The 53342-nt window shown below is 63.2% G+C and carries 35 protein-coding genes; 21 read left to right on the top strand and 14 right to left on the bottom strand.

All coding sequences use genetic code 11. The features are described from left to right. Positions 1-110: 110 nt before the first annotated feature. Positions 111-905, bottom strand: coding sequence for a hypothetical protein (locus QZ409_RS14365; RefSeq protein WP_296712629.1), 795 nt, complete (start codon positions 903-905; stop codon positions 111-113). Continuing rightward, on the bottom strand, positions 902-3664 hold the full coding sequence (locus tag QZ409_RS14360) for a glycoside hydrolase family 99-like domain-containing protein (protein WP_296712626.1): 2763 nt from the start codon (positions 3662-3664) through the stop codon (positions 902-904). Before QZ409_RS14360 ends, QZ409_RS14365 begins: the two co-directional genes overlap by 4 nt. On the opposite strand from QZ409_RS14360, the gene QZ409_RS14355 reads away from it, so the two are divergent. Beyond that, the gene (locus QZ409_RS14355; RefSeq protein WP_296712623.1) at positions 3663-4139 is read left to right on the top strand and encodes a hypothetical protein; all 477 of its coding nucleotides are present in this window, start codon (positions 3663-3665) and stop codon (positions 4137-4139) included. The genes QZ409_RS14360 and QZ409_RS14355 overlap by 2 nt on opposite strands. Positions 4140-4169: 30 nt before the next feature. On the opposite strand, the gene QZ409_RS14350 is transcribed toward QZ409_RS14355, so the two are convergent. The 4 genes from QZ409_RS14350 to QZ409_RS14335 form a co-directional block, all read right to left on the bottom strand. After that, positions 4170-5771 (bottom strand): tetratricopeptide repeat protein, encoded by a 1602-nt coding sequence (locus QZ409_RS14350; protein ID WP_296712621.1) that lies wholly within the window; start codon positions 5769-5771, stop codon positions 4170-4172. Between the two features lie 55 nt (positions 5772-5826). After that, positions 5827-9255 carry a tetratricopeptide repeat protein gene (locus QZ409_RS14345; protein ID WP_296712618.1) on the bottom strand — a complete coding sequence of 1143 codons (3429 nt, stop codon included), beginning with the start codon at positions 9253-9255 and terminating at the stop codon, positions 5827-5829. A 178-nt stretch (positions 9256-9433) separates the two neighbouring features. Next, complete coding sequence (locus QZ409_RS14340) at positions 9434-9898, bottom strand: hypothetical protein (protein WP_296712615.1); 465 nt, start codon at positions 9896-9898, stop codon at positions 9434-9436. A gap of 346 nt (positions 9899-10244) precedes the next feature. Next, positions 10245-10940 (bottom strand): pirin family protein, encoded by a 696-nt coding sequence (locus QZ409_RS14335; protein ID WP_296712613.1) that lies wholly within the window; start codon positions 10938-10940, stop codon positions 10245-10247. A 123-nt stretch (positions 10941-11063) separates the two neighbouring features. Between QZ409_RS14335 and QZ409_RS14330 the strand changes: the two genes are divergently transcribed. Together QZ409_RS14330 and QZ409_RS14325 are read left to right on the top strand one after the other, a co-directional pair. Then, the gene (locus QZ409_RS14330; RefSeq protein WP_296712610.1) at positions 11064-11993 is read left to right on the top strand and encodes a LysR family transcriptional regulator; all 930 of its coding nucleotides are present in this window, start codon (positions 11064-11066) and stop codon (positions 11991-11993) included. A 172-nt stretch (positions 11994-12165) separates the two neighbouring features. Continuing rightward, positions 12166-12789, top strand: a complete 624-nt coding sequence (locus QZ409_RS14325) for an FMN-dependent NADH-azoreductase (protein ID WP_296712607.1) — start codon at positions 12166-12168, stop codon at positions 12787-12789. 37 nt (positions 12790-12826) lie between these two features. Here the strand turns inward: QZ409_RS14325 and QZ409_RS14320 are convergent, their stop codons facing one another. Then, entirely contained in the window at positions 12827-13597 is a 771-nt protein-coding gene (locus QZ409_RS14320) for an FCD domain-containing protein (protein ID WP_296712605.1), read from the bottom strand. A gap of 188 nt (positions 13598-13785) precedes the next feature. On the opposite strand from QZ409_RS14320, the gene QZ409_RS14315 reads away from it, so the two are divergent. After that, a complete protein-coding gene (locus QZ409_RS14315) occupies positions 13786-15402 on the top strand; it encodes an L-lactate permease (protein ID WP_296712603.1) in 1617 nt (538 codons plus the stop codon). Between the two features lie 78 nt (positions 15403-15480). Continuing rightward, entirely contained in the window at positions 15481-18294 is a 2814-nt protein-coding gene (locus tag QZ409_RS14310) for an FAD-binding and (Fe-S)-binding domain-containing protein (protein WP_296712601.1), read from the top strand. 19 nt (positions 18295-18313) lie between these two features. Here the strand turns inward: QZ409_RS14310 and QZ409_RS14305 are convergent, their stop codons facing one another. The 4 genes from QZ409_RS14305 to QZ409_RS14290 all read right to left on the bottom strand — a co-directional run bounded on the left by QZ409_RS14305 (position 18314) and on the right by QZ409_RS14290 (position 25218). Further along, entirely contained in the window at positions 18314-19147 is an 834-nt protein-coding gene (locus QZ409_RS14305; RefSeq protein ID WP_296712598.1) for an NAD-dependent protein deacetylase, read from the bottom strand. Positions 19148-19243: 96 nt separating this feature from the next. Continuing rightward, entirely contained in the window at positions 19244-20689 is a 1446-nt protein-coding gene (locus QZ409_RS14300; protein ID WP_296712596.1) for an HlyD family type I secretion periplasmic adaptor subunit, read from the bottom strand. Further along, positions 20689-23355: a type I secretion system permease/ATPase gene (locus QZ409_RS14295; protein ID WP_296712593.1), complete on the bottom strand. Its 2667-nt coding sequence runs from the start codon at positions 23353-23355 to the stop codon at positions 20689-20691. The genes QZ409_RS14300 and QZ409_RS14295 overlap by 1 nt, the downstream gene beginning before the upstream one ends. Before the next feature lie 180 nt (positions 23356-23535). Continuing rightward, positions 23536-25218 carry a hypothetical protein gene (locus QZ409_RS14290; RefSeq protein WP_296712590.1) on the bottom strand — a complete coding sequence of 561 codons (1683 nt, stop codon included), beginning with the start codon at positions 25216-25218 and terminating at the stop codon, positions 23536-23538. 1491 nt (positions 25219-26709) lie between these two features. Between QZ409_RS14290 and QZ409_RS14285 the strand changes: the two genes are divergently transcribed. Continuing rightward, positions 26710-27525, top strand: coding sequence for a response regulator transcription factor (locus tag QZ409_RS14285; RefSeq protein ID WP_296712588.1), 816 nt, complete (start codon positions 26710-26712; stop codon positions 27523-27525). Positions 27526-27580: 55 nt separating this feature from the next. Here the strand turns inward: QZ409_RS14285 and QZ409_RS14280 are convergent, their stop codons facing one another. Together QZ409_RS14280 and QZ409_RS14275 are read right to left on the bottom strand one after the other, a co-directional pair. After that, entirely contained in the window at positions 27581-28888 is a 1308-nt protein-coding gene (locus QZ409_RS14280) for a polysaccharide biosynthesis/export family protein (protein ID WP_296712586.1), read from the bottom strand. Positions 28889-28899: 11 nt separating this feature from the next. After that, on the bottom strand, positions 28900-30201 hold the full coding sequence (locus tag QZ409_RS14275; protein ID WP_296712584.1) for a polysaccharide biosynthesis protein: 1302 nt from the start codon (positions 30199-30201) through the stop codon (positions 28900-28902). 334 nt (positions 30202-30535) lie between these two features. Here QZ409_RS14275 and QZ409_RS14270 point away from each other — a divergent pair, with 334 nt between their 5' ends. The 14 genes from QZ409_RS14270 (at position 30536) to QZ409_RS14205 (ending at position 51968) form a co-directional block, all read left to right on the top strand. Then, positions 30536-31678 carry a DegT/DnrJ/EryC1/StrS family aminotransferase gene (locus QZ409_RS14270; RefSeq protein ID WP_296712583.1) on the top strand — a complete coding sequence of 381 codons (1143 nt, stop codon included), beginning with the start codon at positions 30536-30538 and terminating at the stop codon, positions 31676-31678. A 6-nt stretch (positions 31679-31684) separates the two neighbouring features. After that, the gene (locus QZ409_RS14265) at positions 31685-32425 is read left to right on the top strand and encodes a sugar transferase (protein WP_296712582.1); all 741 of its coding nucleotides are present in this window, start codon (positions 31685-31687) and stop codon (positions 32423-32425) included. Further along, on the top strand, positions 32422-33777 hold the full coding sequence (locus tag QZ409_RS14260) for an oligosaccharide flippase family protein (protein ID WP_296712580.1): 1356 nt from the start codon (positions 32422-32424) through the stop codon (positions 33775-33777). Before QZ409_RS14265 ends, QZ409_RS14260 begins: the two co-directional genes overlap by 4 nt. Before the next feature lie 158 nt (positions 33778-33935). After that, positions 33936-35144, top strand: coding sequence for a glycosyltransferase family 4 protein (locus QZ409_RS14255; protein ID WP_296712576.1), 1209 nt, complete (start codon positions 33936-33938; stop codon positions 35142-35144). A 44-nt stretch (positions 35145-35188) separates the two neighbouring features. Then, positions 35189-36544, top strand: coding sequence for an O-antigen ligase family protein (locus tag QZ409_RS14250; protein WP_296712575.1), 1356 nt, complete (start codon positions 35189-35191; stop codon positions 36542-36544). Further along, entirely contained in the window at positions 36541-38382 is a 1842-nt protein-coding gene (locus QZ409_RS14245; protein WP_296712572.1) for a Wzz/FepE/Etk N-terminal domain-containing protein, read from the top strand. Before QZ409_RS14250 ends, QZ409_RS14245 begins: the two co-directional genes overlap by 4 nt. An 8-nt stretch (positions 38383-38390) precedes the next feature. Continuing rightward, positions 38391-39899 carry a hypothetical protein gene (locus QZ409_RS14240; RefSeq protein ID WP_296712570.1) on the top strand — a complete coding sequence of 503 codons (1509 nt, stop codon included), beginning with the start codon at positions 38391-38393 and terminating at the stop codon, positions 39897-39899. Positions 39900-39911: 12 nt separating this feature from the next. Then, the gene (locus QZ409_RS14235; RefSeq protein ID WP_296712567.1) at positions 39912-40667 is read left to right on the top strand and encodes a hypothetical protein; all 756 of its coding nucleotides are present in this window, start codon (positions 39912-39914) and stop codon (positions 40665-40667) included. 81 nt (positions 40668-40748) lie between these two features. Beyond that, a complete protein-coding gene (locus QZ409_RS14230) occupies positions 40749-41600 on the top strand; it encodes a hypothetical protein (RefSeq protein WP_296712565.1) in 852 nt (283 codons plus the stop codon). A 210-nt stretch (positions 41601-41810) separates the two neighbouring features. After that, positions 41811-47213: an Ig-like domain-containing protein gene (locus QZ409_RS14225; RefSeq protein ID WP_296712563.1), complete on the top strand. Its 5403-nt coding sequence runs from the start codon at positions 41811-41813 to the stop codon at positions 47211-47213. 368 nt (positions 47214-47581) lie between these two features. Beyond that, on the top strand, positions 47582-48493 hold the full coding sequence (locus QZ409_RS14220; RefSeq protein WP_296712560.1) for a transglutaminase family protein: 912 nt from the start codon (positions 47582-47584) through the stop codon (positions 48491-48493). Between the two features lie 443 nt (positions 48494-48936). Then, positions 48937-49230, top strand: a complete 294-nt coding sequence (locus QZ409_RS14215) for a hypothetical protein (RefSeq protein WP_296712558.1) — start codon at positions 48937-48939, stop codon at positions 49228-49230. Positions 49231-50007: 777 nt separating this feature from the next. Then, positions 50008-51450 (top strand): APC family permease, encoded by a 1443-nt coding sequence (locus QZ409_RS14210; protein ID WP_296712555.1) that lies wholly within the window; start codon positions 50008-50010, stop codon positions 51448-51450. Between the two features lie 83 nt (positions 51451-51533). Next, on the top strand, positions 51534-51968 hold the full coding sequence (locus tag QZ409_RS14205) for a hypothetical protein (RefSeq protein ID WP_296712551.1): 435 nt from the start codon (positions 51534-51536) through the stop codon (positions 51966-51968). Between the two features lie 63 nt (positions 51969-52031). On the opposite strand, the gene QZ409_RS14200 is transcribed toward QZ409_RS14205, so the two are convergent. Further along, a complete protein-coding gene (locus QZ409_RS14200; protein WP_296712548.1) occupies positions 52032-52328 on the bottom strand; it encodes a hypothetical protein in 297 nt (98 codons plus the stop codon). Here QZ409_RS14200 and QZ409_RS14195 point away from each other — a divergent pair. Continuing rightward, positions 52327-53217 carry a hypothetical protein gene (locus QZ409_RS14195; RefSeq protein ID WP_296712545.1) on the top strand — a complete coding sequence of 297 codons (891 nt, stop codon included), beginning with the start codon at positions 52327-52329 and terminating at the stop codon, positions 53215-53217. The genes QZ409_RS14200 and QZ409_RS14195 overlap by 2 nt on opposite strands. Positions 53218-53342: the final 125 nt, after the last annotated feature.

The raw sequence follows: 53342 nt of genomic DNA, 5'->3' as shown, positions 1-53342 counted from the left end.
GTTGATGTTCGCAACCCAACTCTGACCACAGAAATCGTCGATGACCACCGCAAGCCGCTCGCTCGCTACGGCGCTATGATGAGCGCGCTTCGCAAGCGGCTTGCTCCCGCTCAGCTACACCACTCGGCGGGACGCGACCCAAGGCAATCGCAAGCGGCGATCAGGCTATGTTGTTCATAAGCGCTCAATAGCTGATTGACGACGACGAAGGAATCCTGCGGGAGGTCGATCCGTGCGGCGAGGTCGTCAGACGCCTGCTTGTCGCCCTTCATTTTGAGGACCAGCTGGATATTTTCGAAAGGCCGTTCCACGATCAACCGCCGAAACATGTCGATCGCCGCGAAAGGGTTTTTCCGCGACGCATAGGACGAAAAATCCAGGAAGACGAGAAAGACGAAAGCAGATTCCCGCAAGCCGAAATGGCGCCTGGACAAGAAGGGTTGAATGGCCAGATCGACCGACTGGCCGATGAAATGCGATTCGACTCCGCTCGCCGCCAGCGCGTTTTTGACGAAATGCGAGATCGCCCAGACCTCGTCGAAACGCTTGAGCTGCTCGACCCAGACCTGCGGGAATTGTGGCAGCTCCCAGGCCGGGACGACGATATTGCGTCCCCCCGCGAAGGGTTCTCTCATCGCCTCCAGCGTCCGCAGGACCGGGTCGATTTCATCGCCATTGATATGGAAAATGCGATGGCCGCCGCCGAGCCGCTGCGTCTCGACCGGCGCGATCAGCTTGACGTGATCGGGGTCGGTCCTTGGCTCGCAGCGATAAATGTCGAGCGTCGCGACAGGCTCGTCGAGACTGGCGAGCGCGCGCAAATTGGCGCGCAATTCCTCGCCCTTGCCGATGGCCGCATAGGGATGGCCGACGAAAACATTTGGCGATGCGTCATCGGCGCTCACGCGATCATCCCTTTCGAGAGCAGCGCAAATCTGAGCGCGGCGAGCCAGCGATGGCCGAAGCCGCGATCGGGTTCAAGATGCGCGCCTTCCGCCCATTCGTTCCAGGCGTTGACGAAAAGCAGGCGCCTGTCGCCGACCTGAAAATCCAGCATTTCTTCCAGCTTGTGCTCGACATAGGCCTGAAACAGTTCGGGCTCGGCGCCGACCAGCGTCGTGCCGTTCAGCGGTTGGCGCGCCGTGTTGTCCCAGGTCGGCGCCACGGCCGGATAGCGCGGATAGTCTGTCGTCTTGCGCAGGACCGCATTGCGGGCCGTCCCCGCGTAATCATAGAGATGTCCATCCCAGCCTGCCTTCAGGGGTTTGACAGGGCTATTATATGGCTCGGCAATGCCCTGCGGCGGAAACTCGATACAGGCGTCGAAGCCGATCTCGGCGGGGCGGACACGGCGCTCGATCGCCTCCATGCTCTCGACATAAACGAGGTGAATTTCCGCATGGCCGGCTGCCGCGAAACGCGCGCGAAAATTCTGCGCCGCCCTCAACACGTCGGGAATCTGGAACGGACGATAGATCATCACCAGCGGCTTGCCGTCGACGCGGATCGCGCGCGGGTCGGACGCGAAGCGCGCCATATCCGTCGCGACCGAATCCAGCGTGGCGTCATCGTACAGCTGCTCCAGCAGCATGGAGCGCTCGCCGCCATCCCAGTGGCGCGTCCAGTTCTCATTCGCCCAGCACAAAGCGAAGCGGAAATCGATCTCGGGATGTTTGAGCAGCGCTTCCATCGGCTGTTCCAGCACGCGGTTCGCGCCGAAATTATAGTAATAGACCGCGAAGCCCTCGATCCCATATTGGCGCGCCAGGGCTTGCTGTTCGCCCATCGTTTCGACGCGACGCAGATCATAGAAGCCCAGATCCGTCGGCAGATGCGGCTGATAATGGCCCGCAAAGGACGGCGTCGCGCGGGTGACATTGGTCCATTCGGTGAAGCCGCGACCCCACCAGACATTGTTGCGGTCGATCGGATGGAACTGCGGCAGATAGAAGGCCAGCACGCGGGCGCGGTTCTGCTCGCGCAATTGCGGTCCCCATTTCTCCATCAGCTTCTGCTGGTTTGTCCGAGCGAGTTGCACGCGGCGACGGCGCGACTCGCGCGAGGTGGAGACGCTGAGATGATGGATGACCCGGGCGGCGGGCTCATAGACGATGCGCCAGCCCCGCTCGCGAAGGCGCAGGCAGAGATCAGCATCCTCGCAATAGGCGGGCGCGAATCGCTCGTCGAACAATGCGCCTTCGAGCGCGTCGCGCCGCAGCATCAGTCCGGCGCCCGAGCCATAGTCGATCTCGCGGGCGTAGCCGTAACTGGGGCGCTGGGGATCGTCGCCGACGCCGGTCATTACGCTCTCGCCGTCGAAACGCAGGGCGCAGCCCGCTTCCTGAAGCCTCCCATTGGGATAGAGAAACATGGGCGCCGCCGCGCCGATCCTCTCGTCCGCCTCGAGCGCGTCCGCGAGCAGGTCGATCGCGTCGTCGCAAACCTGGGTGTCATTGTTGAGAAGAAGCAGCAAGGGCGCGCTGGTCGCCGCGAAGGCGCGATTGCAGCTGCGCAGAAAATTCAGATTTTCGGGATGGCGAATGAAGGTCAGGCCGGGGACCTGTTCAAGCAGCCGCACCCTGTCGTCAGGCGAAGCATCGTCCGCGACAATGATCCGCAGCTTGCGGCGCAGCCGCGCGCGGCTCAGGGCGACAAGGCACTCCACCGTGATTTCAAATTCATCATAGCAGGGAATGAGGATATCGACGTCCGGCGAGTCCTCCTGCGCGAAGGCCAGTTCCTTGAGCGCGGCGAGATGGTCCTCGATGACCACCGGACAGATATTCCGCTCCCGAAAGGTTTCGAGCCGGGCGCGACGGGCTTTGGCGATCCCGTCGTTGAAACCGTTCCAACGATCGAGAATGGCCGCGGGCGCCTCGACGATGGCGACGTCATTGGTCGCGGCGGACAGCTCGACCTGTTCGTTGGACGCCTTGACTGTTTCACAGGGGCTGAGGCCAAGACGCCAGCCGACGGAAAGGAAATGCTGGAGCGGCCCGCCGGACGCCATGCTTTCGGGATGCTGGCGGACATAGAAGGCGGGATCGAACTGGTCGCCCACGGCCGCCGAGGCGGTGTCGCCATGCGTCATGAAATGGCGCACCAGTTCGACTCCTTTGCGCGGCGCTTTCGGCGCGCCGGCGGCATAGGCCTCGGGCTGGAAATAGGGATTGGGCGGCAGGTTCAGGTCTGCGCCGCGCGTGAGATAATGCAGCACGGCGCCTTCCCTCGGCGGGAGCCCGGCCTGGCCGCGATACCAGGCGAGCCACAGGAATGGACCGGGATCGCACCAGTCGAAGATCAAGGCGCTGGCGAAATCGTCGAGCTGCATCCGGGCGCCGAAAAGATCGGGACGCGCGCGCGCCATATAAGCAGGCTTGATCAGGGGATGCGGCGCGATGCTGCTGGCGAAGCCGAATTTGAAGAAATGCGAAAGAGGATTGAAGTCGGTTTCCACATTCGAACTGAACTGGGAAAGGTAATATTCGGCGTCGAAAAAGGGGAAGGCTTCCCTCCGCTCCTCGTCCGTCAGGATCATGAACGAATCGAATATTTCTTCGTAATAGAGCTTGTCCGCTGGCAGGTAAGGGCAGGCGATGGATGGGTCGATCAGACCACCCTTGATAAGCTTCCCGACAATATTTGGCAGCAAGGACTGCGTCATGCGCTCCACCGGACCCATTCTAAAACTTACGCAGCAAGATGTTCATGAAAAGGCTTTGAATGGATCAGCCTTGGAGTTGGACGCAAAAATCATCCAGGATCAACCCGAGGATTCGCAAATCGGGCGGCGGCGGCGAACGGAAGCGCGTGGTATGCAACAGGATATTCAGGCGCGATGGCGCCGCGAGTTCCGGCAGATCGAGCGCGAAGGCGCTCCATTGCGGCGGATCATGAGGCCGAATTTCGCCTATCGCCTTTTTGTCGATCGCTACGATAAGGATGCTGCCCTCCAGATCCTCGCCAGGCGGATTATAAGTCTTGCCGACCAGACGATGCGACCCGGCCGGCAGGTCGACGCAAAAACGACAGTAGCGACTGATCCAGCCGCCCGGAACATAGTCGCCGAAAACGAGGGTTGGAACAATTTTGTTCATGCTGCCCCAGCAATGTTGTTGAGCCTTGCCGCCTGCGTATGATGAATGCCTTTCAGGCTTTTTGCTGTGCAGCTAGGTCCCGTTGGTGATTTTGGCAGGCAAAATCCACTCTTTTTCCGGCTCAAATTCGCCAGGACGTGTTTTGAACCCCATCCATGCATCGACGCATGCGCCCACATCCAATGCGATTCCGCCAAGTTGTTTGATGCGGTGACAATAGATTTTCCCGAGCAGGCCAGCAGCGACAAGGAAGACGGCGCCACGTTTCGGAACCTGCAGAGTCGACATCAGCTCGTTGAACCTGTCAGGAAAATGGGCGGATCCCGAGCGCCCGCGAACGGCTTCGGGCAGGCGCGATTCTCCGGGCACTAACCACTCTCGAAACAGGTCAATTCCGTGGAATCGAGCGAGCCGCTCGGCCAACCCGGGGTGCGGACTGACAACGCCGAGAAAGTCGGCTCCAGCAAGCAAGCCTTGATAGAATGGCGAGACGCGATGGAGCTCGGCGTGAACAAATGCGGATGCAAATTTTGGCGCATGCGGCCGCTCCATGCGCTCTGCTAAAATGCGCTCCTGGACGCCAAGATATCCCCTATGAATGTTGTCCCGAACATATCTCCCGCTGGGGGTCACGCCAAGAATATCGGCGTCATTAATGGCCTCCCGGAAGAGACTGTAAAGATCGCGAACGCCTCCTTCGGAGGCGGCGGGCAAAGGCCGTCCGAACCAATTATCCCAGTGAAGTTCCAAAATCCCGTGAGCTTCGATTGGCAGGATCAAGTCACGCGCCTGGGGATCGAAATATGTCAAGAACCGAGCTTCTCCGTCGCCAAGCCTGATCAGCGAAAACGGGCGATTTTCATCAATCGCAGCGCGCAATTGCTGGAAAGCGGCAGCCCCCGTAAGCCAGGACTCCGTATGTTCTCGCTGGACGGCGGCGGCGACCAGCTCGTCAGTGTGAGACGCCAACGCAAGTTGGGCATGGCCCGAAAATGCCGCGACAAGAATTTCGAATCGTGAGCCCGCCTCTGGCGTCAAACTCTGCGCATGGGACACGACCGCATGATATTGTCCCGTTTCCGTGAGCGCCTGCAAGTAACTGAAATGCACGTCCTGGTCGTCGCAGTTCGAGGCAATCATTTCGGAAAGAACTGCGATTTGCTGGTCGCCCTTGTCTAAGAAATTTAGAAAGTTTGCGCGCATCAAATTACACTGAACATCGGATGGGGCCTGCCGGTGCAGTTCCTCCAGCAAGTCAAGACCCCGCTCGGCGTGGCCAAGCTCATATTCAATCTTGGCGGCTCTGATATATGATACGCGGTAGCTTGGAGCTGACTCTTTCGCCTTGAGATACCAGCCTAAAGCCTCCTTTTTGTCTCCGCGCTCAGCGTAAATGTCGCCAATTTCAATCTCGGAAAAATGGAAGCCTGGATTAAGCGTGAGCACTTTGTGGAAATATTTAAGCGCGGCTTCGTCATCTTCGCAGAGGCGCATCAGTACGCCCGCTTTGTGAAGGACTTCGATGTCCTGATCGAAGGCGTCAATCTCCGCCTGCACCTTCTGCCGGGCGTGCAGGGCGTCTCCTTGCTTCGCCATCGAAATCGCCGCTTCAAGATGCGACCGGGCCGCCTGAAGTGAATCCGCTTCGGCGTCGCCGATTTTGCTGATTTCCATAAATCCACTCCAGCAATTCAAAATGAGCTTGGACGCACTTCCGCCCGGTCCGGTTCTATAGCGGGGTCTCCCCTTCCGTCCCGACTTGCGGGACAGACGCCAACAAGTCGTCGATCAATGCGAGCGAAGAAGCGCCCTTTTTCTTGAACGCCGTGCGGCTCCAATGTTTCGGCGTATGCTTGTAGGCGGCCGCGCAATGGATGGCGACGGCCTTGAACAGATCATGGCGCTCCAGAACATAGATGTTTTTCAGGCGATCTTGGCGATGCCCGGCCAGATGGGCGGCGAGGCATCGCGTCAGCAGGCCGGGGCCGGTGGCGAGCCACAGCATGTCAGTGTCGCCGCGCTCAATGGCTTCGCGCGCGGCGGAGAGGGCGTGCGCGATGACCGGATGATGTGGGACGACGCCGATGAAATTATTGGCGACCGTGCCCAGATCTTCCTGATAGACGATCAGACTGCGATCGCCCGGGTCAATGGTCGGGATCGGCGCGAGGCAGCGATCGTCGGCGTCAATGTAATAGCCGCCTTCGTGATACAGGACCGCGAGGCGAAAAAGATCGGCCTTCATCGCCGCCTCATTAGCGCGGTCAAAAGCCGCAAGCGCGCCGGGCGGTCCCATGTCCTTCAGATAGCGGCGCGCGTCGGCCTTGCAAAAGCGGACATAGCTATAGCCGGCGTGCGCGTTGCGCCAGCCGTCGCAAAGGGCCTCGATGTCAGGCGGAATATTGTCGTCCCAATATTGCGTGATGCGCGGCGGGATGAGCCTCGCGCCCGGAGAGGCGTCGCCGGGCCGGTCGAGCAGGCCTTTTCGCCGCAGGGCGATCAGGTAGTTGGTGGCCGCCGGCGTATAATCAGGAAATTCGACGACCAGAGCCTCCAGGGCTTCGACTGGATCGTCCTTTGTCAGGCAGTCGCGCAGCAGAGAGAGCGCGGTTTCGTCGATCCGATACTCGTCCAGCAATTGCCCGATATGGGTTTGTGACGGCTTCCAGTTTCCCGCGTGCAGGAAGCGATGGGTCGGGTCATTGCGAACCGAGGAGTCCAGATGGGCTTGCGTCGCGTCGAGGTCGAGCCGAAGCAGGGCCGTCAGGGACGCGGTATGATGGATGCCCGAGTCTGTCGCGTAAAATTCGGCGGCATGGTTGAAGCAGGAATAGGCTTCGTCGAGGTCCCAGCGCGCGGCGGCGATCTGGCCCCGCAACATCGAAATCCTGACCTGCTCGCGCCGGCTGCAATGCGGCGGCGCATCGACCGCGCGCCGCGCCTCGTCGAAGGCGCCGAAGTGAATCAGAAGCGAAACATGATGGAACCAGAGATCGAAATGGGTCGGAAATTTTGCGGCCGCCTGTTTCAGCAAGGCGTGCGCCGCAGGATAATCGCCACGGCTTTGGAGAATTTCGGCTCTGAGAACTTGCGTTTCGGGCAAAGGCCCGAAGCGGCGATCGCAAGTCTCGAGCACGGCTTCCGCCTCGCTGGGCTGGCCAAGACGTTCAAGGCCGAGAGCGAGTTGCAGGTGCGATCCAAGATTTGACGGATCCAGCGCCACAGCTTTCCGCCGGCAGGCGACCGCGCCCCGCTCATCGTCAATCTGTCGAAGGACGGTGGCGAGCGCCTCCCACGCCTGGCCGCTCCTGGGATCGCGGCTGACCAATTTCGTCAGGCGGGTGACGGCTGGACCCGCCTGCCCCTGGCGAATATCCTCGGCCGCCAGCTCGATTTCGGCTTGCGGCTGGTGGGGATTCAGCGCCGCCGCGCTCGCGAAGGCCGCGCTTGCGGCGGCATATTCGCCTGTGGCGCGTTCCAAATATCCCAGTTGAAGCAGCAGGGCCGGTTCCGCCGGATGGCGTGAAGTCACGGCGCGCAGCACATTGCGCGCTTCGTCGAAGCGCCCGGCTTCGACCAATTCATTGCAAAAAGCGATGGCCCCCCAGATCGGCGCGCCAGGAAGCGCCATGGCGTCCTCGAACGCCTTTCGGGCGACGTCGCCGTCTCCCCGCCGTCGTGCGATCTGTCCCTTGCCCATCACGGCCCAGAAATTGTTTCCGTCCTCGGCAAGGATTGCGTCATAAAGCGCTTCCGCCTCGCCCAATCGCCAGGCGCCTAAATATTCATTCGCGAGGGCCAGTTGCGCCTGAAGATGGCGCGGATCAAGTTCAACGGCTTTCTCCAGCATTTGGATATGGTCGCTGGCGGAGGTCCTGTGCCGGATTCCGAGCGCATAGGCGAGCAGGGCGTCAGCGGAATTCGGATGGCTCTCGACCAGCGATTTGAGCAAAGGCTCGGCTTCGTCCGGGCGCCCGAGCTTCTGGAGTTCGGTCGCCACATCCTGGATTGCCCAGATCTGGGAGGGCTCGAGCGCCGCCGCCTTGCGGAAATGCGCCAGCGCCTCGGCGTGATCGCCGCGCTCGCGGGCCACCAGGCCGAGGCCGCGCCAGCCGTGAACATGGCCAGGGTCTTTGGTCACGACGGCGCGAAAGGACTCGGCGGCCTCGTCGAGCCGGCCAAGTTCGCGCAATTCCGCCGCGAGGTCATGCAGCATCAGCGTGTTCTCGGGGGCCAGCGCCGCCGCCTTGCGGAAATGCTCGATCGCCTCGGCGTGGTCGCCACGTTCGCGGGCCGCCATGCCGAGACCGCGCCATCCATAAATGTGGCCGGGGTCTTTTGTCACAACGGCGCGATAGGCCGCCGCCGCCTCGTCGAGCCGGCCGAGTTCGAGCAAGCCCATCGCAAGGTCGTGCAGCATCAACGTGTTTTGGGGGTCGAGCGCCGCCGCCTTGCGGAAATGCTCGAGCGCTTGGGCGTGATCGCCGCGTTGGCGGGCCGCCAGGCCGAGGCCGCGCCAGCCGTGAATATGGCCGGGATCCCCCTTCACGACGGCGCGAAAGGCCGTCCCCGCCTCGTCGAAGCGGCCAAGTTCGAGCAGGCCCATCGCGAGGTCGTGCAGCATCAGCGTGTTTTCGGGAGCGAGCGCCGCCGCCTTGCGGAAATGAGCCAGGGCTTCTTCATGGTCGCCGCGATCGCGCGCAACCATGCCCCGACCGCGCCAGCTGAAAATGTGGCCGGGGTCCTTGGCGACAACGGCGCTATAGGCTTCCGCCGCCTCATCAAGGCGCCCGATTTCTTGCAGGCCCATCGCGAGGTCGTGCAGCATCAGCGTGTTCTCGGGGTCGAGCGTCGCCGCCTTTTGAAAATGCGCCAGCGCCTCCGCGCGGTCGCCGCGATCGCGGGCCAGCAAGCCGAGGCCGCGCCAGCTGAACACATGGCCCGGGTCTTTGGTCAGTATGGCGCGATAGGCGTTCGTCGCTTCGTCGAGCCGCCCTCTTTCGCGCAGAGCCGTCGCCAGTTCGTAAAGCGCCAGCGTGTTTTCAGGATCGCGCTCCGCCGTCTCGCGGAGATGCTCCAATGCTTCGTCGCGCCGGGCAGAGGGCGTTTCCGGGAGCGCCGGCTTGGGCGTTTCAACTTGCTCTTCGTTCAAATGCATGACTGCCGGAACGTGGAATCGGAATATATCGATATCAGATACCGCTTATCTTCACACAGGCGAAGCCGAAGAAGGCGCGAAACGCTACCGTTGGCGGGTCATGTCGTCGCACCGCGCGAGGTGAAAATTCCACCGATCAAGCGTTCTTTCTTATATTTCCCGCAGCGCCGAGTTCGGATCAGACGGTTTCCGTGTCCTGATGCGAGAACGATTCCGCCCAGGCCTGGACCCAGGCGTCGGCGCGTTCATTCGGCGAGCGCATTTCAATTTCGCCGCGCGCGAGAAAATGTGCGAGGCCCGAGCTAAAGTCGCCTTCGGCGACCGAAGCGGCGACATCGGCATAGGTTTTCAGGTACCAGTCTTCGTCGAAATCGACCTTCGCAGCCTTCCGGCCCTCGAAAAATCCGTGTTCCCTGTAGTGCTTGCGCAGATCCGTGCCCTGCCCCGCCTCATAGGCTTCCGCTATATCATCGTTGTTTTGAAGATAATAATCTTCATTATAGTCGCATGACAAAGCAATATATTGTAAAAGTAGCCTCAGCGCCTTTTTTCTGACGGTTATATTGCCATCATCCAGCAAGTCATCCGCTGCGTCAGGAGCGCCAATCGCGCGAGCAATGGTTACATAGGAAGGGTTGTACATCGATTCCCCGTCTCACTTTGTCTCTCTGCGTGGCGCTTAAGAGTTATTCTTTGCGACTCGAGGCTCTATAAGTGACTCTATTCCTAAATTGGGCTTCACGCTGCGTCAAGATTAAACCGTTCCCAATATGGCCGACGATCGTTGAAGCAGCCGCTGATTCAATATGTTATCGTATTTTCAAGTCTTTGCCTGGCTGTATCGGCGACCGATGAGCGATCCGGCTTGCCGCGCGGCGATTTTGGCTTCGCTTGACGCCTCCGTCGATTTTTCGCGCGGGCGCCCCGATCCCGCCGGATCGGGGCGCCCGCCTGTCTTGCCGCGTCCCCTGAAAACTCTGGGGAGAGCGTCAGGCGGCGTCCACCAGGACGATCTCGCTATCCTCAAGCGCGGTCACCCGGATGGTTTCGAGATCTCTGATCGCGGCGCCGTCGCGCGTTCCGACGCGAAGGCCGTTGATTTCGACGGCTCCCGTGGCCGGGACGAGATAGGCGCTGCGGTCTTTCCCAAGCGCATATTCCGCACTTTGCCCCGCCTTGAGCGTCGCCGCCGCCACCCGCGCGTCGGCGCGGATCGGGAGAGCGTCATCCCCCGCGACGCCCGAGGCGAGCGTCACGAAGGAGCCCGCGCGGTCGCCCTTCGGAAAGGGCCGGCTTCCCCAGCTCGGCACCTCGCCGGTGCGGGTCGGCAGGATCCAGATCTGGAAGATCTCCGTCACCTTGTCCTCGAGATTATATTCCGAATGAACGATGCCGTGGCCCGCCGACATCACCTGCACATCGCCGGCTTCGGTGCGGCCCCTGTTGCCAAGATTGTCCTCATGGGTGATCGCGCCCTTCCGCACGAAAGTGACGATCTCCATATTGCGATGAGGATGCGGCGGGAAGCCGGTGTTGGGCTGAATGGCGTCATCGTTCCACACGCGCAGGGCGCCCCATCCCATGCGGGACGCGTCGTGATAATTGGCGAATGAGAAATGATGCTTGGCGTCGAGCCAGCCGTGGTTGTCGCCGCCAAGGCCGTTGAACGGACGAAGTTCGATCATGTTTGCCTCCTTGTTGGCCGGTTGCGCCGGCGATCCGGCGGGCCTGTCATGACAGCTATGTAGGCATTGTGGTCTTTTCTGTTTAGTGGGATAAAATACGATGTTCAATTCTAGAAAATAGAAATGTCAGAGCCCGGAATCCCAACCTTCGATCAGCTGCGGATCTTTCTGACGGTCGTCGAGACCGGCAGCTTCGCTGCGGCCGGACGCAAGCTCAATCGCGCGACATCCGTCATCTCCTATGGCGTCGCAAATCTGGAGGCGCAGCTCGGCGTCGAATTGTTCGATCGCGAATCGACGCGCCGTCCGCGCCTGACCGAAGCCGGGCGCGCGGTTCTGGCGGAGGCTGGCCATATCGCCCACGGCATGGATGGTTTGCGCGCGAAGGTGAAGGGCATGCTCGCGGGGTTGGAGCCTGAGGTTCGCCTCGCTGTCGACGTCATGGTTCCCTCGCGCCGGCTGGGCGAATTGCTGCGCGCGTTCAGCGAGAAATTTCCCACCGTCGCTCTGCGGCTCTCGGTCGAGGCGCTGGGCGCGGTGGCCGGTCTCGTGCTTGATCGCCACGCCGCGCTCGGCATCAGCGGCCCGCTCGCGGCTGAGCGCGCCGAACTGGAGCGAATCAGCGTCGGCGCGGTCGAGCTGGTCCCCGTCGCGGCGCCGGGCCATCCTTTGGCGCGGATGGAAAAGCTGCCGCCTGGCGCGGGGCGCGACCATGTGCAGCTGGTGCTGACCGACCGCTCGACGCTGTCCGAGGGACGCGATTTCGGCGTGGTCAGCGGGCGGACGTGGCGGCTTGCCGATCTTGGCGCGAAACATTCCTTGCTGCGCGAGGGGATCGGCTGGGGCAACATGCCGCTTGAAATGGTCGAGCCGGACCTGGCGTCGGGAAGATTGGTGCGGCTGGACATGCCCGACCATCCGGGCGGAATCATGCCGCTTTCCGCGATCTACCGCCGCGATGCGCCGCCGGGCCCGGCCGGAACATGGCTCCTGCAGCAATTCAGCGCCTGCGGCGCGCAGGACAAGGACTCGCTGAGGATGGCCGAGCTGTGACGCCGGGCTTCTTTTCTAATTTCTCGAACCTAATGATATAAATTATTCGGCTGTTTTGGTCGTCCAGCTGCTGACAGACTTGCGCCAGATCGAAATCGAGCCGCCTCAACCCGGCGGCCGTGCGCCTTCAGGCGCAATTCGATGAGCAAATCGCAGCAAAAGGACGCCCGCCATGACCCATTCCGTCAAGAAACTCCTGCATGTGGATTCCAGCATTCTCGGCGCCGGTTCGGTCAGCCGCGAATTGTCCGCCGAAATCGTCGCCGAGCAGCAGCGCCGCCATCCGGGCCTGTCCGTGACCTATCGCGATCTCGCCGTCGATCCGGTCGGGCATCTTTCCGGCGCGCATCTCGCCGCCTTCCAGGGCGCCGCGCCGGAAACGTCCGCGCTTGCGCAGGACCTCGCCGCCGGGCAGGCGGCGCTGGAGGAATTCCTGGCGGCCGACATCGTCGTCGTCGGCGCGCCCATGTATAATTTCTCGGTGCCAAGCCAGCTCAAGGCCTGGATCGACCGCCTCGCCGTCGCGGGCAAGACCTTCCGCTATAGCGAAAACGGCCCGGTCGGCCTTGCCGGAGGCAAGAAGGTGATCGTCGCCTCCTCGCGCGGCGGCTTTTACGGGCCCGGAACGCAGATTGAATTCCTCGACCATCAGGAAAATTACCTGCGCGGCGTATTCGGCTTCTTCGGCATTAGCGACGTCAGCTTCATCCGCGCGGAGGGCGTGGCGCTCGGCGGCGAACAGCGCGCCAAGGCCATCGCGGCAGCCCGCTCCGAGATCGCTCAGAAAGCGGCCTGATCATCTGCCCCTGATACCGAACGCGCCGTGGCGAAACTCAATCGCCGCGGCGCGCAAGCAATTCGCTGCGACCCATGCGGCGCAAAACGCGCGCGACGCGAACGTCTTCCTCACGCATTTGCTTGAGAGTCTCCGCCGTGGCGCGCATGTGGCCCGTTGCGGCTTCCGCCGCTTCGTCCGGCTGGCGGTTCACGATGGCCTCTCCAATCGCCAGGTGCTGCGTCAGCAATTGGTCGCGGAAGCCCTGATGGGAATAGAGATGGTGGCGGTTGTAAAACACGCCCCGCCGCAGCATGTCGGAAAAAGCGCGCATGATATGCAGCAGCACGATATTATGTGAGGCCTCATAGATCAGCATGTGGAGATCGGCGTCCGCCTCGGCCTCGGCGGTGGGGTCGTCGAGCTTATGCGCCGCCTTCATCCGATCCATGCATTTCTGGATCGCCTCGATCTCGAATTCGGTCGCGCGCAAGGCGGCGAGCCGCGCGGCCTCGCCCTCGATCAGGTTGCGATATTCCAGATAATCGATCAGCGCCTGCTCGCTTGACTGCAGCAAGGCGGCGAGCGGCTCGGTGAGCGGCGCCATGAAGCGCGCGACATGCGTGCCGGATTTCGTCGTTTCGATCAGGCCGCGCTGTTGCAGGATGTCCAGCGCCTCGCGCAGGCAGGGCCGCGAAATTTCGAATTTCTCGGCCATTTCCCGCTCTGAGGCGAGCCTTTCGCCGGGCCTTAGCGCGCCTTCCAGAATCAATTGTTCGAGATGTTCGGCGATGGAGTCTGCGAGCTTCGGATTACGGACCGGTTCCATAGTGTGGTTCCTGAATTTCGCCGCCAGACTAGCATCCGGAAATAATTTGTCCACGGCCTCTTGAATGACAAAAAAATTTCCAGTAATAATTTCTGGTAAAGTTTTATGACCAGCCGAAGATGGCGATAAGGCAAAAAGACCACTCGGTCTCCATCGCGCGGTTCGGGCATAGGCTCTGGGGAGGAAACATGTTCGCACAGCTTTTGACGCCGATCGGCGATAGCCTCGGCCTGTCCTTCGTCGCGGCGATTCTGCCGGTCCTGACGGTTCTGATCCTGTTGGGCCTGCTGCGCCGTCCGGCGTGGCAAGCCTCTCTCGCCGGCCTCGTCGTCGGCCTCGCGGTGGCGATATGGGGCTGGAAAATGCCGGCCAATCTCGCTTTCGATTCCGTCCTGAACGGCGCGGTCTTCGCGCTCTGGCCCGTGATGTGGATCGTCGTCAACGCTCTGCTGCTTTACAATGTCGCGGTGAAGTCCGGCCGTTTCGACGCCTTTCGCGCCTGGGTCATTGACCATCTACCCAATGACCGGCGCATCATTCTTGTGGTCATCGGCTTCTGCTTCGGCGCGCTGCTCGAAGGCGTGGCCGGTTTCGGCACGCCGGTCGCGATCACCTCGTCCCTGCTGATCCTGTGCGGCTTTCCGCCAATCGAAGCTCTGGTTTTCGTGCTCATCTTCAACACCGCGCCCGTCGCCTTCGGCGCGCTCGGCGTGCCGGTTACGGTGCTTGGCGCTGTGACCGGGCTGCCCGCCCAGGCGCTCGGCGCGATGATCGGCCGCCAGCTGCCGGTCATTGCGCTGATGCTGCCCTTCTATGTCATGTTCGTTTATGGCGGCATGCGCTCGGTCAAGGCGCTCTGGCCGGTCCTGCTGGTATCGGGCGGCAGCTTCGCCATCTCGCAATTCGTATCCTCGAACTTCCTCGATTACGCACTCACCGACGTGCTGTCCTCGCTGGGTTCGCTGATCGGCACCATTCTCTTCCTGCAAGTATGGCGTCCGGCGCCGGATCCGGAATTCGCAGTCTCCGCCGCCGCGCTCGCGGAAGAGAGCAAATCCGAAGTCGCGCCCTGGCAGGGCTGGCTGCCCTGGCTGATCGTCTCGGGCGTTGTGATCGCCTGGACCCATTTCGGCTGGGCCACGATCGCGCAGTCCAAGATCGAATGGCCCGGCCTGCATAACGCCATTTCGATCACGCTTTATAAAGCCAAGCCCTATGCCGCGATCTGGGCTTTCCAGCCGCTCGGCAATGGCACGGCGATCCTGTTCGCCACGCTGGTCACGGCTTTCTTCGTGCGGATTTCGCCAAGCGATTTCCTCGGCTGTGTCAGCAATACGCTCCGCCAGATCCGGATCGCTGTCCTTACCGTCATGCTCATCATCGGCCTCGCCTATCTGATGAACTATTCGGGCATGGCCTATACGCTCGGTCACGCCGTCGCCTCGACCGGCCTGCTGTTTGTCTTCCTGTCGCCATTCCTGGGCTGGATCGCGGTGATGCTCTCGGGCAGCGATACCTCAGGCAACGCCTTGTTCGGCAATCTGCAAGTGGTGGCGGCCCGCCAGCTCGATCTCAACCCAATTCTGTTCGCCGCGACCAATTCGTCCGGCGGCGTGATGGGCAAGATGGTCTCGCCGCAGAATATCGCGACAGGCGTGTCCGTCACCAATCTCCAGAACAAGGAGGGCGAGGTCTTCGCGCGGACCTTCTGGCACAGCATCATCCTGACCTGCGTGCTGGCTGTGCTGGTCGCCATCCAGCAATTCGTGATCCCCTGGGTTATTCCGGTCGTCGCGAATCCTTGAGCGGAGCAGGCGCCGGCTCAAAGCCGGCGCCTGGATTTCCCGCGTCAGTCTGGTTCCCGTGACTTTTGGAGACATCCGTTGCTGCATCAAACCTCGGTCGGCGGCCTTGCGCTGGAATTTGAAAAAATCCTGCCGCGGGAACGCGTGTTCGCCGACCCCTTGCGGCGGCTCGCCTATGGAACGGACGCGAGCTTCTATCGTCTGACGCCGCAGGTGGTCGCCGTAGCGGAAGAAGAGGCGGATATTCTCGCCATTCTGGCCACCTGCCGCAGGCTCAAGGCGCCGGTCACCTTCCGCGCTGCCGGAACGTCGCTGTCCGGGCAGGCGGTGACGGATTCCGTCCTCGCCGTGCTCGGCGAGGGCTTCGCCACCTTCGCTTATGATGCGGCCTCGCAAGTGGCGCGGCTCGGCCCGTCGCTGGTCGGCGGCGAGGCCAACCGCCGCCTCGCGCCGCTCGCCCGCAAGATCGGCCCCGATCCCGCCTCCATCGCCACCGCCAAGATCGGCGGCATCGCGGCCAATAATTCCTCGGGCATGTGCTGCGGCGTGGGGCAGAATTCCTATCACACGCTCGCGAGCCTGCGGCTCGTGCTCGCCGACGGCGTTGCGCTGGACACGGCCGATCCCGCCAGCGTCGCAGGTTTTCGTCGCTCTCATGCAGCGCTGCTCGCAGGGCTTGCCGCATTGTCCGCTGAGATAAAGGTCGACGAGGTCACAGCCGCGCGCATAAAAGAAAAATTCCGTCTCAAGAACACCACCGGCTACGCCATCAACGCTCTGGTCGATTTTGACGATCCGATCGACATTCTCGCCCATCTGATGATCGGCTCGGAAGGCACGCTCGGCTTCCTGTCGCGGGTCGATTACCGCACCGTGCCGGAATATAAGGACAAGGCCTCGGCGCTGGTGGTCTTCGCCGATCTCGCCTCGGCCTGCCGCGCCGTGAGCGCGCTGAAAAGCGCGCCGGTCGAGGCGGTGGAGCTGCTCGACCGCGCCTCGCTCGAAAGCGTCAAGCACAAGAAGGGCATGCCGGTCGATGTCGATTCACTCGGGCCTCAGGCGGCGGCGCTGCTGATCGAATCGCGCGCCGCCGACGCTGAAACCTTGCGCGCGCAACTGGCGGCGGTCACGGCGACCATCGATCTGTCGACTACGCTCAATGGCGTGAATTTCACATCGGATCCCGTCGAATCCGGCCGGCTCTGGGATATTCGCAAGGGGACTTTTCCGGCGGTAGGCGGCAAGAGGCCGCCGGGGACCACAGTGATTATCGAGGATGTGGCCTTTCCGGTCGCGCGGCTGGCCGAGGCCACCGCCGACTTGCAGGCCCTGCTCCACGCTCATGGCTATCGCGAGGCGATCATTTTCGGCCATGCGCTGGAGGGCAATCTGCATTTCGTCTTTGCGCAGGGCTTCGAATCCGAGGCGGAGATCGCGCGCTATGCCGGTTTCATGGAGGCGGTGGCGGAGCTGGTCGTCGGCAAATATGACGGTTCTCTCAAGGCGGAGCATGGCACGGGGCGCAACATGGCGCCCTTTGTCGAGCGCGAATGGGGCGCGGTGGCAACGGCGGCGATGCGGCGCATCAAGGCGCTGCTCGATCCCGAAAACCTGCTCAATCCCGGCGTGCTGCTCAATGACGACGCCAAGATCCACCTGAAAAATCTGAAACCCATGCCGGCGACCTCGCCGCTGATCGATTCCTGCATCGAATGCGGCTTCTGCGAGCCGCAATGCCCGTCGAAAGGCCTGACCCTGTCGCCGCGCCAGCGCATCACGGCCGCGCGCGAAATGCGCCGCCTGCGCTGCGACGATCCCGATGCGCCGCAGCTGGCCGAGATGCAGAAGGCCTATGATTACGCAGGCGACGCCACTTGCGCCGGCTGTTCCCTGTGCTCGACGGTCTGCCCGCTGGAGATCGACACCGGCGCCTATATCCGCACTTTGCGCGCCGAACGGCGCGGCGGCGTGGCCCAGGCCGTCGCCGGAGCCGTGGCCAGCCATTTCGCCCTGACGCTCAAGGCGACGCGCGCCGGTCTCGCCGCCGGGGATTTCGCCGGTCGCATCCTGGGCGGCGATGCCGTGCAAAAGGCCTCCGCCGCCGCCCATCGCACGCTGGGCCTGCCGCGCCTGTCGCCGGCCATGCCGCGCGCCGCATGGCCTGAGGCCAGGCCAGCTACCGAGATTGCAGGCTTGGCGCCGGTGCTGTTCTTCCCGTCCTGCGCCAGCCGCGCCATGGGACCGGCGCCGGGCGACGACAGCCCGCCGCTGCAACAGGTCGCGGCGCAGGTTTTCGCGCGCGCCGGCTATCGTCTCGTTCTGCCCGAAGGCCTCGACGAGCTATGCTGCGGCCAGCCTTTCGCCTCCAAAGGCTTTCCGGACATCGCCAAGGCCAAGGCGGAGGAACTGGCGAACAGCCTGTCCTCCGATGGCGCCGCCATTCCGCTGGTGTTTGACACTTCACCCTGCGCCACACGCATGCAGGCCTTCGCCGGCCCCCGCTTCCGGCCAATCGATCTCGTCCAGTTCCTGCGCGACGAAATCGCGCCGAAACTGAGGCTGAAGCCTCTGCCGGAGACCATCGCCGTGCATGTCACCTGCTCGCTGCGCAAGGCGGGGCTGGCCTCGGCCTTGATCGACGTCGCCAGCGCCTGCGCGGAAACAGTGATCGCGCCCCCTGGCGTGACCTGCTGCGGCTTCGCCGGCGACAAGGGCTTTTCGCAGCCGGAGCTGAATGACCACGCCCTGCGCCACCTGAACGAAAGCCTGCCGGACGACTGCCGCGAAGGCTATTCCTCCAGCCGGACCTGCGAGATCGGCCTCGCCGCCCATTCCGGGCGGCGCTACCGCTCCATCCTGCATCTGATCGACGCGGCCTCGTCGCCGCGCTGAGCGGCAAGCGGCCCCTCGTTCACAGCAGAAAGGACAGCGCGGCTTCGCAGGATTGCTCCACCTTCAAGGCGAGCAAATGGTCGGCGCGCGTGCGCCCCAGCACGATCGCAGCGGTCGGCTTACCCTGAAGGGCCGCCGTCTCCGCGAAGCGGAAGCCGGAATAGACCATCAGCGACGTGCCGACCACCAGCACGGCGTCGGCTCGTTCCAGCGCCTGTATCGCCGTCTCGACGCGCTCGCGCGGGACGTTCTCGCCGAAAAACACCACATCCGGCTTCAGCAACCCGCCGCAGGACGCGCAGCAGGGGATGGAAAAAGATGTGAAATCCACGCCCTCGAGGTCGGCATCGCCGTCGGGCGCCTGGGCGGCTTCGAGCTCGGCCCAATCCGGATTGAGGCTTTCGAGCGCGGTCTGGAAATCTTCGCGCGGGCTTCGCCGCTCGCAGGCCATGCAGCGAATCCGGTCGAGCCGCCCGTGCAGGTCGATCACATTGCGGCTGCCGGCGGCCTGATGCAGACGGTCGACATTCTGGGTGACGAGCAAGGCGCTTTTACCCATCGCCTCCAGCCGGGCCAGGGCGTGATGCGCATCATTGGGCGCGGCATGCCGAAAACGTCGCCAGCCCAGCAGGCTGCGGGCCCAGTAGCGCCGCCGCGTCGGCTCCGAACCCATGAAGTCCTGAAAGGTCACGGGCTGCTTGCGCTTCCAGGCCCCGTCGGAATCGCGATAGTCGGGAATGCCAGAGCCGGTGCTGCACCCCGCGCCTGTCAGAATGAAGAGACGGCCGTGCCGCTCGACAAAGCGGCGAAGGTCGCTTTCGGTCGCTGGACGATCCTGCAACGCATGAGACATCGAGGCGCTCAAAAGTTTGGTCCCGGCAGCTTCTGCTGACCGGGACCATTATGAAGGGGGCGCGCCCGGCGCGCCAGACGCCGACGCTTGCCAATCTCACCGCTCGCGCAGGGACTCCTGATGGTGCTTTTCGAGCGGCGACAACAGATAGCTGATGATGCGCCGCGAGCCGGTCTTGATTTCGACCGTCACCGCCATGCCAGGGCTGAGCTTGACCGCCTCGTCGTCGATTTCCATCTGCGTCTTGTCGAGCGAGACGCGGGCGACATATTCGAGCGCTTGCGCCTTGCGCTCGCTGGAGTTGGTCGGGGCGCCTTCGGCGGCCTCGCCGGACTTGCCCTGAGGGGCCGCTTGCGCCACGGCGTCCTGCGACACGCTCAAGACCTTGCCGCGAATGAGGCCGTAGCGGGTGAAGTTGAAGGTGTCGACCTTGATGCCCGCTTCCTGGCCCGGATGCACGAAGCCGACGTCCTGATTGGGCAGCATGGCTTCGATCTCGAGCGCGCTATCCTCCGGAACGATGACCGCGAGCGCCTGGGCGGGCGTCACCACGCCGCCGACCGTATGAATGGCGAGCTGCTGCACCACCCCATCGACCGGCGCGGTCAGGCGTTGCAGCTTCGTCCTTTGCTCCGCCTTGACGGCGTCCTGCGCCACGCCCGCGGCGCGCGACTCCGCCTTGGTGAGGTCGGTGTAGATCGTCCGGCGGTACTCAGCTTCCGTGCGCTGCCGCGCCTCGCGTAGCGAAGCGATGGCCGCTTCGGATTCGCGCAGCCGGCTCTGCTGCACGCCGATGTCGAGCTTCATGCCGACGAGGTCCTGATATTCCGTCAGATAGACCAGCTTGCTGCCCAAAGCCTTGTCGAACAGGCCTTTTCGTACATCGACTCTCTCTTGCAGAACCGGGACCGTTCCCTCCAGCTTGGCGATGCCGGCGGCGACGGTGGCGCGCTCGGCCTCCCTCTGCGCCTGCTGGCGGTCGATTTCCGCGAGCTTGGCGGTTTGCTCCGACGTCTCGCTGATCAGATATTGCCGCTGCGTCTCGATCTGCTCCGGGCTCGCGCCTTGCGGCGGATGAAAACCGTCGAGCGGATCGGAAACGGCGCCGGTCCTCCAGGCCAGCGCGGCGCGCAGCCGCGCGACTTCGAGCGCGGCGGCGATCAGATCGCCCCTGATATGTTCGTGCTCGGCGCTGTTCATGGTCGGGTCGAGTTCAATCAGCACTTCACCCGCCTTGACCTTCTGGCCATCGTGGACGTGAATGGCGCTGACGACGCCGGTCTCGAACGGCTGGACCAATTTGGTCCGCCCGCTCGGCACAATCTTGCCGCTCGCGCTGGCGATGATGTCGACGTGGCCGATCGAGGCCCACGCCAGAGCGAAGCAGAAGATCCCAACGATGGTGGCGCCGATCGCCCGGCCGATCGGAGAGGGCGGCGTTTCCGTGATTTCGAGCGCCGCAGGCAGGAAGGCGATCTCATGCGCGCTGCGCGTCGGCGCCTTCCTGGGGAAGGGGACCACCTTCAAATTGGTCGAAGACATCAGGCTCCTCCCTGCATCTGGTGGAGCTTGGAGTAGCGGCCGTTCTGGCGGATCAACTGCTCGTGGGTGCCGTCCTCGACGATGCGCCCATGCTCGATGGTCAGGATGCGGTCGGCCTGGCGCACGGTCGAGAGCCGGTGCGCGATGACGAACACGGTCCGGCCGGCGGCGATGCGTTTCATATTCTGTTGGATGGCGCGTTCGCTTTCATAGTCCAGCGCGCTGGTCGCTTCGTCGAAGATCAGGATGCGCGGGTCGGTGACAAGAGCGCGCGCAATGGCCACGCGCTGCCGCTGGCCGCCCGACAGGGTTCCGCCGCGCTCGCCGACCACCGTGTCATAGCCGTCGGGCAGTTCGAGGATGAAATCATGCGCGCCGGCAAAACTGGCGGCGGCGATGACCTTTTCCATCGGCATGGCCGGATCGGCCAGCGCGATATTGTCGCGGATCGAGCAGTTGAACAGGGTGCTGTCCTGCAGGACCACGCCGATCTGGCGCCTTAGCCAGGCGATGTCGACCATGGCGAGATCGACGCCGTCCACCAGCACGCGCCCCTTCTCGGGAACGTAAAGGCGCTGGACCAGCTTGGCCAAGGTGCTCTTGCCCGAACCAGAGGAGCCGACAATGCCGATTACTTCGCCGGGCTTGACCGAGAAATGCACGTCATCCAGCGTCGTCGCGCCGTCGACGCGATAGCGGAAGCTGACATGTTCGAAGGTGACTTCGCCCCGGATCGTCGGCAGCGCGACGCGCCCCGGGCTGAAGCTCGGCTCCGGCACGGAGTTGAGAATGTCGCCCATCCGGTCGACCGAGAGGCGGGCCTGATGGAACTCCTGCCACATCTGCGCGAGCCGCAGCACGGGCGCGCTGACGCGGCCGGCCAGCATGTTGAAGGCCACAAGTTCACCGACGCTCAGATCGCCGCCGATCACCAGCTTGGCGCCGAAATAAAGAGTAGCCGCCGTCACCAGCTTGTTGATCGTCTGCACCGCCTGGCTGGCGTTATTGTTCAGGTTGAGGACGCGGAAGCTCGCCGCGACATAGCCCGCCAGCTGCTCTTCCCAGCGGCGCTGCATCTGCGGCTCGACCGCCATCGACTTGAGCGTTTCGACGCCCGAGACGCATTCGACCAGAAAGGCGTTGTTCTCCGCGCCGCGCTTGAACTTCTCGTCGAGGCGGCGGCGGAACAAGGGCGCCGCGCCTGCCGAAAGCCCGATATAGAGCGGGAATGACGCCAGCACGAGCCAGCTCAGGAACGGCGAATAATAGAACATCACCGCCAGGAAGGCGAAGGTGAAGACGAGATCGACCACCAGAGTCAGCGCCGAGCTGGTCAGGAATTGCCGGATGTTTTCAAGTTCGCGCACCCGCGCCAGCGAATCGCCGACGCGACGCGCCTGGAAATAGGCGATCGGCAAGGCCAGCAGATGTTTGAACAGCCGCGCGCCGAGTTCGACGTCGATGCGATTGGTCGTATGCGTGAACAGATAGGTCCGCAAGGCGCCGAGAACGCCCTCGGCGAGGGTCACGGCGACGAGGCCTGCGATCAGCACGTCCAGCGTGCTCATGCTGCGATGGGCCAGCACCTTGTCGATCACGACCTGGAAGAACAGCGGCGAAACGAGCGCAAAGAGCTGGAGAAAGAAGGATGCGATCAGAACTTCGCCGAGCAGGCGGCGATATTTATGAACGGCGCCGAGGAACCAGGTGATGTCGAAGCGCCGATTGAGCTCCGACAGCGGCGACCGGCGGGCCATCAGCACCAGGCGGCCGTCCCAGATCGCCTCGAATTCCTCGCGCGACAGCGTTTCCGGACGCGGCGAGGAGGGATATTGCACCAGCGCCTTGTCGTCGCCGACCTTGCCGAGGATCAGGAAGCCGCCATCTTTCAGGACGGCGATGCCGGGCAGCGGCGTCCGCGGCAGGCGATCCCAATTGGTCGCGCGCGCGCTCGCCTTGAGGCCCAGGTCCTTGGCGCAGCGCAACATTTCGACGACGCCGACACGCGCGACGCCAAGCCGATGCTTGATTTGCGCCGGATCGGCGCCGATGCCGTGGCATCCCAGCAGGAGAACCAGCGCGCCGAGGCCGGATTCAGAATCCCCTTCGGGCGCTTCGCCGGATGGAACGGAAATAGGCTCGGGGCTCTCCGCGTTCCGGCCCGCGATTTTGCGCAGGCTTGTCGTCGCCTCGCCGAGACGCCCGGCCGCGCTCGCGAACAAGCGCTTGAGGCCCGCAACGGACTGGTCCGCGATCGGCTTCCAGTCGAGGCTGCGCCGGTCGGCTAGCAGGACGCGTCCGCTCCACTCCTCTTCGAACTGGGCACGCGTCAGGAGTTCCGGCTTTGGCGATTCCGCGACGGGGCGCACGACCACGACATTTTCGTCGCTGATCTTGCCCAGCACCAGAAAACCGCCGTCGCGCAAGGCGGCGATCGCCGGAAATTGCGCCTGCGTCAGCCGCGCCCAATCCATCATGCGCGCGCGCGCCCTGACGCCGAAGGCGCGGGAATGTTTCAGGATGTCGTTGACGCCCAGAGGATCTTCGCCGGCCTGGCGTTTGATCTGATCGGGACGAGCGGCGGCGACGCCATGAAGGCGAAGAAAGATCGCCAATGCAAAGGCGCCGGGGTCCAGCGCTTGCGCATTATCCTGTCGTGAATCCATCCGGTATCGTTTCTTCTCGCTTGTGTTTCGGACTGCGCCTTCGCCAAGGGAAGATGCGCTTCAGGAGCGCTGAGGCCGGATTGGGCTCAACGACTGGGGACGCGAAACAAACAACGCTGGTTTGTGTCCCCGACCCGTGGACGGCGGCGCCGCCCACGGGATCCGGTAGGACCGGGACTGCTAGTGGTGAGGCCTGGCCAGGAACGAGTCGTTCCCGCCGAACCGCGCCGCGGCGTCGAACTGCATGGCGGCAGCCGGCGTGTCGCTGGTGAATCCGCTAGCGATATATTGGTTCAACAGCGCAACCTTGCCGGTCGTCGCCGATGAGGTCGTCCCCGAGGTGGCGGGCGGCGGGTCGGTTACGACGATGGACTGGCTGGCCGAGGAAGACGCGACCCCGCCGACCGTGTCGCTCGCCGTAATGGTCAGCGTCGCGACGGGATGTCCCGTGCCACGGTAAAAAGACGTGAGCGTCAGGCCGCTGTCGACCTGCGCCTTGGTCAGCGTGATCGAACTTCCGTGGAAGCGATCGCCGAGACCATCCGTGATCGATTCATAACGCGGAAGGCCCTTGATCGTGACCGTGACGTCGGAAGCGGAATCAGGCGCCGTGACGCTGACGCCCAGATCCACCTTGCCTCCGCGGCCCGTAACGTCCAGCGATGTATCCGCGATCGTGACCGTCGGCGCGATGGCCGAGGAAGATGCCGGGGGTGTCGTCGGGGTCGTCGGGGTGGTTGGGGTCGTCGTCGCCGAAGTCGTAGTCGTCAGCGAGAAGGTCACCGCATTGGACACGCCAGTTCCTCCGGAATTGGTGTCCGTCGCGGTCAGCACATTGGCGCCCTGATTGGCCAGCGTGACCTTCGCCGACCAGGTTCCATCCGCCGCGACCGTGGCCGAGCCGATTTTCGTCGTTCCGTCCAATACATTGACCGTCGAGCCGGCGTCGGCGAGATCGACCGTTCCGGTAATGGTCTGGCTCGCCTGCGTGGTCGTCGCGCCGACGCTGGTGATCTTCACCGTTGGCGCGGCCGTGACCGTGGTCGGCGTTGACGGGGCGGTTGGCGTTGACGGGGCGGTCGGTGTGGTCGTGGTCGTGGTCGTGGTCGTCGACGTTGTGCCGGATGACGCATTGTGAGCCGCGAAGACTGCGGCCAGCGAAGGATCGTTGCTCAGCGCCGTATCGTTGAGCTGCACGCCCCAGCTATAGGCGTAGTCGAAAGCCGGATTCGGCACGACCGACGCCCATGTGGCGAGAATTTGCTGCGCCTGCGCGGCGGTCGGCAGGATATAGGTCGGATAGCCGCCGCCGCCGAAGGCCTGATAGACCGGCACGATGGCCGAAAGCGGAATGCCGGCCTTTTCAGCCGCCGCAACGGCGGTGGGGATGATGCTGTAGTCAAGGCTGTTCGGAACATTGGTGTTGACCGGATAAGGATCCAGCCCGAACAGATCGATGCCCGTGTTGGCGGGCGTGTAATAGAACGTCGGACTGGTGTCGGCGCTCAGGTTCTGCTCGGTCATATAGGTGATGGCGCCGGGCAGATTCGCGTGGATATAGGCCGCCTCAGCCTTCAGATTGGCGGCGATCGTCGGGTCGCCATTCGGCTCGTCGACAAGATAGAACCCATAAAGATTGGGATTGCCCTTGCATGCGTCGACCACCGCCTTGAACGCGGCAGTCACGCCATCGGTCATGCCGAGATAGACGAGGCCCTTGACCCCCGCCGGCAACTCATTGAGCTCAGCCGCGGAACTGACATCGGCGAGATTGAAGCCATCAACGGCAGGCGCATAGACGCCATTCACGAGACTTCCGTTCGCTGCATAATGCAGAGTCGTATCGGGACCAGTTATTGTCATTGTAGCTCCTCGAATCGGTACGCCTTTCGACGTACGTGCCCCCCGACGCGCCGAAACTCGTGCTCAACTCCGGCCAAATTGTGACATTCGTAACCTCAACCTGTGTAATTAACAGCCATTTTTGTGGCAAAGGAAATTGTGCGTTGCAATAGTATGGTTAACGGCAAAGTTTAAGTAGCCGAGCTATTTATCATTTTGATGCTATTTGTTATTTTTGGATCACAGCTTGGGCGGATTTTTCAAATTTTGTCTCCAGGGACAGAATCTTGCTGTGAGAATCAGGCGATATGCTGCGGTGCGGTGAGCCGGTCTCGCCACGGCGCGGACGATATGCCGCAGACTGCCCGACGCCCCCGAAATCGGAGTCTCGCGGCCCAACGAACACGTCGCGACCTCTGGCGCGATTCGGTCCGGCGAAGGCCAGTCGAGCGCGCGATCCATCGGGAAAAATTCGTTAACGCGTTGACGCAAGAACGAAAAGCAACTCTCATAGCTAAAGCTTTGCCATAAATTAGCTCCGCTTTGGCCATCCGCCTGCTGAAACGCCCCTGTGAGTAAGTCGAAATGGTTATACGACGCCGATTTACCTTACGTAATTTGAGGTACGTCTTTTGGGTATTCGCGCGTTACATCAGCCTGGCCAAAAGGCTTTTTTGTACTGCGGACACGCACGCTACACGCATAAAATTGGTAATTTATTCAAATTGTTGCAACGAATCGGTTGTGTTTGCGTTATCGCTAATGCGCAAATTAAGACGAAAAGCCAGCCCCAAGTGCCGAAAAAGAATGGCATTTAACAAAAATTTTTTCGTGCTAATGTGCCCTATCGAATTATGACCGTTCGATGACGTAACGGCAGAGCGTTGATAACACTTAAGTAGTCAATGCCTGGTCCAGACGTCGTTACCAAAGCGCCGAGGGGCGATTCAGTCACGGCGCCAAGAGGGGTACTTGCTGCCGGTATTTCTGACTTCATCCTTTACGAAATTGATTAATAACTCGTTAATTTTGCATAGTTAACCAAAGGGGCCCGAAGACATTAAGGGCATTTTAACACAGGCGAAGGTTGACGAATGGGAAGAAGAACAGACCAAGCGGTTTGAAAAAAAGCCGAACCGTTTGTTCCAGCTACAGGTGCGTGAGGGGGCACAATGATCCGGAGCGAGTGAAGTCGCGCGGATTCCTGTAATTCGGCGCCTTATGCGAGCGAAAGAACGGAAAGGCCGACATAGATGCGGTCGCGCCGGCTAGGCCGGTGCGCGCGGGGAAGGTGGTTATCGCCTTCGAAACATCAACGTCGCGCATTTCCAGACGCCGTGTAACGTCATGATAAAACGCGCAATTTTCGATTGCGCGCCTGCCTTCCTCAAATCCCGTTGTTGAACAGACGTCGCGACGCAAAGCGCGATTTTGAAAAGAATGCGCTCAGGTCATCGAGCGCGTGAGTTGGGGAACTTATCCCCGGAAGTAATTGCGTATGGGAGGGACGCGATGTTCAGAAACAATCAAGGAGCAGCCGGCAAAGGCTGGAACAATCAGTTGCCGCCGGCCGAAAGCACGAAGGATCTCATTGGCGAAACGGATTCCGACGATGGTCGGTCTGTCACGTCCAACACAATCATCGTTATCGAGCGCAACGCCTTTTTTCGTAGCTGTCTGCATCGCAGCGTCGCAGATTACTGGGAAGGAAATATCGTTTCCTGCGGAAGCCTCTCCGAATTGACGCAGCCGCATTCCTATGACCGCTCGACGGTTGTGGTGCTGTCCATCGTCTCCATGTCCGACGAAGAGGCCGATTCCGAATTCGCGGCCCTGATCGACCTCGACCCGCCTTTGCGCTGCATGGTTTTGGCCGAGGCTGACAACCTCGACAAGGCGCTCACGGTCCTGAGTCAGGGCGCCAATGGCTATATATCGATGAGTTCAGGTTTCGACATCTTCGTCGAGGCCTTGCGATTTGTCGGCGCCGGCGGAACCTATGTCCCGGTGCAATGCCTCCTCGCCGCGCGGCAAACGCCAGCGGCCGCGCCCGAGGCGACGGCGGCCAGCGGCATCACCAGCCGTGAGCTCGCGGTCATCCAGGCGATCCGCCAGGGCAAACCCAACAAGGTGATCGCCTATGAGCTGAACATGTGCGAGAGCACTGTGAAGGTGCATGTCCGGCATATCATGCGGAAGCTGCAAGCCCGGAACCGTACAGACGTCGCCATCAAGGGCGCCGACTTGGCCCGGGCCGGCGCCTTGGGAAGCGCCCAGCCTGCATCCCTCGCGGGAAGGCGAAGCGGCGGGAGCTCCGCCGAACATTGAATTGGTCCGTCGCCCGGAAGCGGAGCTCAGGCTGCTTCCGGCGACTATTTCAACTTCAATGCGCCTTGACGGCGATTTCGACAACGTCGCCCGGATCCAGTGGATAATCGCCATCGACCGTAAGCCGGGTCGAGGCGTCATTTTCCTTCCGCACCAGCTGAATCTCGACTTTCGAGGCGTCGTCGACGGAGAGCCGCGAGCGCGCGAGCGACAGCAGGTTCAACTTGTCGAGCGCGGCGTCCCGCTTGATCCTCAATATGCTCGCCGTGGCGGCGGCCTCCTGCTGTTCCTTCAGCAATTCGGTCTTGCGGTTATCTTCGAAATGCTGGAGCTGCCGCACCAGATCCGTCGACTGCTTCTTGATCTGCAACAGCCCGTCCGTGACCTGCAACGCGCGAGTCTGCGACAGCAGCAGCGCCCGGCGCGCCTCCAGCACGCGCGGATTGGCGACATTGCCTTTCGCAAGCAAGTCGATCATCCGGCGGAGGTCTTCGGTATCGGCGCGTGCGCCTTCCTCTTCCTCGCGCTGTTGCCGTTCCAGAATCGTCGTGCGCTCGCCGAGTTGGGTGATGGAGCCGCGTAGAAAGTCGCGTTCGCGGCGATAATCAACCAGGCGCGCCTGCATGATATTGTCTTCGCCTTGCCGGATTCGCGTGAGTTCGGCCGAGGACACGGCCGGGCCCTGCAGTTTCAGCGCGGCAAGCGCTTCCTTTCCGTCCAGCTCGGCGGAGACGCGCGCGAGGCGGGCGTCCGCCTTGGCGAGCTCGATGGAGAGCGAGTCCACTTCGCCCCTGACCGCCGCCGCCTCCATCGCCGGATTCTGCGAACGCAGCGCCGCGATATCGACGCCGCCCGCGAGCGCGATCGCCTGGCGCGCGGTCATTTCCGGACGGTAAGTCAATTCTCCCGGCTTGGCCACGTCGCCATTCACATAGATCGGGCGATATTCCACAATGGCCGCGCCGACTTCGTCCGGCTGGATGACGATAAGCAATTCGCGCCCGTCGGGCGCATGCTGGCGATAGATTTTTTGCGCGAGCGCCCGCTGGATGGTCTTGCGCATTTCAGCCGGCGTGAGGCCGGCGACATTGAGCGCGCCGAGCAGCGGCAGCGAGATCGCGCCATCGGTCTGGACTGCGCCGCGCATCCGCAGTTCCGGGAGGCCGGCGACCGAAACCTCGACGACGTCGCCCGCGTGAACGCGATATTGCGGCTGGGGGCCAGATCCCGCCCGGGCGAGGCCTGTCGCAAGAACGCAGCAGGCGAGACCGGCGGGCAGGCAGATCGCGCGCAAGAAGGCTTTTTTGCGCGCCAGGGTTCGGGCCGAGGGCCAGGGGATGATCCGAGACATGATCCGAGACATGACGGCCTCCATTATCGGCGGTCGGCGCCGGCAAGACGGATTTTCCGGGGCAACGGCAATTGCTCAATCGGCGGGCCGACTGGCGCCTTGAGTTGCGTCGGCGCGGGCGCGGACACGATTTCGAGCGGCTGCGTTTGCAGCTGCTTCGGCGGCGTCCACATCTTGGTCTTCCTCTGCCGCTCCACCCGCCGCTTGGCCCCGACATATTCCGGCACGATTTCGACCAGCGCCTGCTTCACGCATTTGGCGTCCCGCGCGGTCGCGGCGGCGAGCAACGAGTCGATCAGGTGCAATTTGGGCTCCGGATCGAAGCGCGGCTTGGCGGAGCGGACGCCCGCGATCGGCGTCGGCAGGAGTTCTTCCCAGTCATAGCTCAGCTCTTCGTGCAGCTTCTCGCCGGGACGGACCCCGACGAACTGGATGTCGATGTCCAGGAAGGGGCGCAGACCGGCGCGCTTGATCATTTCGATCGCCATGTCGACGATGCGGACAGGGCGACCCATGTCGAGCACATAGAGCGAAAAGCCCTGCTGCGGCAGGCTCGACGCCGCCAGCGTCAACCGGACCGCCTGGTCGATGGTCATCAGATAGCGGGTCATTTTCGGATGGGTGACCGTCACGGGGCCGCCCGCCTCGATCTGCTTCTGGAACAAGGGCGCCACCGAGCCCGAAGAGCCGAGAACATTGCCGAAGCGCACGAGGCTGGTGCGAATGCCGGAAAAGCGCTTGGCGCGATCATGGACGTAAACTTCCGCGACGCGCTTGGTCAGGCCCATGCAGGACGAGGGATTGACCGCCTTGTCGGTCGAGATCATCACGAAATCCGCGCCGAAAGCGCAGCAGAGATCGAGAACGATCTTGGTCCCGAGAACATTGGTGCGCGCCGCCTCGATGACATTATGATCTTCGAGCAGCGGCACATGTTTCAGCGCCGCGGCATGGAAGACGATCTCGGGCTTTTCCCGCACGAAGAGGTTGCGCACGGCGTCCTCGTCGCGAATGTCGCAAATGCTGGCGGTCAAGCTGAATGCGGGCCGAAGGCGTTCGATCGTCTGCCCCACCTGATAGAGGTTATATTCGCAGGCTTCGACGAGAACGAGATGGGCCGGGCCGAGCATGGCGATCTGCGCGACCAGTTCCGAGCCGATCGAGCCGCCGGCCCCGGTCACCATCACGCGGCGGCCGGAAATGCTGGAGCTGTAATTCGAAACGTCCTTCTCTCCGGAGAGGGGCGTCAACGCTTTCTGACCGAGCGTTTTGACCACGCTGGACGCATCCGCCAGACGAAGATCGGAAAGACGACGTGAAGACATTGCGCAATCTCCGAGTGCATTCTGGACCGCCCCTGATCTGGCAGTGGGGCGCTTGATCCGTTCGGGGCGGAAACGCATTCCTCCGGTCGGACAGGCGAAGCTGGCTGAACAAAGGGCGCGTTCGCGGTCGAACAGCGAATTCAATGATAGGAGCCGTCGCGCTTTAAAAAATATAGTCGCAAAGGGCTTTCGTTCCGCCCACTTTGCGGATGCTCCGGCGCCCCAAAGGCGTAGTTGCGATACAAAAGGCGGTCGGCGACGCCTGAAAGCGAACTAACGCCCGCACCAGGAAACTCGCAATCTGAATCAGATGAAGCAATTTCGGGGCGCCCGCATGTCCGTACCTTTCTTCCGTCCGTCGATCGGTGAAAACGAGGTCCTGGCGGCCATCGAAGTCCTGCGTTCCGGCTGGCTGACCACAGGCCGGAAATGTCAGGAGTTCGAGCAGAACTTCGCAGAATTCCTCGGCGGCGGCGTCGAGGCCATCGCCGTCAATTCCGCCACCGCCGGCCTGCATCTGGCGGCGGAGGCCTGCGGAATCGGGCCGGGTGACGAAGTCCTTGTCCCGACGCTGACCTTCACCGCTTCCGCGGCGGTGTTCCAGCACCTCGGCGCCGAGCCGGTGCTGGTCGATGTCGATCCTGTCACCCTGACCATCGATCTCGCAGACGCCGCGCGCAGGTTGACGCCGCGCTGCAAGGCCATCGTGCCGGTCCACTTCGGCGGCTGGCCCTGCGATCTCGACGCCATTGGGGCCTTCGCGCGCGAACATGGGTTAAAGGTCATCGAAGACGCCGCGCACGCCTTGCCTGCGCATCGGCATGGCCGGCTGATTGGCGCCTGGGACACCGACGCCTGCGTGTTCAGCTTCTACGCCAACAAGACGATCACCACCGGCGAAGGCGGCATGTTGGTGACGCGCAATCCCGAAATCGCGCGGCGGGCGCGCATCATGCGCACGCATGGACTGGACCGTGACGCCTTCGACCGTTTCAACCGCGTTGGCGCCAGCTGGTCCTATGACATCGTCGCGCCCGGCTTCAAATATAACCTCACCGATCTCGCCGCCGCGATCGGCGTCGAGCAGCTTCGCCGCGTCCATGAATTTCAGCAGGGGCGGCAGGCCATAGCGGAATATTATCTGCAATCGCTGGCGGGCCTGCCGCTCGACCTGCCGCCACCCGCGCCTGGCAATGGCCTGCATTCGTGGCATCTCTTTCCGATCCGCGTCCACGCTGGCGCGCGCCGCAGCCGCGACGAGCTGATCGGCCGTTTGGGCGACGCCGGCATCGGCGTCTCCGTTCATTACCGCCCGCTGCATCAGATGAGTTTCTGGCGCGGGCGGCCGGGCGCAGCCGGTGAATTTCCCCACGCCGATCGCTATTTTGAGGGCGCGCTGACATTGCCGCTGTTTCCGACCATGACCCGGGAAGAGGCCGATCAGGTCATCTCGCTCCTGCATGACGAACTTGGGTGACACGCCATGGACGAAGCTCTCGATTCGGAAGCGGGCGAACGCCCGCCATCGCTTCCACCGCAGCCCCGGCGCAGCCTCGCGCTGAAGCGCCTGTTCGACATCTGCGCCGCTTCCTGCGGCCTAGCCCTGTGCCTGCCGCTATTCGCGGCGATCGCGGCGGCGATCAAATGCGACAGTTCCGGTCCCGTGTTTTTCCGGCAGACCCGCGTCGGACGCCATAGCGCTCCATTCCGCATCATGAAATTCCGGACCATGCGCGCTGACGCCGAAGGCGCCGGGCCCAATTTCACCGCCAATGGAGACCGGCGCATCACGCGGGTCGGCGCTTGGCTGCGCGCCTCCAAATTCGATGAGCTTCCGCAATTGTTCAACGTGCTGGTCGGCGAAATGTCGCTGGTCGGGCCGCGGCCGGAAACGCCGGATCTCATGGCGCATTACACGCCGCAACAGCGCGAGATCCTGCTGTCGGTCAGGCCGGGCGTCACCGATTACGCCTCGATCGTTCTGCGCGACGAGGGCGCGCTGCTGGAGGGCGCGAGCGATCCCGCGCGCTTCTATCGCGAAACGCTGATGCCGATGAAATTCAAGCTCTGCCAGAACTATCTGGACGAGATCGGACTGCGTGCGGACCTGAAGATCATCTTTATGACGCTAGGCGCCCTGACGGCGCGCCACGCGCCGCCGGCGCTGGCCGATGCGAAGGCGCCCGCGCAACCGAGCGATCGATTGGGGCTTCTCATCAAATGAGAGCAAGCGAATTCCATCCGATGCGGCTGATCGCCCGTCGAGATCTCTTCGCACGCTTCGGTCCGCTGGCGCGCAAGGCGGCAGGTCTGTCGGGCATGACCGCCGCAGGCCAGCTGACTTTCGTCCTGGCGCTGCCGCTGCTGTCGCGCCAATTCACGCCCGCCGATTTCGGCCTGTTCACGATTTATCTGTCCATCGTCAATATCTGCGGACCCATTGCAGGGCTCAAGTTCGATTCGGCGCTTTACGGCGCTGCGTCGCGAGAACACGCGCGCCCGATCCTGGCTTTGGCGATGGTCACGATTCTGGTCCTGTCGCTCTGCGCCGCCGCCGCGCTGAACCAGTTCGGCGCGCGATTGCCGGGCGCGTTGGCGCCGGCTTCCGCGACCCTTGGCCTACTGACGCCGCTGGGCGTGCTGTTGGCGGGCCTATGGGCGGCGACCTCCGCCTGGGCGGTGCGGTGCAACGCCATGAAAACGCTGGCGCTCGCGCGTTTCATGCAGCCCACGACGATGACAGCGCTGCAACTGGCGGCTGGCCTTGCGGGCGGTTCCGCCGTTTCGCTCATTGTCGCCCATCTGATCAGCCATGTTCTCTATTCCAGCTTCATCCTCCTGCGGACCTTGCGCGCTTCCGAGGTCAGGGAAGTCTTCTGCCCGCCGCTGTCGCAACTCAGGCGCAAGGCCGAGGAAAACCGGCGCTTTCCGCTTTATGTGATGCCGGCCCATGTCGCGTCGCAGATGGTCTCCAATGCGCCGCCGATCCTGCTCGGCTCGCTGTTTGGCGCGGAGATCGCCGGTCTGGTCGGCATGGCCTACCGGCTGGTTCTGGCGCCGGTCGCGGTCATCTCGCTGTCGCTCGGCCACATATTCACCTCCGAAGTCTGCGGCGGCGCCGGAACGCGCGCCGTCAAGGCCCTCGCGCGCAAGATCCTTCTGGTCAGCGTGGTTTTCGTCTGCCTTCCGATCCTGGCCTTCGGCGCGCTGGCGCCATCCTTCGCCGGCCTATTGCTCGGCGCCAAATGGGCGGCGACCGGTCAGATCTGCTTCGCCTTTTCCATCTTCGCCGCGGCGCAGGCGCTCGCCGCGCCTTTCGTCGAGATCACCTCGATCTATCGATTCCAGATCATGCGCTTCACGGCCGAACTGAGCACCTGCGCGCTGGTCTTCGGCGCGATTTTCTTCGGCGCCCGAATGGACATTGGCGCGCTGGCGACGATCTGGCTGATGTCGGCGGCGGGCGCGGCTGGCACGCTGGCCGGACTGGCTTTTGTCTGGGCGGGATTCAAGTCGCGGCTGGCGAAGCGCGAGGCCGAAGCCCTGGATGGCGTCGCGCCGGCGGCTACCTCTTAAGGCGTAGCGGCGGCCTCCTTTGGCGATAGCTGGGCCGTTTCGTCTCCGCCCATTTGGCGCCGCGCAAGCCAAGGGGAAGATTGACCCCACGCCGCTTCGGACCGAGCATTTTTTCGAGCAATGGCGCATTGCGCCACAGAAAAGAGAAGGGAAGCCCCGTGCCTGCGCATCTGCTTTTCATCGGCGGCGAAGATCATTTCATGCGGCTTCCCTTCATGCTCGCACTGAAGGCGAAAGGCTATCGCGTAACGGCGGCGGCCAGCGGCGACCCCAAGCCCTTCGCGGAAGCGGGCGTGCCGTTCAGGTCGATCCATTTTGGCCGCTTCGTCTCGCCGCTGCGCGATCTCGGAAGCATGCGGGAATTGTCGCAGCTCCTGACCAGTGTGGACGCGGATGTGGCGCATTGCTTCGACAGCAAGCTCAGCGTGATGGTCGCGCTGGCCGCGCCGCGCGACCTGCGCACCAATCTCGTGCGGACCATCAACGGACGCGGCTGGATCTATTCGTCGCGTTCCGCGAGCGCCCTGGCGCTGCGCTGCCTCTATCACCCGTTGCAGCGGCGGGCGGCGAAAGCGGCCAGCGCGACCGTGTTCGAGCATAATGGCGATTTCAAATTCTTCGCCGACAATCATCTGCTGGGCGACAGCGAGCCGGAAATCATCCCCGGCGCCGGCATCGACGTCGAAGGGTTCGAGCGCGCCCGGGCCGCGGGCCCCTCGCGCGAGGCTTTGCGCAAGGAGCTGGGGCTGGGCGACTCGCCGGTCGTCATCACGGCGACCCGCGTGACGCGCCAGAAGGGAATTCCCGCGCTGCTTCAGGCGGCGGAGCTGGTTCACGCCACTCATCCGGACGTCAAATTCCTGATCGTCGGCCCGCGCGAGGGCGAAGGCCCCTTCGCCATGCGCGCCGAGGAATTCGAGCGCCACGCCGGCTATGTCGTCGCCCCGGGCTCGCGCAGCGACGTGCCCTCGCTGCTGGCAATGGCCGATATTTTCGCCTTCCCGACCGAATATGCCGAAGGCGTGCCCCGCGCCGTGATGGAGGCGGCGCTGGCCGGCCTGCCGATCGTCGCGTCGGATATCCCCGGATGCCGGGAAGTGATCGAGGACAAATGGAGCGGCCTGGTGACGCCATTGCGCAATCCGCGCGCGCTGGCCGACCGCGTGATCGCATTGCTTGACGACCGCGAGGCGGCCTCCGCAATGGGCGCGCGCGGCCCGGCGCTCATCCGGCGGACCTTCAGTCTCGACAATGTCGTGGACCGCCACGCCGCGCTTTACGAGCGCCTGTTGACGAGGGCGCGTCTGCGGCGCGCGCTCGCCGAGCCGCCCGCCACGGGGCCGACATTCGGCCAGGCCGCCGAATAGAGCGCCAAGCCTGGCCTCGCCGACGACAGGGAAAGTTCAACCTCATGCCCGTCTCACGCTTCGATCGGATTTTGGACTGGACGCTCGCGCTCGGCATGCTGCTGGCGATGACGACGCAGTTCCGGTCGGAAACGTCCTTTGCCGGGCCGGGCGAAATCCTGCTGGCGTCCTGGATCGCCGGAATGTTCGCGTGCAAGTTCATCCGGTCGGAATGGATCGTGACCCGGGCCAGCATGGAGATCTCGGCTTTCTGGGCGATGTTCGCATTCGCTCTCTGCCTCGGGATGATCCGAACCATCGCATCGGGCGTTCATTTCGACGCCTCGCTCGGGTTGCACGACATCGTCGCGGATGGCCTGGTGGCTGTGATCTGCCTGATGCTGACGCTCGGCCCCGCCGCCGCGCAACGCGTGAGGCGCATAGAATGGGCGATCGTGATTTCGGGCACGGTCCTGCTGGTCTTACAGCTCGCCAACGCCGCCGGCCTGTTCGTTTTTACGGAGATCGACCCCTGGTACTGGGACCGCATGCGCGGCTGGACCTCGAACCCCAATCAGTTCGCGCTGCTTTGCCTGCTGATGGCGTTTTTCTCGCTTCACCTCGCCGATGTCGAATCCGGCTCGCGCCGCGCGTTTGCGATCTTCTGCTGCGTCCTGGCAGTGGTCGGCGGCTGGCAGGCCAAGAGCAACGCCTATGTCATTGTCGTCGTCGCGGGCCTGGGCTTTTTCCTGACGGCCAAGGCGTCGCGCTGGCTGCTGCGGCTTGAGCGGCAGCAAATTCCGGCGCTTTCCTTCAGCGCCGCGGCCGGCGCGCTGGTCGTCTATGTCGCGCTGGTCACGCTGCCGGTGATCAGTGAAGGAGGCAATCTTCTGCCCGACGCCAGCGGCCTCGCGCGCGACAGCCGGAACGAACTGGAAGATTCCTCGGTCCGCTTCGAGCTCTGGAAACAGGCTCTGCAACGCGGCGCCGATTCATGGCTGCTCGGCCTCGGGCCGGGGCCGCATCTCGAAATCCCCAATATCGTGCTGGCTGGCCGGCGCTCGGGCAATGAGCCCATGAATATGCAGCATCCCACGGCGGGGCTGGCCCCCAATTTCGAAGCGCATAACACGCTGCTCGAACTCTTCGTGCAAGGCGGCCTGCTCGCGGTATGCGCCTATCTCTGTATCGTCGGCCTGGGTCTTTGGCGCGCCTGGCGCGCCGGAGCCGACGGAATAGTGGCGGCCTTGCTCGCCATCAACGCTTTCGGCAGTTTCCATGTCGTTTTTCGGCATCCCTTTGTCTGGTTTCTGGTTTGCGGCGCTCTCGTCAGCGCGCGGTCGTCGCAACCTGAAAACGTCCTTCGCCGGGCGGCCAGACCTTATTTGACGTCTGGCCTGCGCGCGAGGATGGAAGCATGACAAGGCGACTCAAGATATCGTCGGGGATGAACAGGATTGCAGCCGTCCCGACACAGAGGGCTTTCGAGACCGAGCGTGACGACGGGTTTCCGTCGGGCGAAAGCTCGCGCGTCGATTTCGCTGGCATGATCCAGACCCTGATCGAGCGCAGGAAGCTGGTGCTGATCTGCATCGGCGTCGGCGCGGCGCTCGCCATCTTCTCCGCTCTGATCCTGATGCCGCGCTACACCGCCAAGGCGCTGCTGATCTACAACGACAGCGAAACCGCCGACAGCGCGCGTCGCGCCGATGACAGCGCCATCGACACCCATATCGCCATGCTGACCTCGCGGGCGCATCTCGACCGCGCGCTGGCGGAAATGAACAATGACGAATTGCTCAGCGGCCGCTTCAAGAGCGCATTGGACGTCGAGCGTCACCTCAAGGTGATGCAGGAATTGCGCTCGCATCTGATCTCGGTCAATTTCACCGCCAGATCGCCTGAGGTGGCGGCGCGCGTGGCCAATGAAATCGCCGAGGCCTATGTCGATGAAAGCCTCTCGCCCGACGCCTCGGCGGAAGCGTCGGCGCGCCAAATGCGCCGGATCGACGAGCTTGAAGGCAAATACCGGCAGGCCCTGACCGAACGCAAGGAATTGGATGGACACCCGGACGCCGACGCCGCCGCCCTGAGCAAGGCGGACGCCCGCGTCGCGGACCTTCAGCAGGAGCTTGACGCGGAAAGGCTGAACCAGACGCTGGCGCAGCGTCAGGCCGCCAATCGCCGGCAAGTTTTGGCGTTGTCGCCGCCCATCAAGGTTTACGCCCTGGCCCGCCCGCCGGAGCAGCCCAGCTCCGCGCGTCCGATCCTCATCATCGTTCCGGCGATCATCGCCTCCGCCCTGTTTGGCGTCGCGCTGGCGCTGCTGCTTGGACGGCTCGACCGTCACATTCGCAACGCGGGCGACCTGCGCCGGACCTTCCCCTTTCCGGTCGCCGGATCGGCGCCGCCGAAGCTGTATCAGCCGGGCCAAATGAAATCGTCGCAAAGGAACGCGGCCAATTACGACGCGGCGATCGAAGAAATGGCTGTCAATATCTTCATGGCGCCCGGCGCGAGGACCAAACAAACAGTGGTGGTCGCCCCGGCCGGCGGTTCGCAGCAAAACGATCTCGCCTTCGACCTGGCGCTGGCGGCGTCGCGCATGAAGAGCGTGCTGCTCGCGGTGGCCGACCATGACTCGATGGCCGCGCAATATGCCGAGGCCGCCGATGCGGCGCGGCGCGGCGGCGCACAGATCCATTGCTGCCTGCTGGCCGCCGATCGCGCGGATCTGCTTGCGCAGGCGGCTTCGGGCGCGCTGGCCCGGACGCTTCAAGACATGCGCCGCTGTTATGACTGGATCGTGCTGGCGGCTCCCTCGACCTCGGCGTCGCCGGCGGCGCGGGTGATGGTCAGGCTGGCGGACTCTGTCGTTCTCAATGTCGCGGCGGGCGCGACGGAATACCGGGACGTCGCGACGTCGCTACGGGAAGTCTCGGCCTCGGGGGAAGCGTCGAGGGCTGGCCGTCCGCGCCGCAAGGTTTTTTTTGCACTGACGGATGCGGAAGCGCCATCCGTTCTCGGCCCCATAAACTGGGAAGCTCAGTTTACGCGGCTTACCGCGCTTCGCACGGAATCGTTCCGCGTCCTGCAGCCGTTGCGCAAGGCGGTCGCCCGGCGCTTGCCGGACGGCCAGGAGTGGATTGTCTCGCTGACGAGGCCGGCGCCGGACCAGGCGCTGGAGGCCAGGCCGGAGGACAAGGACGAGCCCAACGCCGCGGATCGGCGCATGATGATCGGGGGGGCGGCGGAATGAACGTTTCCATGGCTATCCCCGACTATGGGGTCGAGAATGATCGGCCCGCGCCCCCGCCCCTTTATGAGCGCCTGTTCGAGGCTTTCGAGCGCGCCGATCTCGCCTGGTGCAGCTGGAAAAGCCCGAGCCGCCTGCCCGACGCCTATGCCGGCCGCTCGGACCTCGATCTGCTGATCGCGCGGACCGATCGCCAGCAGGCGCTGCAGATTCTCGTCGATTGCGGCTTCAAGCCGGCGCCCGACGGGCCTGGCCGGGACGATCCGGCGATGTCGAGCTTTCTGGGCTTCGATCCGGTCAGCGGGGCCTTGCTCCACGCCCATGTCCATTTCCGGCTGATCCTCGGTCCCTCCCTGTTCAAGAACGCCCGCCTGCCGTGCGAAACGGCGTTTCTGGAGCGCAGCCGGCTCCTGCCCGGCCGGAATCCGCGCGTGCTGGCCCCCGAAGACGCGGCGCTGCTGCTATTCGTGCGCCGTCAGCTTGAATTCAGCCGCTTCGATCCGGTCCAGATTGCGCGCCGCGAGCAGATCGACCAGAAATTCCGCGCGGATTTCGCCGAGCTTGCGCCAGCGATCGACAGCGTCGGCTTGCGCAGCGCGGCCGAGGAAGTTTTCGACAGCGATCTCGCCGGGCGTGTCGTCCGCGCGATCATTGACGATCCGATGGGCGCGCCCGCCAGCTTACGCCGGGAAGTCGCCGGCGCCTTGTCGCTGCCGCGCCGTTGTGGCGGCGTCGAGGCGGCGCTGGTCGGCGCGGCGCGGACGGCGGCTTTTCTATTCGGGGCCTTCAACCGGCGCCATCTGCGAACGCCCCGCATCTGGGGGCGGCGCGCGCCGGGTGGCGGCCTCGTGATCGCCTTCGTGGGCGTAGACGGCTCCGGCAAGAGCACGGCGGCGACAACGATCCGCAATTGGCTCGGACCCGAAATCGATGTCGTCAGGGTCTATTTCGGCACCGGCGACGGGGCGCCTTCCCTGGTCCTGGCGCCGTTCAAGGCCCTTGCCGGATTGATCGCCCGCTTCATCAAGACGAAGCCGAAAGGCGCGTCGCATGGCAATATTTCCGATCGGCCTCCGGGCCCGGTCTATTCCGCGCTGTTCGCGGTCTGGGCAATGGCCGTGGCGCTCGACAAACGGCACAAGCTGATCACGATCCAGCGCGCGGCGCGGCGCGGCTTCATTGTCGTCACCGACCGCTATCCTCAAAACGAAATCGAAAATTTCAACGACGGTCCGCTGCTCTATCGGCTGCCCGCCGCGCCCGACTGGCTGCGGCGTTTCGAACAAGCGATCTATATGCGCGCGCATCGCGCGCCGCCCGATCTGGTCGTCAAGCTCCAGGTCGGTCCTGAAACCGTCCAGAAGCGAGAGCCGGACATGAACCCGGCGCTGATCGTGGAGCGCCTGGCCAGTTTGGAACGGCTGCAATTTCCGGGCGCGCAAATCATTCGCATCGACGCCCGGGCGCCGTTGGAAGATGTAACCGGCAAGGTCAAACAGGCCGTGTGGAATGTGTTGTGAGTGGAGGCGGCGTTGATCCTCGAATTTTTTGGCCCGCCGGGGTCCGGCAAGACAACCTTTGCGATCGGCCTCGCAAATCATCTGCGGGCGTCCGGCTATCCGGTCGTACTCAGGCTCAGCGCGCGGCCCGGCGAGAACTCCCCCGCCGGCGCGCCTCCGCCGCAGCCCTTTTCCGACGCCTTTCGCCGGCTGGTGGTTCCAGCCTGTGAATTGATGTTCAATGTGGCGAAGAAGCCGAACGCCGGCGGCTCCGGGCGCGTGGCCAGCGAACTGACGCAGGCCTTGCCGCAGGGAGAAATCTTTCGCGCGCTGCGCATGCGGCAATATCTGGCGCGGCTGTCCAACGCCTGGGCCCAGGCGGCCCGGAATCGAAAAATCTGGATTTTCGATCAGGCCTATATCCAGGCCATCGCGTCGATCGCCGAAGTCCAGCCCGGCATTGACGACGCGACGATCGGCGGGCTGCTCGACGTCGTTCCGCAGTCCGATCTGGCCATTCGCGTCGAAGCGCCGGTCAAGGATATCGAAACACGGATCAGCCGGCGCATGGAGCTGGCCGGCCGCGTGGGCCGATTGTTCGAGGAAAGGCGCTCCGACGCGCCGGAACAGGCGGCGCTCGCGCAACGGATCGACCGACTGCTCAGCCGGCGCGGACGGCAGGTTCTGGCTCTCAGTTCGGGGGATGGCGAATTGCTCGATGACCATGTCCGCAAGGCGGAGCGCGCCATTGTCGCGCAATTCAGCGAAGTCGCCGTCGGAACGGGATGACCTCCGTCCGTTCCGCCGTGGCGAACGACGCGGAACGCTTATTTCGTGCGCGAAATTCCGCGTCCGCATCAGGAGACCGCAATGGAGTCGCGCGAGCGAAAATTATGGCTCGGCGCAATCGCGCTGATCGCCGTGATGGCGTGTGGCGCAAGAAACTGTGTCGCCGGCGACGCCGCGAATGCGCCGCGCCATTTCGCCGTGAATGGCAATTTTGATCCGGGGGGCCGCTTTGTCCCGGGCGATTACGGCTTCAATCTGGCGGATGTATCGAGCGCCGAGTCTTTGGACTCCTTGCCCCGCGATGTGAAGGGGCTGATGTGGATCGGCACGTGCGAAGGCGCAGACGCGCGCTTTCGCGGGCTGGTCGAGTCCGTGATCGATCATCCGAAATTATTCGGCTTTTACCTGATGGACGATCCCGATCCGTCGGGGCGCTGGCGGCGGCCTTGCAAGGCCGAGGGCCTGCGCGCCGAATCCGACTGGATCCATGCGCGCCGCGCGGGAATCGCGACCTTCGTCGCCTTGATGAATATTGGGACCTCCGCCGCGCCGGCTTTCGACGCGTCGCTCGGTCCTGACAACAGCCATGTCGACCTGTTCGGAATCGCGCCTTATCCTTGCCGGCGGGACTGGCGGGAATGCGATTTCGCCATGATCGATCGCTTCGTGGAGGCGGGTCGGCGGATCGGAATATCCGACGCGGCGGTCGTTCCCATCTACCAGACGTTCGGCGGCGGCGAATGGCGATCCGAAGGCGGCGGCTACCGCCTGCCTGACCCCGAGGAGCTGCGCCGTATTCTGGACCTGTGGCGCGAAAGGATCCCTCATCCCGTCTTCGATTACGCCTATTCCTGGGGAACGCAGAAATCGGACAAGGCGCTGGCGACTTCCCCGCCTTTGCTGGATGTGCTCAAGCGCCATAACGGCGAATGAGGCGCGCGGCGTAGCGGCCCGGAGGCTGCGCGCGGAGCCTCGTGGGGCGTTTCGCAGCCCAAAGGCGTAATGCGGCCTACCCCTTCCGCAGGATTTTTCCCCGAATAAGTCTTATTCGGCCGCCCGAATGAGCGGCTGAGGCCGATTTCGAAAAGACGCGATCATCCCCGCGGCGCCATCGCGCCGTGAATTATCCCAGGGAGCGCCTTCATGACCGCCGCGCCGAGCCACATTGTCGTCCTCAACCTTGAAAACAAAGGTTTCGATGAGGTCATCGGCAATCCATTGGCGCCGAACCTGAACCTGCTGGCCTCGATGGGCATGCTGTTCACCAATTACAATGCGGTCGCCCATCCGAGCCAGCCAAATTACATCGCCCTGTTCTCCGGCTCGACGCAGGGCGTAACAGATGACACCGTGCCGTCGACCTATCCGAGCGATGTCCCGACGCTGGCCAGCAGTCTGGCGAATGCAGGACTGACCTTCGCGGGCTATGCGGAGCCGGGCGCCGCGCCCTGGCATATGCCGTGGCAGGAATTCGACAGTTCGGCGGGCGTCGGGCTGCCTTTCTCCGCCTTCCCAACCACTGCGGCCGGTTTCGACGCGCTTCCGACCGTATCCTTCGTCACGCCGAGCGACCTGAATAACATGACGAACACGGTCGCTTCCGGCGACACGTGGCTCGGCGCCAATATCATGGCTTATGCGGCGTGGGCGCAGGCGAATAATTCCCTGCTGGTCATCACTTTCGACGAAGGCGACGACGGACAATATCCGAACCAGATCGCAACCATTGTCGTCGGCGCCGGCGTCCCCGCCGGCGTCCTCAACAGCGAGGCCGCCAACCAATATGCGTTGCTGGCGACGATCCTGGACCTCTATGGCCTCGCGCCGATCGGCGAAACCGGGACGGCCCCGATCCTGGATCTCTATTCCACCACGCCCACCGTCGCGTCTTCCCTTGTCACCACCCGGATCCCCGGCATTTCCGATTCGACCAACTGGCCCCCGCAGAACGCGCTCGCGGTCGGGCCGAATTTCGTGGTGACGAGCGAGACGTCGCGGCTGCAATGGACCAATCTGTCGACCAATGTGACGCAGACGCAAAGCCTTTATTCGGTCTTCGCATCGGCCCCGAATGCGGGCGACGTCAAATCCTTGCTGGATACGCGTTTGACCTACGACAGCGCGTCGGGACTCTATGTCGCGATCGCGCTCGTCTATCACGTGTCCACCGGCAATATCGATATCGATATCGCGACGACGGCCAATCCGGACCTTGGCTGGAATGTCTCGATGCTGGCGACGGGATCGACAGACACGGACATGCCCGGCCTCTCGGTCGACGGAACCAATGTCCTTATCACCGCTCAGGTCAGCGGCGGCACGAAGACTTTTGTGGTTCCGCTCGCCGATGTCGTCAATGGCGCGACGATCACCACCGCCTCGCCGGGCGTCCAGACTCTCACCAATCTCAACAACGGCCATTTCAATTCCATCTCTGGCGACGGCGTCACCTTTTTGGTGGCCTCCTATTCCAACGGATCGCAGACCTATCTCAACTACCAGACCTATGACGCCAGCACCGGCGTCTTCACCCCGATGCAGAATTTCGCGCTCGGCAACAGCGACCAGGGCGGCGGCGGCAGCAACTTCCTCGTGGCCCAGGCCGGGACGAGCGCCAAAATCAACGCCGGCAGCGGCAATATCAGAAGCCTCGCCTATGCTTCGATCGACGGCCATAACTATGTCTATGGCGTCAGTCTGGTCATGCCGGTCGGCGCGACGCAGCCGCAGCTCGAATGGTTCCAGCTCGACGTCACCAACGCCACGGATGGCGTGACCAAGCCCATCCTCGTCCAGGGCGGCAATATTTCCGCCGCGTCGCTCGGCTTCACATCCGATATCGCGCTCTTCAACGCTTCCATCGCCGTCAATGGCGCTGGAGACGTACTGATCAATTTCACCGCCTCCGGCGCGTCGGTTTTGCCGGCAGATTATTACATTGTCGCCGGGCGCAACGATAACTTCGGCGCGCCGGTGCTGTTTCAGGCGAGTTCGGCCCCGGTCACCAACAACCCGCTGGGCTCCGCCGATCCGACGACCGGCGTGCAGCGTTGGGGCGTTTCTTCGTCCGTGGTCGTCGATCCCAGCGACCCGAACGCCTTCTGGATTTCCAACGAATACTTCAGCAATGATTCTTCGCAAGTCAGCATTCCGACGGGATCGAGCGCCTGGTGGGGCACCGCAACCGCGCGTGTGCTGGTGACTCCGCCCGCGCCCGTCATCACATCCCCAAGCAGCGGCGGGCTTGCCCCCAGCAGCGGGCTTCAGGTCACCGGAACGGGCTATAGCGGCGATACCATCAATGTCTTCATTGACGGCGTCGCCGCCGGGACGACGACGGTTGGAAGCGACGGCGGCTGGGTCTTCACCTTCTCGACTCCGGTCGTCGGGGGCGGCCATAGCGTTACAGCGACGGAGGCCAACGCCGCCGGAACCAGCCTGCTTTCCAACGCAGACAGTTTCACCGTCAGCAACGGGCCGGTCGTCGCATCGGTCGTGGCCAATCCTGGCGCCGCCAGTCTCGGCGCCGGCCAATCGGTGATTTTGACGGTGAATTTCAGCGACAGCGTCATGGTCGCCGGGTCGCCATTCCTGGTGCTGAACGACGGCGGAATCGCGACCTATGCGGGAGGCTCCGGCACGAACGCGCTGACCTTCACCTATGTCGTGACGTCGGGGCAGAATACATTCGATCTGACCGTGCTGGGGCTCGTGCCGGACGGCGGCGACATCAAGGACGCCTCGGGAAACCTGGCCATTCTGGATGGCGCCGCCGCCAATCCCGCCGGGATCCTGCTCATCGACACCAATGTTCCGGACGCGCCGTCCATCGCCGGCATCTCGCCCGACGCGGGGGCGAGCGCGACTGACGGCCTCACCAATGTCGCCTCTGTCGCCGTCAGCGGAACCGCCGAGGCCAGCAGCACGGTCCGGCTCTATGACGGAGCGACCCTGATCGCGACGCTGGTCGCCGATTCCAATGGCGCCTGGACGACATCGACCAACGTCACGCTTGCGGAAGGCGTGAACAGTCTCACCGCCACCGCGACCGACGCCGCAGGCAATGTCTCGGCGCCTTCCGGGGCCTTCATCGCGACGCTCGACACGACGCCGCCGGCCCAACCCGTGATCGCCGGGATCTCGCCCGATAGCGGGACGAGCGCCTCCGACGGGATCACCAATGTCGCCTCCGTCGCCGTTAGCGGAACCGCCGAAGCCGGCAGCAGCGTCCAGCTCTATGACGACGGCGTTCTGGTGGCGACGCTGCTCGCGGACTCCAATGGCGCCTGGGCGACGTCGGGCAAGATCACGCTCGCGGTGGGCGTCAACAATCTGACCGCCACCGCGACCGACGCGTTGAACAATGTCTCCGCGCCGTCCGCGATATTCGCCGCAACGCTCGACACGACGGCGCCGGGCCTCCCGGCCATTTCCGGGATCTCGCCCGACAGCGGGAAGAGCGCGACCGACGGCCTCACCAATATCGCCTCCGTCGCCGTGAGCGGCAGCGCCGAGGCCAATAGCACGGTGCAGCTCTATGACGGCGCCATTCTGGTCGAGACCGTCTCCGCCGACGGCGGCGGCGCCTGGACCACGGCAAGCAACATCACGCTGACGCAGGGCGTCAACAATCTCACCGCCACCGCGACCGATGCGGCGGGCAATCTCTCAGCGCCGTCGGCGACCTATGTTGCAACGCTGGATACGGCGGCGCCTGGTCTCCCGGTCATTACCGGGATCTCTCCGGACACCGGCACGAGCGCGACGGATGGGATTACCACCGCCGCCACCGTGGCCGTGAGCGGAACCGCTGAGGCCGGCGGCACCGTCACGCTCTATGAAGGCGCGGCCCTTGTCGCGACCGTCGCCGTGGACGGCAGCGGCAAATGGACCACGGCAAGCAACATCACGCTTGCGGAAGGCGTGAACAGTTTCACCGCCACCGCAACCGACGCCGCCGGCAATATCTCGGCGCCCTCCGCGACTTTCGTCGCCACGCTCGACACGACAGCACCCGCCGCCCCCGCGATTTCCGGCATCTCGCCCGATAATGGAACAAGCGCGACCGACGGGACCACCAATGTCGCCTCTGTCGCCGTCAAAGGAACCGCCGAGGCCAAAAGCACCGTCAAGCTCTATGACGGCGCCAATCTGGTCGCGACCGTCGTAGCCGATGCGAATGGCAATTGGACCACGGCCAGCAACATCACGCTGACGCAGGGCGTCAACAACCTCACGGCCACGGCGACCGACGCGACGAACCACATTTCCGCGCCGTCGGCGATCTTCGTCGCCACGCTCGACACGGCGGCGCCGACCGTGTCGTCAGTCATAACCAACCCTTCCACCGCCAATCTGAATGCCGGCAAGTCTGTGACGCTGACGGTGAATTTCAGCGAGAGCGTCTTCGTCACCGGGGCGCCCACTCTGGCGCTGAACGATGGAGGGGTCGCGACCTATGCCGGCGGCTCGGGCTCCAATGCGCTGGCTTTCACCTATGTCGTCGCGCAAGGGCAGAATACGTCCGATCTGACCGTCTCGTCGCTTCAGGCCAATGGCGGCAGCATCAAGGATAAAGCGGGCAACGCGGCGGTAGTGAGCGGCGCAGCCAGGAATCCGGCGGGCACCCTGAAAATCGACACGACCGCGCCGACTGTCTCCATCAACACGATCGCCGGCGACAATATCCTCAACGGGACCGAGGCTGCCGCGGGCTTCTCGATCAGCGGCAAGACCTCCGGCGCCGAGACCGGCCAAGCCGTCAGCGTCAAGCTCATCGACCGCACAAATGCGGTGGTCGGGAGCTATACGGCGACCGTGGCCAATAACAACTCATGGTCGGTCGCCCTCACCGGCGCCCAGGCCCTCGCTCTCGCCGACGGCGCCTATACCGTCGCCGCCAATGTCTCCGACGCCGCAGGAAACGCCGCCGCCCAGGCGACCCGCGCCCTGACCGTGGACGAGGACAAGGGGCCGGAGGCGCCAACTCTGACCCTCGCCAATTCGGCCCTGCTTGTTGCGGCCGGCGGGTCGGTCGCTTTGGGCGTCACGGCGACGCCCTTCGATGGCGACGACCGTCTCTCTGTGGTCATCGCGGGGCTTCCGTCCTACGAGACCATCAGCGCGCCAAGCGGCTACACCGTCTCCAGCGCGAAACAGGCGGATGGGACCTTCACATGGACCGTCGCCGAGACCACGGCGACCACGGGCTCGGCGATCTCCAACCTCACTTTGGCGTCGACCTATACCGGAACGGGTCAGCCGGTCGCCAATCTGATCATCACCGCGAATAATCTGACCGCCGGCGAAACGGCGAGTTCCGCGCCGCAAACCCTCGTGATGACCGACCCGCCAGTTAGCGGGGGCGGCGAGATTGCGAGCGGACCCGCCGCTGTGGCCGCCCTGCTCATCGAGGGCGGCTCGCCCGCGGCCAATCTCGGTTTGCTCGGCCAATATGCCGGGAGCTTTGCCAGCGGCGGCCAGCTCGCAGCCGATACGGCGCACGGACACCCGTTCATTTATTTTTCCACGGCGACCAACGCCTGAGGAATGTGCGCCCGAAGTGATTTCGGGCCCATCGATACGAGCGTCGACGCCCCCCGTCGGCGCTCGCAATGTTTCGCTCGGCTGAAAATTTTTTCACGCGGCCTGAAGGGAAGTTCTGGCGAGATCGCGACGTCGCGCGTGATCCGGGCGCCCTGCATTCCGCGCATCAACGCCACGGTGATGGATTATCACTCTTTGCTGTATCCCCGGCGCCATCAGACGCCTTATTCTCGGTGTTCCAGAGACCAGCATCGGCTCAAAAATGTCCTGCCCCAACGCCGCGCAGAGCAGGATTTTCTTGTGGTAAGATAAGTCGCGATCGGAACATCCAATCCACTCGCGCCACTAGAAGCGCCACCGGGGAACGCATGCCACGCATCAGCATCGTACACACCACCGCATATGCGTATCGCAACCCGGTCGGGCTGACCCGTCACCGCATGTTGATCCGGCCAGACGACAGCCATGATCTGCGCTTGCACCAAGCCACGCTGACAATTGATCCCCCTCCCGCCAGGATTCTCTGGAAACATGATGTTTTTAACAACTCCATCTGTTTTCTCGAATGGCCCGAAACATTGCGCACGCAACATCTCAGCATCGTCTCGACGCTTGACCTGACCCACCGTCCAGCCGGCGCGACCTTGCCGGCCTGCACGCTGGAGCCGTCGGCCGAACTGTTTCCCTTTTCCTATGCGGAGGAAGATATTCCTCAACTTGCAGGCCTCCTGCAGCGCCAGTCGCCTGACCCGAACGGAATTGTCGACGCCTGGTCGCATCGCTTCATTTCGAACTCCGGGCCTACGCAAACATTGAGGATGCTGGAGGCGATGACGCACGCGATCAAGGCCGAGTTCCGCTATGGGGCGCGTCACGAAGAAGGCACCCAGACCCCGGTCCAGACGCTCACTCTCGGGTCAGGGACATGCCGCGATTTCGCGGTGCTGATGATGGAGGCTCTGCGCAGCCTCGGTCTGGCCGCACGTTTCGTCACCGGATATCTCTATGATGATACCTCGGGCGCGACCCAGGGAGGCGGCAGCACACATGCCTGGTGCAGCGTCTACCTGCCTGGGGCGGGCTGGACGGAGTACGATCCGACCAATGGTCTCGTCGCCGGCGCCAATCTGATCCGCGTCGGCGTCACGCCGACAGCCGAGCAGGCGCTCCCGATCTCAGGTGGTTTTGTCGGCGCTCCGAACGACCCCATAGGGCTTGATGTCTGCGTCGCGGTAAGCGCCGCGCCAATCGTGGAAAGCGATTCGCCACTCGCGGACTAAACACCTGGAGCGAAGGACGATAGTCCCGCCGCGAAGGACGACGCCTCCGGCCAGCCAAAACTTTGTCCCGATCCTTCACCAGACCGACCAAGCGGCAACAGCGACCGCGCTGCTGCCTATCAGCAGCAGATTACCGGCCTACCGCGCGGAACGGCGGTTTATCTGAATGGCGTCATGTCTGATGGTTGCCGGACGACTGACGGGACTATGTCGGAAGCAAAAGGGCCAGGATATGAATTCGCCATGACAGACAAAGGCGGCTGGGAGGATTGGTGCGAAGGGATCGACAAATTAAAGGCCGATTTTATACCCCCGTGGGGTCACCATGAGCTTTGATATTTTTTCAAAGCTTCCAAAATGGTCGAGCGGTTAATCTGCCCGATAAAATAATATCAACGTTGTTCCTGGAGCATTGTGTCGGGAAGTGCTCGGATGTGTTCATCTTGGAATACCCGGACGGCAGCCCGACCGAACTGAGAGTGGGCAAAGATAAACCATCCGCCGGACTTTCCGTCTCGAGACCCCCAGCAAGCTTTGAATTTTGGCGCGCCATCCTCTCCGTCCTCCAACAGACGCCAAACTGCTTATACTGGCCGGGCGGCGGCCCAGTGATCGCTCAAACCTTCGTGCGCAATCACCTTCCCGCGACCATGATCGAAAAGCTCGGCGAACCGATCCTTATCGCAACGCCGGAGCAGATTATCGAGGCGATAAAAAAAGTTGACGGACAAAACTAGCATCTGCAGCGCAAGCATAGGGAAATTTCCCGCGAACGCATGAAAAGAACAGTCAGGAATGGTTAAATCCGACTATTTCGACAACCGTGATCGCCGGCGGACGAATAAATGTCTCTGTTCGGCTCGAAAGCGGCTCTTCGCTGGTATCAGCGAACGACGCCTCCAAGCTGATTCCATTGAAAAACTCTTCGGTTCAGCGACGGCGCCCTGCTGGAGGCATTTTTTTTAAGGTTCGAGGGTCGATGCCTTGGCGCGGCCGTGGCCGCGTGGCCGCCCGATTACTTGACAATATTGCGCCGCCGCGAAATTCAGCGCGGGCGTCGCGCCCTGCTCGTCCGGGCTTCGGATTGAAGGCTCGATACCGGTCTGCGCCCGGGATCCGGTATATTTCAGAGCGATTGTCGATCGCCCAGCAAACGAGTGCAGGTTTCAAGTAAAAAAAGCGTAGAATAATTTTCTTTTTTTTCGATGACTTCAGCACCAGCTGGCTGCGAATGTAGAATTTAAATCTATCCTGGGAGCCGCGACGCTCGGCGACGCCTGACGATAATCTGGAAGGGCCTGTTTTTCCTCATCTTTCTGTTCCTAGAATGTTGTTTTATCGACGGAAAACATCAACTTATCGAGGTGGTGTCATCAAATTGACATGAGAAAGTATTGGCCATATCGGTCAGATGCGAACGATCAAATGGCGTGTTGATCGTCCCCTGATCGCTGTTGGCGCGATCGATCGGCCGACGCCTCCTTTGCAACATTTCAACTTTGGGGGACCCGGACATGACCGTTCAATCGCAGCAGCAAGCCGCTTTTGTTCCGGTCAATGGCCCTGGACTGAAATCGCAATGCCTGAGTTATGTCGAGGTGTTGGCGCAGTCTGTTTCGGTGATCGCGCCTTCGACGGTTCCCGCCGCGGTTCTTGGTCTCATCTTCGCCTCGGCCGGCAATGGAACCTGGCTGAGCTTTCTGTTCGGCATGGTCGGGCTGGTCCTCGTCAGCCTCAACATCAACCAGTTCGCCCGGCGGTCGGCGTCGGCCGGCTCGCTCTACAGCTATATCGTCAAGGGCCTCGGCCCAACCGCCGGCGTGCTCGGCGGCTGGGCCCTGCTGTTTGGCTACATGCTCACCGGCATGTCCACGCTCTGCGGCTTCGTCGTCACCGCCAAAGGCCTGCTCGACGCCGTCGGCCTCTCCATTCCTTCCGTCATTCTGTCGGGCGCCGCCACCGTCGCCGCCATTTATCTGGCCAGCCGCGACGTGCAGCTCTCCGCCAGGGCCATGCTCGCCTTCGAGGGCGCCGCCATCGCCGCCGTGCTGGCCCTCGGCATCGTGGTGTGGCGCCATCACGGCTTCGCGCTCGATCATCAGCAATTGACGCTGCAAGGCGCCACCCCCGGCGGCGTCCTGATGGGCGTCGTGCTGGTCGTGTTCGCCTTCTCAGGCTTCGAAAGCTCGACTTCGCTCGGCGAAGAGGCCAAGGATCCGCTGCGCACCATCCCCAAATCCGTCATCCAGAGCGTCATGGTCTCCGGCGCCGTCTTCATCTTCATGGCCTATGTCGTCATCCTGGGCTTCCGCGACCTCCCCGAAGATCTCGCCAAGACGGAATCCCCGCTGTTCCTGCTGTCGGGCAAGCTCGGCGTCGGATGGCTCGGCGCCTTCATCAATGTCGGCATTCTGCTGAGCTTCTTCTCCTGCACGCTGGCCTCGATCAGCGCCACCTCGCGCATCATCTTCTCGATGGCCCGTCATGGCGTCGCGCCCCGCGTGCTGGGCTCGATCCATCCGCGCAACGAGACGCCCCATGTCGCCGTCGCCTTCGCCGCGCTGCTGACCTTCTTCGTCGCGCTGGCCCCTTCCCTGTTCGGCGTCAGCGAATTCGACAGCCAGGGCTATTTCGGCACGCTCTGCAGCTTCGGCTTCCTCTCGGTCTATGTGCTGATCTCGCTCGCGGCGCCGGCCTATCTGCGCAAGATCGGCGAGCTGACCACCGGGGCGATCGTGGTCGCGCTGGTCGCGGCCGGCTTCATGATCATTCCCTTCCTCGGCGTGATCGGCGTGTCGGGCAGCGACCTGTTCCCGCCGCCCGCCTATCCCAACAATATCCTCGTCTGGGTCTATCTGGCCTTCATGGCTCTGGGCGCGGCCTGGCTGTTCTCGCTGCGCAAATCCAAGCCAGAGGCCATCGACGAGGTTTTTGAAGGAAAGGACGCTCCGCACTGACGGAGCCGAGCGCGGAGCAAACACCCCGGGAACCAAACGGCAAATCCCGCCAAACGGCGCAAAATCACAAGGAGAATGCGACCATGTCCACCGAGCAAGAAGCCACCCTCCAGTCCGACCCGCTCGCCGGCCTGGGCGAGGCCATCGAGAGCGCCGCCGGCTCTCTCAACCATGCCGCGGCCAACGCCAGCGCCTCGGCCAAGGTCGCCGCGCGCAAGGTCAAGGCCACCGCCCATTCCGGCGCCTATCACGCGGCCTACGGCCTCGCCTTCGGGGCGGTGTTCAGCGCGGTGTTCCTGGTCGAGCTGCTGCCGGAAAACAACGTCTTCCGCCGCGGCTTCGAGGATGGCGCCGAAGAGGGCTTCGACGCCGCCATCGCAAAATCGGCCGCGCGCCGCGCCAAGAAGCGCGAACTGATCGAAGCCGAGGAAGAACTCGACCTCGACGACGAGGCCGAAGCCCCCGCAGCCGCCGAGCCCGCCGCGCCAAAGAAAAAGGCGCCGGCGCGCCGCAAATAAGCCGCGCGGTCACGCGTCCGAAACGATCAAAGAAAAGAGCGGCCCGAGGCCGCTCTTTTCAACTTAGCCGGCGAGTTCCTTGGCGCCTTCTCTCGCGTCGCCGCGGCGGCTCGCCACTATCGCCACGCAGAGCACGATCGCGCTGGCGATCGCCCCTATCAATTGTTCGGGAGGCCCCGCCATCAGGCCCAGACGACTCCAGACGGGATCGCCTGCAATCAATTCGCCGCCAGCCCAGCCGAGAACGACGGCGCCCGCCCAGATCAGAATGGGAAAACGCAGCATCAGAGACGCCAGGAAACGGGCGCCGAACATCACCAGCGGCGCCGACAGCAACAGGCCGAACACGATGAGATGCATGGACCCCTTGCCCAACGCCGCCTTCATCGGCTTCACCGGTACGCCCTTGATGGCGGGCGAAGAGAAGACGCGCGACGTCTTCGGCGACTACGTCTCGACCTACACCTACCAGCAATCGACCGAGGACGGCGCGACCGTCCCACTGTTTTACGAAAACCGCATCCCCGAGCTCGAATTCGTCAACGATGCCTTCGCCGACGATCTCGCGGCCGTCATCGAAGAAGCCGATCTCGACGAGGATCAGGAGCACGAGCTCGAAAGGCGGCTGGGCCGGCAATATCACCTGATCACTCGCGACGACCGTCTCGACCGCATCGCCGAGGATCTGGTGCGGCATTTCGTCGGGCGCGGCTATCGCGGCAAGGCCATGTTCGTCGCCATCGACAAGGCGACGGCTTTGCGCATGATGACCAAAGTGCGCGCCGCCTGGGACGCCGAGATTTTGCGGCGAGAGGCCGCGCTGCCGGGCGTGGCCGAGGAGCTGCGCGAGGCCGAGGCCGCCGTCATCGCCTTCATGCGCGAAACCGACATGGCGCTGATCGTCAGCCAGAGCCAGAACGAAATCGCCGACATGGACGCCAAAGGCCTCGACATCCGCCCGCACCGGCGGCGGATGCTCGACGAAAAGCTCGACGAGCGGTTCAAGAAGGCCAGCGACCCGCTGCGCCTCGTCTTCGTCTGCGCCATGTGGATCACCGGCTTCGACGTGCCGACTTGCTCGACAATCTACCTCGACAAGCCGATGAAGAACCACACGCTGATGCAAACCATCGCCCGCGCCAACCGCAACGCGCCGGGCAAGAAGGCTGGCCTGATCGTCGATTACGTCGGCATCTTCCGCAATCTCCAGCGCGCCTTGGCGATCTATGCAGTCTGGTCTGCCCCCTGAAAAGTGGTCCTCCATGAAGTATGGTTTTCGCACCGGCCGGAGGACAGAAGGATGGCAGGGAAGAGACACAAACCGGAAGAGATTGTCGCCAAGCTTCGTCAAGTCGACGTGCTGATTTCACAGGG

The organism is Rhodoblastus sp., from assembly GCF_019449565.1.
In the GTDB taxonomy this organism is placed as follows: domain Bacteria; phylum Pseudomonadota; class Alphaproteobacteria; order Rhizobiales; family Beijerinckiaceae; genus Rhodoblastus.
Note: the sequence above shows the minus strand (reverse complement) of the source record. Positions and strands in the feature narration are given on the sequence as shown.

Excerpts from the sequence above, each read along its gene's own strand:
- QZ409_RS14355 (WP_296712623.1), top strand. The coding sequence starts at position 3,663 with ATGCGCTCCACCGGACCCATTCTAAAACTTACGCAGCAAGATGTTCAT.
- QZ409_RS14360 (WP_296712626.1), bottom strand. The coding sequence starts at position 3,664 with ATGACGCAGTCCTTGCTGCCAAATATTGTCGGGAAGCTTATCAAGGGT.
- QZ409_RS14350 (WP_296712621.1), bottom strand. The coding sequence starts at position 5,771 with ATGGAAATCAGCAAAATCGGCGACGCCGAAGCGGATTCACTTCAGGCG.
- QZ409_RS14345 (WP_296712618.1), bottom strand. The coding sequence starts at position 9,255 with ATGCATTTGAACGAAGAGCAAGTTGAAACGCCCAAGCCGGCGCTCCCG.
- QZ409_RS14340 (WP_296712615.1), bottom strand. The coding sequence starts at position 9,898 with ATGTACAACCCTTCCTATGTAACCATTGCTCGCGCGATTGGCGCTCCT.
- QZ409_RS14335 (WP_296712613.1), bottom strand. The coding sequence starts at position 10,940 with ATGATCGAACTTCGTCCGTTCAACGGCCTTGGCGGCGACAACCACGGC.
- QZ409_RS14330 (WP_296712610.1), top strand. The coding sequence starts at position 11,064 with ATGTCAGAGCCCGGAATCCCAACCTTCGATCAGCTGCGGATCTTTCTG.
- QZ409_RS14325 (WP_296712607.1), top strand. The coding sequence starts at position 12,166 with ATGACCCATTCCGTCAAGAAACTCCTGCATGTGGATTCCAGCATTCTC.
- QZ409_RS14320 (WP_296712605.1), bottom strand. The coding sequence starts at position 13,597 with ATGGAACCGGTCCGTAATCCGAAGCTCGCAGACTCCATCGCCGAACAT.
- QZ409_RS14315 (WP_296712603.1), top strand. The coding sequence starts at position 13,786 with ATGTTCGCACAGCTTTTGACGCCGATCGGCGATAGCCTCGGCCTGTCC.
- QZ409_RS14305 (WP_296712598.1), bottom strand. The coding sequence starts at position 19,147 with ATGTCTCATGCGTTGCAGGATCGTCCAGCGACCGAAAGCGACCTTCGC.
- QZ409_RS14300 (WP_296712596.1), bottom strand. The coding sequence starts at position 20,689 with ATGTCTTCGACCAATTTGAAGGTGGTCCCCTTCCCCAGGAAGGCGCCG.
- QZ409_RS14295 (WP_296712593.1), bottom strand. The coding sequence starts at position 23,355 with ATGGATTCACGACAGGATAATGCGCAAGCGCTGGACCCCGGCGCCTTT.
- QZ409_RS14290 (WP_296712590.1), bottom strand. The coding sequence starts at position 25,218 with ATGACAATAACTGGTCCCGATACGACTCTGCATTATGCAGCGAACGGA.
- QZ409_RS14285 (WP_296712588.1), top strand. The coding sequence starts at position 26,710 with ATGTTCAGAAACAATCAAGGAGCAGCCGGCAAAGGCTGGAACAATCAG.
- QZ409_RS14280 (WP_296712586.1), bottom strand. The coding sequence starts at position 28,888 with ATGTCTCGGATCATGTCTCGGATCATCCCCTGGCCCTCGGCCCGAACC.
- QZ409_RS14275 (WP_296712584.1), bottom strand. The coding sequence starts at position 30,201 with ATGTCTTCACGTCGTCTTTCCGATCTTCGTCTGGCGGATGCGTCCAGC.
- QZ409_RS14270 (WP_296712583.1), top strand. The coding sequence starts at position 30,536 with ATGTCCGTACCTTTCTTCCGTCCGTCGATCGGTGAAAACGAGGTCCTG.
- QZ409_RS14265 (WP_296712582.1), top strand. The coding sequence starts at position 31,685 with ATGGACGAAGCTCTCGATTCGGAAGCGGGCGAACGCCCGCCATCGCTT.
- QZ409_RS14260 (WP_296712580.1), top strand. The coding sequence starts at position 32,422 with ATGAGAGCAAGCGAATTCCATCCGATGCGGCTGATCGCCCGTCGAGAT.
- QZ409_RS14250 (WP_296712575.1), top strand. The coding sequence starts at position 35,189 with ATGCCCGTCTCACGCTTCGATCGGATTTTGGACTGGACGCTCGCGCTC.
- QZ409_RS14245 (WP_296712572.1), top strand. The coding sequence starts at position 36,541 with ATGACAAGGCGACTCAAGATATCGTCGGGGATGAACAGGATTGCAGCC.
- QZ409_RS14240 (WP_296712570.1), top strand. The coding sequence starts at position 38,391 with ATGGCTATCCCCGACTATGGGGTCGAGAATGATCGGCCCGCGCCCCCG.
- QZ409_RS14230 (WP_296712565.1), top strand. The coding sequence starts at position 40,749 with ATGGAGTCGCGCGAGCGAAAATTATGGCTCGGCGCAATCGCGCTGATC.
- QZ409_RS14225 (WP_296712563.1), top strand. The coding sequence starts at position 41,811 with ATGACCGCCGCGCCGAGCCACATTGTCGTCCTCAACCTTGAAAACAAA.
- QZ409_RS14220 (WP_296712560.1), top strand. The coding sequence starts at position 47,582 with ATGCCACGCATCAGCATCGTACACACCACCGCATATGCGTATCGCAAC.
- QZ409_RS14210 (WP_296712555.1), top strand. The coding sequence starts at position 50,008 with ATGACCGTTCAATCGCAGCAGCAAGCCGCTTTTGTTCCGGTCAATGGC.
- QZ409_RS14205 (WP_296712551.1), top strand. The coding sequence starts at position 51,534 with ATGTCCACCGAGCAAGAAGCCACCCTCCAGTCCGACCCGCTCGCCGGC.
- QZ409_RS14195 (WP_296712545.1), top strand. The coding sequence starts at position 52,327 with ATGGACCCCTTGCCCAACGCCGCCTTCATCGGCTTCACCGGTACGCCC.
- QZ409_RS14200 (WP_296712548.1), bottom strand. The coding sequence starts at position 52,328 with ATGCATCTCATCGTGTTCGGCCTGTTGCTGTCGGCGCCGCTGGTGATG.